We start from the raw sequence: 42,965 nt of genomic DNA, 5'->3' as shown, positions 1-42,965 counted from the left end.
GCCGCCAATCTTTTCTCCAACCATATCTATTATTTCGGCGACAAGCATTATGAACTAACCATGGGGCCGGATAGAGCGCTTCGCTTGGATGCCTGTCAGTCGGCGATAGACTATGGCGTAACTTTCGCCATTCATTCCGACGCACCGGTAACGCCGATGGCGCCGTTATTTACCGCATGGTGCGCCGTTAACCGATTAACAGAAAGCGGCAAATTGCTCGGTGAGTATGAGCGAATTAGCGTTGCCGAAGCGTTACAGGCAATCACCCTCGGCGCGGCGTCCACACTCCATATGGATCATGAGGTCGGCTCGATTGAATCCGGCAAATGGGCGGACTTTGCCATTCTCGAAGATGATCCGGAAACTATCGGCGGAGAAAATCTGAAAGACGTTGGCATCTGGGGAACTGTCCTCGCGGGGGAGAAGCATAAAATCCCATGATGAAACGGCAAGAACCGCTTCCCATGACCGTGCTCGCGGGGTTTCTGGGATCGGGAAAAACGACTTTGGTCAATCATCTGCTGCGCCATGCAGATGGACTACGTATTATGGTCCTTGTAAATGACTTTGGCGAGCTACCGATAGACCAGGACCTCATTGCCGCGAAAGATGGTGATATTCTAACTCTCGCCAATGGCTGCGCCTGCTGCTCCATGGGTGCTGATCTCTATAAAGCCTTTTCAACTGCTCTCGATTTTTATCCAGCGCCGGATCACCTCCTGATCGAGGCAAGCGGCGTCGCGGAGCCCAAGAGAATTGCCAATTTCGCAAGAGCCGAGCCGGACCTCACATTGAACGGGATTGTGACGATTGTCGATGCGGCAAACCTCCAGACAACGCTCGAAGATCAGAGGCTTTCGGAAATAGTTGAGGCACAAATCAGCAGTGCCCATATGCTACTGCTCAATAAATGCGATCTCTCCCCACAGCAAGATTTAGAGAAATGTGCAGGGGTTATGCGCGGTATGAACGACAAAGCGCCGATTATCAAAATTACACACGGTACCTTATCCGGAGAAATATTTTTTGGCGAAGAAATGAACGTCGTCCAGCTTCCTGAGGCTTCCGACGACCCACATTCCCACACCCATGAGGCGGATTTTTCAAGGTGGTCCGTCGCCACGGAAGCGGAAATCGACAAAGCCGCCCTGAAGAAGATACTCAGTCATCTTCCCCCGTCTGTTCTGCGGGTCAAAGGTATATTCCGCGCCGCCGGAGAGGGTGATCTATGGATCGCCCACAGAGTCGGTACACATGTAGACATTTCCCCGCTGCCCGCGAGCGCGTCATTCTCCGGGAAAACAGGCTTCGTTGCCATCGGCATTAAAAGTCCAGACTTCACGAGTATTCTGGATACAGCGTTTCATTCCATAACGTAGCGCCGCAAATCAGCACATCTGATATATCCATCACAAGGACAGCATTCTTTTTCACCGAAATGTTTACGAATTGCCCCGTAAATGAGACAATAAGGTTCAAGTATTTTTCCCAAAATCTGCGAGGGGGCTCTATGCGGCTAATTTCCGGTACTCTACTGTTGGCCCTCCTGGCGGCAATCCCCATTCTAACTATGACGAATACGGGCCTTGCGCAATCGGGCTCCAGCGGAAAGCCGCCCGCCCCTGCTGTGTTAGTGGCAAAGGTCGCAGAAAAGGAGATTGCTGATCAATCGGTCTTCTTTGGCCGGGTTGAGGCCACGGCGCGCGTTCAGATTAATGCGCGTATAGAAGGATACCTTGCCGAGGTTGCCTTTGTAGAAGGAAGTACAGTCAAGGAAGGGGATCTTCTTTTCAAGATTGAAAAGAGCATCTATGAAGCGAATGTGGCACAGGCGCGCGCCAATCTGGCAAGTGCCGCCGCCGCCGAGAAACTGACGAAGCTGGACTATGATAGATCCAAAGAACTCGTCGCCCGAAAGACGGTTTCCCAGGCACAGCTCGATCAGGATTTGGCGCAGTATGAGGAAGCGCAAGCCAATGTCGCCGCGCGCAAGGCTCAACTTTCCCTTGCCGAAATCGATTTGGGGTATACGGAAATCCGGGCCCCGATTGATGGACGGATTGGCAAGGCAAATGAAACCAAGGGATCTCTTGTCGGCCCATCCGGCGCGCCTTTGGCCCTTCTGGTCGCGCAAGATCCCATTCATGTGGCATGGCCGATACCGGACCGGCTGTATATTGAAGTCATAAAGAGCCAACGCAGCACCTCGGATGTCAGCGTCAAGCTGAAGCTCCCCGACGGAACAATCTACGACCAGGTCGGGAAGATCATCTATGCTGATCCCAGTGCCAACGAAGCGACAAATACAATTACAGTCCGAGCTGAATTTTCAAATCCGGAGTTTCTGTTGGTAGATCAGCAACTTGTTAGCGTTGTTATCGAGAGCAAGGAGGCGCAGAAGCATCTTGTCATCCCGCAGGACGCCCTCCTTCTGGATCAACAGGGTCCCTATGTTTTTGTTGTGAGCCCTGAAGACAAAGTCGAGGTAAAGCGCATTACAACCGGAGCCCAGCAAGGCCTTTCCCTCGTTGTGGCGAAGGGCCTCAAACTGGGTGACCGCGTCATCACGGCGGGCCAGCAAAAGGTCCGAAGCGGCGTTACCGTCACCCCCCAACTCGCTGACCAAGGCGAGGGGAACTGATGATCTTCGATTTTTTCATTCGCCGTCCAAAATTCGCGATGGTGATTTCCACTGTGATTGTCCTCGCAGGAATTCTCTCGATGTTTGTTATCCCGGTGTCCCAATACCCGGATATCACGCCGCCAACGGTGCAAGTTACCACGTCATACTCCGGAGCCAGCTCCCAGGTGGTCGCCGACTCTGTCGCACAGCCCATTGAAAGCGCCGTCAATGGCGTCGACAATATGATTTACATGTCGTCAGGGTCAAATTCTGATGGCAGCTACGCGCTGACCGTCTCATTCGATGTGGGCACGAACCCCGATCTTGCGACAGTGAATACGCAGACCCGCGTGAGCCAGGCGCTGTCATCATTGCCAGATACCGTCCAGCAAAATGGCGTGACCGTCCAGAAGCAGTCCAACTCAATCCTGCAAATCTTCGGCTTCTTTTCCAGCGATGCCAGCCTTGACCAGCTTTTTATCAGCAACTACCTGACCATCAATGTGCTGGATCAGTTAAAACGCCTGCCGGGTGTTGGCGATGCCCAAATTCTGGGGGCTTCGTCCTATGCGATGAGAATCTGGATAGACAATCCAACGCTGATGTCTAATCTGAAGCTCACCAATCAGGACATTATCTCGGCCATCCAGAACCAGAATATTCAGGCGCCCGCGGGTCGGATCGGTGCTCCCCCGATATCCGATGAGCAGAGCCTTCAACTGACCGTCAACACCAAAGGACGGCTGTCCAGTGCGGAAGAGTTTGGAAACATTATTCTGCGGGCGCAGGACGACGGGTCGATTATACGCATCAAGGACGTGGCCCGTGTTGAATTGGGCGCCCAGAGCTCCCAACAACAGTTGAAACTCGGAGAATCTGCGGCGGCGGGTGTTGCGATCTATCTTTCTCCGGGAGCCAATGCCGTGATCACGGCAACCGCAGTAGAGGAAAGAATTGCCGAACTCGCCGAAAGATTTCCCGCCAGCATGGAATATCATAAATTCGTCGACAGCGCCGAATTCGTCGATGATATGATCTATAAAGTGGTCGAAACCCTGATCGAGGCCTTTGTCCTTGTCGCCATTGTGGTTTTCGTCTTTCTCGGCCGGTTCCGGGCAACTCTTATTCCGCTTTTTGCGGTGCCGGTTGCCATTATCGGCGCCATAGCGGTCATTTACGCGCTCGGCTATACGGCGAATATTATCTCCCTTCTGGCTCTTGTACTTGCCATCGGTATTGTCGTCGACGATGCCATCATCGTTGTTGAGAATGTCGAGCGGGTGATGGAGGAGGAGCCGCACCTGTCCCCCGCCAAGGCCGCGCATAAGGCAATGACCGAAATTGCCGGCTCCATTATCGCCATTACATTCGTATTGTTGGCGGTATTTATTCCGGTTGCTGTACTCCCCGGTTCCTCCGGTGTGTTATTCCGGCAATTTGCCATCGCAGTTTCAGCCGCAATGGTCATTTCCGCCATTAACGCCCTGACCTTATCGCCTGCTCTATGTGCATTGTTTCTGCGTCCGGGCAAACCGATCGTGTTTATGCGGCCGATTACCTCCTTGATAAACCGGATTGGCGATGGCTACGCCGGATTGATCAAGAAACTTGTTCGAGTTGCCGCACTCAGTATTGCGGCCGCAATCGGCATTGGGCTTGTTACCGGCTATGGCATCACGACCACGCCGGCCGGTTTCGTTCCGGAAGAAGACAAAGGCTATGTCATGATTGTCTTCCAGCTCCCGGCGGGCGCCTCGTTCAACCGTACCGTTAAAGTTGCGGAAAAAACGGTGGAAGCCCTGGAGGGGGACCCGGCCGTTCAAATGATTGGTCAGGTCTCCGGCCTTGATCTTTTGAGTAATAGTAACGCCTCCAACGCTGGCGTCGTCTTCATGAACCTCAAACCCTATTCAGAGCGCAAATCACCGGATCTGAGTGCGACGGCCGTCTTGCAACGCGCGTTGCCCAAGCTCGCCGGCATTGCCGAAGCCGCCTTTATCCCGCTTAATCCCCCCGCCATTGATGGGCTCGGGAATGCCGGTGGTTTTCAGTATATGCTTCAGGCCCTGCAAGGGCAGAAGCCGTCCGAAATGGGGGCCGTGCTTCGCAATGTTGTCGTTGAAGCTAATCAGGATCCCAATATCGCCAGCGCCTTTTCAACGTTTGAAGCGAACACCCCGCAAATCTCTCTCGATATAGATCGGGACAAGGCAAAAACGCTTGGCGTTGAAATTTCAGATGTGTTCGGCGCATTGCAAAGCCAGCTGGGTGGCTATTACGTCAATGATTTCAATCTGTTTGGTCGCACATGGACAGTCTATGTGCAGGGCAGCGAGGAATACCGCGCGAAGATTGAAGATATTTACGACATACAGGTTCGCAATTCATCGGGAGAGATGGTGCCAATCTCCAGCTTCGCAGAAGCGCGTCTGGATAGCGGTCCGCGCCAAATCACCCGGTATAACAATTATGAATCGGCCGCGATATTCGGCAATCCGATGCCAGGTGCGGGCCTCGGCGTCGCCATGGCGGATATGGATAAAATCTCGGCGAGTGAATTACCAAGCGGATATGCCTACGAATGGACCGGCCTCGCCCTGCAACAGGTGGAAGCCGCCGGGAAAACGCCACTTGTTATCGGCCTTGCCTTTGTTTTCGCCTATCTGTTTCTGGTGGCGCTTTATGAAAGCTGGAGCATTCCTATCGCCATCCTGTCGTCCGTCGTCGTGGCCGTCTTTGGGGCTATCGCCGGTATTCGGATCGTCGGGCTCTCATTCGATCTCTATGCGCAAATCGGCATTGTTGTCCTGATCGCCTTGGCAGCGAAGAATGCCATCCTGATCAATACCTTTGCGCTTGAGCAAAGGAATATCGGCAAGCCTCTCGCAGAATCCGCGGCAGATGGCGCGCGTCTGCGGTTCCGCCCCGTCATGATGACAAGCTTTGCCTTTATCATGGGACTGGTGCCACTGGTCGTCGCCTCGGGTGCTGGCGCGGGGGCAATGGTCGCCCTCGGGGTCCCGGTGTTTTCAGGAATGCTCGCTGCAGCAACGGTTGGTATGCTGCTGATCCCCATGTTATATGTTGCCTTCCAGTGGATGCGAGAAAAAGCAGGCTGGAGACCCGTCGTCGAAAGATAGGAAGACCCAGTTGACCACCGAAGAGCCCCAGACAGCCACCGATCCGGTATGCGGCATGAAAGTCGCGCCTGATGCAGGCAAGCCGAGTCATGTCCACAATGATGAAACCTATCATTTCTGTTCGCAGAAATGTCACGATAAATTCGTCGCCGACCCCTACTTCTATATAAGCGGCAACCATAAGAAGCGGCAGAAATCGGCGGCAAAAGCTACTGAGTATACCTGCCCGATGCATCCGGAAATCATTCAGGACCACCCCGGCGACTGCCCAAAATGTGGCATGGCGCTGGAGCCGATGGGGGCGCCCACTGCGGACGACGGCCCGAATGAAGAGCTGGTTGATTTTACACGCCGTTTCTGGGTAAGCGTGGCCTTTGCCTCACCGCTTCTAATCCTGACTATGGGGGAAATGGCCGGATTACCCTTTGATCGGTGGATCGCCCCGAAGCTTTCCATTTGGATGCAATTGGCACTGGCGACACCGGTTGTTCTCTGGGCCGCGATCCCTTTCTTCAAACGCGGCTGGTCGTCCATTGTCAATCGCAGCCCCAATATGTGGACACTGATCATGCTCGGTGTTGCGGCGGCCTATGGCTTCAGCGTCGTGGCAACGCTTTTTCCTGGCAGTTTCCCGACCTCCTTTCAGACGAATGACGGCATTGTTCCGGTTTACTATGAAGCGGCGGCAGTGATCATCGCCTTGATTTTTTTGGGTCAGGTACTGGAACTCCGCGCCCGTGAGCAAACCGGCTCCGCAATCAAGGCATTGCTGGACCTTGCCCCGAAATCAGCGCGCCGGATAAACCCGGATGGTTCCGAATCTGACGTCCCGCTTGAGAATATTCTTGAGGGGGACAAGCTGCGTGTACGACCGGGCGACAGCATACCTGTGGATGGCATCGTAGTGGAAGGCCGTTCCTCCGTTGATGAAAGCATGATCAGCGGGGAACCCGTGCCGGTCGAGAAAAACGAAAGGGACAAGCTCACTGGCGGAACGCTGAATGGCACAGGGTCGCTGGTCATGAAAGCCGAACTCGTGGGGGCGGATACCATGCTTTCCAAAATTGTCGAGATGGTTGCTTCCGCCCAGCGCTCCCGCGCGCCTATTCAGGGAATGGCGGACAAGGTCGCGGCCTGGTTTGTACCGACCGTCATTATCATCGCCATTATCGCCTTCGTCCTTTGGGCGGCTTTCGGCCCCTCCCCTGCGATGGTCCATGCAATTGTTGCGGCAGTATCCGTGTTGATTATCGCCTGCCCCTGCGCGCTTGGCCTTGCGACCCCCATGTCGATCATGACCGCGACAGGACGCGGCGCCAATGCGGGCGTCCTCATCCGCGATGCGGAGGCGCTGGAACGCTTTGCGGACGTCGATATTCTGGTGGTCGATAAAACCGGCACGCTAACGGAGGGCCGCCCTAGAGTGACCGATGTCATAAGCGTTGACGATAAGGGGGAGGATGCACTTCTTGCTCTCGCCGCAGGACTTGAAAAAGGATCAGAGCATCCACTTGCCGAAGCGATCGTTTCCGGCGCGGAGGAACGTGAGCTCGCTATCCCTGATGCAACCGAATTCAACGCTGTTACGGGCAAGGGAGTAGAAGGCCAGATTGACGGAAAGACCGTGATACTTGGCAACAGGGCCATGATGGAGCAGCAGAAAATCAATCTTTCCGAAATTGAAAGCCGCGCGGCGGACCTTCAGAATGACGGGAAGACTGTGATGTATGTGACGTGTGAGAGCGAACTCGCCGGAATTATCGCGGTTTCCGATCCAATCAAGGAAACAACACAGAACGCAATCAATACGCTGCATAATCTCGGTATCAAGATCATCATGGCGACGGGCGATAATGAGCGTACTGCGAAGGCCGTTGCCGCCCGCCTCGGGATTGATGATATTCGCGCCGACGCCTTGCCGGAGGATAAAAAGACGCTCATCGAAGATCTTCAAGGCAAAGGTCATCACATCGCAATGGCGGGAGATGGCGTCAATGACGCCCCTGCTCTGGCCGCCGCCGATGTCGGCATCGCCATGGGAACCGGTGCCGATGTCGCCGTGGAAAGCGCCGGTATCACGCTGGTGAAGGGCGATCTGACCGGCATTGTCCGTGCCCGGAAACTTGCGGTCGGCACCCTCCGGAATATCAAGCAGAACCTGTTCTTTGCCTTCGCCTATAATGGCCTTGGCATCCCAATCGCCGCCGGCATTCTCTATCCGTTTACCGGCACGTTGCTTTCCCCGATGATTGCCGCCGCTGCGATGAGCCTGTCTTCGGTTTCGGTGATAACAAATGCGCTCCGGCTTCGGGCGATTAAATTGAATTAAGGGCAAGCTTAAACGAGTAGCGTCTCCCCTCTTGATTTGCGATTACACATCCTTATAGTGCGGAGAACTCGTTGCAAAGCTAGTCAGGGGAGAGCAAGATGAGTGAGAATATACCGCCGAAGCTTGAGGAAATGAGGCAACTCATGTCTGCTGAACTGGCCAAGCATTGGAAAATGTTTCTTTTTCAAGGGATCCTCATCGGGCTTCTGGGGGCCATCGCCATCCTCGTGCCGCAGGTTGCGACCCTGGTCGTCGATCTGTTTATCGGCTGGATCCTTATTTTCGGCGGCGTAATCAGAGCCTTGACCTTGTTTCGTTCACGCAGCATTCCGGGGACAATATGGTCGGTTCTTGCATCTGTACTTGCTATTGTCCTCGGTTTCCTGCTGGTCTTCAAACCGGCGGAAGGTGTCCTCACCCTGACCATGGTAATGGTCGCCTTCTTCATCATTCAGGGGGTTTTCTCTATCCTACTGGCGCTGCAATTCCGGGCCCATATCCGAAGCTGGGTTTGGACACTGCTAAGCGGCGTTGTTGATCTTTTTCTCGCCTATTTAATTTCGCGCGGCTGGCCCGATACCGCAAGCTGGGCCATCGGGTTACTGGTTGGGATCAACATGCTGTTCGCAGGCACGGCCTTGATCTTCACCGCCTTCGCCGCTCGCAACGGCGCCCCGAACGAATAGTTTTGCGTTAGGTTGTTGCCGCGATAAAGTCAGGGACAATTCCGGATCGTTCGATCAATTCCGGAATGTCCATGCCCTTGAGAAGCCCATGCCCCGTCACCAGTACGGTGCGCACGCCCGCCGCCGCGCCGCCCAGAATATCCGTATGCAGCGTATCCCCGACCATGGCAATCCGGCGACGATCGGTTCCTTTTAATTCCTCCTCCAATACGCGGTCGAAGACGTTCGAAAAGGGCTTGCCATAGAAATCCGGCACTATCGCAGCCTGATCCGCGATTTCATGAGAGAAAAAGCCGGGTTCCAACGATAAGCCGCGCTCGCGCGGGGCAACCAGATCGGGATTTCCGACAAGCATCGGGCGAGGGTTTTCCTGAAGCGATTGCCGGAGGAGGCTTTGCCGCTCCGCTGTCCAGTCTGCCGAACTTAGAAATAGAAACGCATTTGCCATGTCATAATCAGATGGATCCTCTCCCAGCAGTCGGGTTGTTCTGGAAAGTTCCTCCAACCCGGAATGAGAGGTTGCCGCAACGCCCCAGATATAATCATCCGGATAGGAATTGAGCGCAGTAATCGCCGCATCCCGGCTTGAAATGACCTGCTCCCTCACCAGGTCGAATCCAAATCTGCGGTATTTTTCCAATGATTTTGTGGCGTCGTAGGTTGCGCTATTAGTCAGCACAAAAATCTTTTTACCGAGGCGCGAGAAAGCCTCAAGCCGTTCTGCCGCCCCCGGTATCGCACTTTCGCCCACATTCAACACCCCGAACGCATCGAGCAAGAAAACATCGAACTCATCAATCAGCATTTCGAGATTTTCAATGGCGATACTCTCGGATGGAAACTGCGCCGTTGGAAGACGAGGCCGGATCGCCTCATAGCGTTCAAACACTTCCATTGCGGTAAGGGGAGAGAACGACATTTTATGTGATTACCTTTGCGAGACCTGGGCCATGAACAAGTTATGCTTTACTAGATCGCACATTACCCCGTAAAGTTCTTAAAAATAAGAAAAAGGGAGAGGCATGTGAACGATCTTGATTTCACAGGGAAAACAGCGCTTGTCGTCGGCGGGTCCAGCGGGATCGGTAATGGTATTGCCCATGCGTTAAGGGATCGCGGTGCGAAAGTGTATGTCTGGGGCACCCGGGCCAGCGCAGCGGATTATGACGATGCGGAGGGGTCCGACCTTACTGGTCTTCACTATGAACAGATGGATGTCAGCGATTATCAGGCCATTGCTGATTACAAACCGGGGTTTGAGAAACTCGATATGCTGATCCTGTCGCAAGGCATTGTCGTTTATAACCGCGGTGAATTTGAAATGCCGGGCTGGTTGAAGGTAATCGATACAAACCTTAACAGCCTGATGGCCTGCGCCTCCAAATTTCACGGCATGCTAGCCGAGGCAAACGGCTCCCTTGTGATCATCAGTTCAACAGCCGGGTATCACGCAACGAAAGGCAACCCCGCCTATAACGCCTCCAAGACCGGCGCAATCGGGTTGACCCGGACATTGGGGCAAGCCTGGGCTGGTGAAGGCATTCGCGTGAACGGCGTCGCCCCGGGGCTGGTGGATACCAAGCTGACCAAGGTAACGACGGACAACCCGAAACGCCGTGACGCTGCGATCTCGACAATCCCGCAAGGACGTCTCGGCACCCCGGAAGACATTGCGGGTGCCGTGCTCTATCTTGTGTCACCCCTCGCAAGTTACGTGATTGGCCAGACGATTGTCGTTGATGGCGGACTTATTCTCTAATTTCGGCGCAGCAGAATAACAAAGGATAAAAGCATGGCGAAACTTTCAAAGCTCAGCCGGTCTATCGCCGGAAAAACTGCTCTCGTAACCGGGGCGGCAAGCGGGATGGGGCGTGCAACCGCACATCTTTTCGCCGATGAAGGCGCAAATGTTGCGGTGACGGATCTTACTGAAGAAGGCGTTCAAAAGGTTGTCGATGAAATCCGCGAAGCTGGTGGTTCCGCCAACGGGTGGGTTCTCGACGTTGCGGATAAAGATCAGATTGACACGGTCGTGAAAGAGATTGCGGATCATTTCGGCGCACTTGATATCCTGATCAACAATGCTGGCTTCTCTCATCATATGTCGGTGGAGGATGAAGAGTTTGAGAAAAATTGGCAACGACATATGGATGTTCTGCTCACCGCACATGTACGGCTTGTCCGGTCAGCGTTGCCGTTCCTAAAGGCGTCGGGCGCCGGACGGATTGTCAATATTGCCTCTACCGAAGGTCTCGGCGCCACGCCCGAGATTGCGCCCTATACTTCCGCCAAGCATGGGGTGATCGGCCTCACCCGTTCCCTCGCGGTGGAATTGCCAAAATATGGCATTACGGTCAATTGCATCTGTCCCGGCGCCATCCACACCGGCATTACAGCCCGTATCAAGGATGAGCATAAGGAGGTTTTCTCCCGGCGTCGCATCCCGCTGAAGCGGTATGGAGAGCCTGAGGAAGTTGCTCATGCGACTTTAAGTCTGGTATTGCCTGCGGCCTCCTATATCAACGGCGTGGCGTTGCCGGTCGATGCGGGACTTACCATCAAAAATGCCTGAAGAATAAACCGGATGGCATCACGATGGCGTGTGATCCAAACAGCGCCAAGCTTCTACCGTTCCGCCATCTAACCCTCACCTTCAGTGTGCGTCACGGCATTTAATCATACGAAGGGGCGTATATTCGATCACAACTTCCCCTTTTTGGTTTGTGATGTGATTGCGGGTGCGAACCAGTCCGCGCGTTCCCTTCTTTGTCAGGCGCGCCTCGATCACCTCGCATTCCACATGAATTGTATCCCCGGCAAAAACCGGTGCGCGCACATCAAGCTCCATATTCAGGAATGCAAGTCCCGTGTGCTGCATGGTCGACTGAACGAGCAGTCCTTCAGCGATAGTATAGGCGAGTGCTCCTGGCGCTACCCGGCCACGAATGTCCGAATGCTCCTTCAGATATTCCATATCCATAAACAAAACTTCGGTCATGCCGGTGCAGTTGATGAAGTTCACGATATCTGCCTCTGTCACGGTCCGGCCGATAGTCATGAACTTCCGCCCCAAAGGTAATTCCTCATAATGCAGTCCCAGCCCAACGATATCCATTTTTCTTCTCCTTCTTATTGATTAGCTGAAATTATATATGGCGTTCAATTCATTGACGGTTTGGCCACGATAAGCCATAGGCCACTTAAAAAGACGATTACTGCCATCAGACTATAGGCCTGCCAATAATGCGCAAAGTCGCCCACGATAAGGCCAAATATTGTCGGCAGGATAAGCACGCCGGCGAACATGGCGCTCGATCCCAAGGCGGTTGCTTCCGTCCGGTATTGCCCTCCAAAAGCCGCAAAAGCCCCATAGGCTATACCGGTAAAGCCACTCGCGGTGGCCCCGGCCGTGATCGCGACGAGAAGCACCGGCCAGATTGACCAGCTTTCTGATATCTGCCCCGCAGCTACAGCGGTAGCAGCCATGACAAGACCAAGCAGACCAAGCAACCTGATAGAAGAAATATAGCGGTCCGCCAGCCAACCCCAGATCGGGCGGCTGGTGACACCGGCGATTTGATAAAGCGCCAGCACCTGCCCGGCCGCGATCAGATCCAGGTTCGTTCTGCTGGTCAGGTGAAGGGCCATAAAGCCGATAAAGCAAAGCTGAACGCCCGCATATGAAAAACTTGCGAGTGAAAGCAGCCGCATCAAAGCATTATCGCGCAAAAGATATAACGGGCGCCACAGCTCGCCCCGGAACAGTCGATGCGCCGTGTTCCTGTCTCTGTCCCAGCTTTTACGATAAAGCTGAAACGCCAGGATGAGCAGGGCAGCGGGAAGAATCTGCGCCCAGAATGCTATCCGCCAGCCGAAATTAACGGCAAGTGTCGGCAACAATAGCGCCCCAATGACGCCGCCCAAAGGCACTCCGATCTGCCGGATTGAAAACACAAGATTTAATACTTTCGGGTTCGTGCGCGGAATCAGGAGATGTGTCGAGACCGGCGCGGTTGCTCCATACCCAATACCAAGCACAACCGCACAAAGCGCCAGCGCGTTCATGCCGCCTGACCCGGCGATAGAGAGCATGGCCACGACCCCCAACATGACAAATTGCGCAACGCGCACTGCGCCAAACTTCTGGATAAAGTCCGGCGAGAGAAGGGCCGAGAAAATGCCAATGCCGTAAACAGTGGATACGAAAAAACCTATAAGATGCCCATCAACACCAAGGTCTTCGGCAATCTTCGGTGCGAGCGTAGGCGCGGAAAAAGCCGCCATCGTCGCCAAGGTCTGCATGGCAATTGTGAGTATCAGCGGACCATAGGGGATACCGTTTGCCTTACCCTCTACCGACTCGCCGTCGCTACCCGACGCTACCATGTCCTAGCGACCGTCTTTCCAAGACCCTTTCGTGCGGGCAAGATATTCTTTGGTTTCGGGTTGCTCGATGAGCATTCTGCCCCATTTTGCACAGACTTTCGCGAGGCGTTCAGGCTGCACGCCAAGCTGCGCCATGGCGACACCGCCGTTGACGGACTCGCGGTAGTCGGAAATCAGACCATCCCTAAGCTCAAACCTGCTCATACCATCGATCACGACCCTTTTTCCCGAAAATTCCGGCACGGTGGAGGTGAAGCTGGAAAGCGACCAGGCATAGGCCAGATTGCCCTCGCACATGGGATCAAACATTTCCCATCGATAGTCCTCTCCCGCGTCGCGATGGAACATGTCTGACATCATATGCGCGATTTCAGGGCGCCCCTGATGATCCCCATAGACATAGTCGTGATATATACCATCCTCAGTAAAGCAGGCGGCAAATGCTTCCCCGTCGCCAGCTTCAGCGGCGGCGGAGAAGCGCTTGAGCAATTCCTTGAATTCAGCGGTATTCATGCATTGCTCCTTTTTGAACCGACCATCAATCAGGCGGCGTTGACCAGTTTTTCAAGGCGGCTTTTAATGATATCTTCCGCCTCGCTCATGATCCGATCGATAAGTTCCTTACATGTGGGGTTATCATGAATGAGGCCCGCAACCATGCCACAACTCCAGGCGCCGACGCCCACATCGCCATCCTGCATGACCTTCGGATAGACGCCGCCAACCAGATCGACAATATCCTCGATTTTGGTATTCGTGCCCTTTTCCCGCTCGATCTCGAGAACTTTCTCTACGGCATCGTTATTGAGAACACGTTCAGTATTGCGGAGCGGCCGCATGATGAGCTTTGTATCCAGCTCCGTAGCGGCAATAATGGCGTCTTTAACATTCTGATGGACCGGCGCCTCTTTCGTCACCATAAACCGGGTGCCCATATTGATCCCGTCAGCGCCCAGCGCCAATGCCGCCACAAGCTGCTGGGCATTGCCCATGCCGCCCGAGGCCACGAACGGAACGTCCAGTTCTTCCGCTGCACGCGGCAGCAGGATCATGTTCGGAATGTCATCCTCTCCCGGATGTCCCCCACATTCGAAACCATCCACACTGACCGCATCACAGCCAATCTTCTGTGCCTTCAGGGAGTGACGAACGGAGGTGCATTTATGAATGACTTTAATACCGGCATCCTTCAACGCAGGCATATAAGCTTCCGGGCTGCGACCTGCGGTTTCAACAATCTTCACACCGCCTTTGACAATCGCCTCAATATATTCAGGGTAGGGCGGCGCTGTAAAGCTTGGCAGGAACGTCAAGTTTACGCCAAAAGGTTTGTCCGTCATGTCATTACAACGCGCAATTTCGTTTGCAAGATCTGCCGGTGTCTTTTGGGTCAGCCCCGTAATAATGCCAAGCCCTCCCGCATTTGATACGGCCGCCGCGAGTTCCGCGAAGCCCACATAATGCATTCCTCCCTGGATGATCGGATGCTCGATACCAAAGAGTTCGGTTATTCTTGTTTTCATGGATGACTCCAGTTGATTGTTATTTTTATTCTTTATAGGAAGCGATTTCTTATACTGCAACAACCTGCCGCAAGAGGCTACCCTTATGGCCAGTAATTTAGCGGTCCTTCCACCCAATTAGCAATCATCAATTGCCATAAATCACATTACAGCGCCGGCCCGAATGAGGATTTCATTAAAATCCGTATCATCCGGTAAAGTTCCATAGGCTCCGGACCAATAGTCGCCAAGGCGGGAGGCGCAAAAGGCATCCGATACCGCCGAGGGTGCATGCTGGACTAGAAGTGCACCCTGCCAGGCAAGCGCCATCATCTCTGTGACGCGCCGGGCGCGGCTTTCAAAATTGCCGGTTTCCGAAACCTCAGCTTTCAGGCGTGCCGTATGACTATCGAGCAGGCGATTACCGCCCTTCGCCTGTTCAATTTCCGCAAAAAAAGCAGGCAACGCACTTGCATCCTTATAAAGCGCCCGGAGCACATCAAGGCAGATCACATTGCCCGACCCCTCCCAGATACTGTTGACCGGCGCTTCGCGATAAAGCCGCGGCAAGATGCTTTCCTCTATATATCCGGGACCACCATGACATTCCATTGCCTCGTAGACATGGCCCGGTGTCCGTTTGCAGACCCAGTATTTCCCGACTGCTGTGCCGATACGGGCGAGCGCCGCTTCCGCCGGGTCTGTCTCCCCCTCCCCTATGGCGCGGCCAAGACGCAAGAAAAGAGCCGTCGCCGCCTCTGACTCCAGCGCAAGGTCTGCCAGCACATTTTGCATCAAGGGTTGCTGGATCAGCTTCTTCTGAAAGGCGGAACGATAACTTGCATGATGAATTGCCTGCGTCAGTGCCTGTCGCATCAAGGCGGCCGAGCCAACCGCGCAATAATATCGGGTTCCCTGCACCATCTCAATGATAGTACGGACACCACGCCCCTCCTCACCCAGCATCAAGCCCCAGGCATCAACAAGCTCCATCTCGCTCGATGCATTGGATTTATTGCCGAGCTTGTCTTTAAGTCGCTGGATATAAAGGCCGTTTCGCGTACAATCGGGACGCCACCTCGGCAACAAGAAACAGCTTAGACCATTCTCCGTATAGGCAAGGGAGAGAAAAGCATCCGACATTGGGGCGGAACAGAAAAATTTATGACCGGACAAAATATAGGGCGCGCCGGGACCAGTGGCGGATCCTTCGGGCCGCGCTTTCGTCGAATTTGCGCGCACATCGGAGCCGCCCTGCTTCTCCGTCATGAACATGCCCATGGTGATGCTTTTCTTCTCATTCGCGGGAATATCGCGCGAGTCATATTCCGTCGCCAATAGGCGGGGAATCCATTCCTTCGCAATTTCCGGCGTAGCCTTAAGGGCGGGCACGACCGCGTAACTCATCGCCATTGGACACAGAACGCCACCTTCGATCTGATTGAGAAGATAGGAGAGCGCCCCATGGGCCACATGATTGCCGCCTTGCGGATTATTCCAGGCGAAGCTTGGCACATCATGGGCAATCGCCAGGCCCATCAGGTTGTGGTAGGCGGGATGAAAGGTCACCTGATTGATTCGCATGCCATTCCGGTCAAAGGCCTTCATCTCGGGCGGATACCGGTTGGCCTGGTTGGCCCATTCGAGTGTTTCTTCCGAGCCTGCTTTCATAGCAAAATCGATGACCTGCCGCTCCGCCCATCCGGCCCCTTCCCGAAGCAAGCCTTCCTGCAACGGCAGATCCTTGCCGTACAGGTCCTGATCCCCGAGCATGGGCGGCACATTGGTCACCTCATGGGTGGGCAAGTTGGAAATCGGGCTTCGGATAGTCATAACGAAGTTCCTTTCTTAAGAAAGCCAGATGGTCCTCATTATATGGGGCAGGGCATCACTCCCTCCAAACCACTTCATGACGGAGCGTATAGGGCCCCAGTTTCTCCGCTATCTGGCCGCCAAGAGTTGCCTTGTCACCACCGGTTACAGTGATCGTCGCCACACTGCCATGCACAGGATGGTTATCGACATTGACCGCGATTGAAGCACCGTTCGCGTTAAATGGCTCCAATTCAGCCGAGAACACCTTCACGGCTGCATCATGGCGCAATGTCGGCTTGAATATCTTCCCGACCCCGGTAAGCGGCATTTCCTCAATTATCGTGAGATCGGCAGGATTGGCCGCGCGCTCCGGAATTCTCTCCCGGGCAAAATCCTTCAGCTCATCCGGCGTTACCTTCGCATCCGGTTTCAATTGAACATAGGCCACGGGAATCTCGCCAGCATAGCTATCCGGTCTGCCAACCGCTGCGGCAAGCTCAACGGCGGGATGCTCGTGCAGTGCCTCCTCGATGATGGACGGATCGATATTATGACCACTTCGGATGATAATATCCTTCGCACGTCCGGTGAGCCAGATATAGCCCTCCGCATCAATACGCCCAAGATCACCGGAGCGGAGCCAGCCGTCCGCTGTAAAGGCCGTCGCGTTATAGTCCGACTGGACATAGCCTGGCGTTACACAAATGCCCTTCATGATTATCTCACCGATTTCCTCCGGGTCGGCAAACCGGGTGATGTTCCCGCCCTCATCGATATGAGCAGCCTCAACCTCGACGAAGGGGAACCGCAAGCCCACTGAGCCAAACCGCGCCTCACCACCTTGCGGCTGCATTGTGGTAAAGCAGGTCACCTCCGTCATGCCATATCCTTCAAGCATTGGCACGCCGGAAAGATCGCTAATCGCTTTCAGCACCTCAACCGGGGCCGCGGATCCACCGGTCAGGCCCGCCCGAAGTGTACTGATATCCGCGTCGCCGATCGGAACGTTTAACAATGCGGACATCATCGTCGGCACACCGCCAAGAACCGTGATGCCGTATTTTTCGACGAGACGCCAGTAATTGCCAATAATTAGCGGATCACGAAATCCAAGAGGACTACTAATCACCAATGTCGCGCCGTTTATCATGGGCACCAAACCAACAACAATTGACCCGCTGATATGAAACATGGGAAGTCCGGCCAGCAGGCAATCCGCCTCCGAATAGCCAAGACCAAAACCGCTCATCGCGATCTGGGAGAGCTGCATCCTGTTTGTATGAGGCGCGAGTTTTGGAACGCCGGTTGTACCGCCTGTATGATAATAACCGATAACATCATCCGGCGCCTCATTTCGGGGGCCGTTAATGGCGCTGGCATCCTGCTTCGCGATCATTTCGTCCAAGGGAAAGATTTTCTCTCCATCGCATTCAGCGCCGCCGCCAAGGACATAGACCGCCTTCAGGTTGGGCATTCTCTCAATGACATAGGCGGCCTTTTCCCAGAGTTCCGGGCTCAAGGCCTGCCCCGTCGCGATTAGAATGGTGGCGTTTGCTGCCTCCGCTATACCAAGGATATGCTCGGGCTCCAGCAGCGGATTCACGGCATTCACCGTTCCAACAGCCTCCGCACCAAGCATGGTGAAATAAGCTTGCGGACAGAGCGGAATGAGATAGGTGACCGTTTCCCCTTTTGCGAGCCCTGCAGAGAGAAACAGATTGGCAGTCTGATTGACCCTGGCGAGTAATTCACGGTAGGTAATTACCTTGCCATCGCCCATCGGATCCCCGGGCGGCAACGCGATCAGAGCCGGTTTTTCGGCATATTGTTCGACCGCCGCGCAGAAAACATCATACACATTCTGAAACGGCACCCATTTCTCAATAGGCGTTTTCTCAAACTCTTCAACATCCGCGAGGCTGGCAAACGGCAAATTGAACTTGTTGATGGTTTCCACCATTCTTCTTCTCCCATAATCACCTGTTAGTTTTATTCTTGCGAGGACGTTGAGCCATCCTTCTTTTAATCTTCATGATGCCAGATACAAGGCAAGATACAATCAAAAATTACTGCCCATGCACCCAAGCCTGTGCAATATGCGGGGTCAGGATTTATCCTCGCCCGCAGCACCGAAAGGTGTCTTATTGATCAAAACAGGCTACATTGGCAGGGCGCCCTTCACAATAGCCGCTACTTTGCGGAAAAATGGCAAGGCCTAGAGCAAGTAGTATGAAAACATTCTCTCAGTTGAACGCATTGACGGTCGGTTCGGCAACCATCGATGTCATCGCCTCTGTTGATGACCAGGATATCGAACGGATGACCATGCATAACGCTACGTCGTCTTTTCTCTTGCTTGAGGAGGGGCGAAAGATAGATGTGAGTTCCATTAAATCTTCCGTTGGCGGTGGTGGGACTAATTCTGCCGTCGCTCTGGCCCGGCTTGGGTGCCAGACAACCTCTCTCCTGCGCGTGGGAAAAGATCTTGAAGGAGAGAAAATCAGGGACATACTGACCTCGGAAAAGATCAATACTGATCTGATGATAGAAGATGGCGCTTTGCCTACGGGTCAGGCGATCATGGTTATGTCGCATGTTCGAAATCCTACCATCTTCACAAACCGCGGTGCCAACATTGCCTTCTGCGAGGATGAAATTGGCCCGGAGCTCTTTCAGAATCACGACCTTGTTTATATCGCCAGCCTGTCCGGCAACTCCGCCGCGTGCCTGACAAAAATTGCCCGCCTCGCAAAAGAAGCGGGCGCCTTTGTCGCCACAAACCCCGGCATCCGCCAGATTACATACTGGTCCGGCGATATTATTGAGGCGCTCTCCCATGTCGATCTGCTCTCTATCAATGCGGTGGAGGCGGAACAACTCGCGCTCACCCTGTTGCCAAAGGGACAGCCGATGGCAGACAAAAAACCAACCGGAAAGGAACCCATCCTGCTCGAAAAAGGCTTGGGAGGACGCACGTTTGAGAGTTTTGTTCGGGAAGTGTGCAGGATCGGGCCAAGAATTGTCCTTGTAACCAACGGTGCAGAGGGAGCTTACGCGGGAACACCGAACGGCATTCGCTTTCATCCAGCAGGTAAATCCGAGGTCAGCAATACAGCGGGCGCCGGCGATGCCTTTGCCACAACGTTCTCTGCTTATGCCGCAATTGATGCTGATTTAGACCTCTGCCTTAAGGCGGCGACGGCAAACGCCCTCTCTGTTATCGCGGCACCAGATACGCAAAGTGGATTGCTCAGGAAAGCCGAGATAGATGCTGCCATTTGTGCCTGATCTCACAAATGACTGTGAATTGCATGGTAGCTTTTTGTTTCTTGATTTACATTTAAGCCGAACAAAAGGACGTCATCCCCATGCTCAAACACCTGTTAGCTATCTGTATTTTGGTTGCCTGCGCGGCTTTCACGCTTTCTCCCGCCTTGGCTGAGGATGACGACGTCGCAACAGTTTCACGGCTTAGAAACGCCGCTGCCGTCATTCGGCAAGGACAACAGATAAATATTCAAGTCGGCCATAAGCTGAGGAAGTTTGATGAAATAAAATCGGGAGAAAACGCCCGGGTTGAAATTATTTTCAATGATGGCACAAAGCTGAATATTGGCGCAGATTGCCATATTATTATCGACGAATTTCTGTTCGACCCCGATGAAAATATCGGCATCGCAATCCTGCGGGCGTTGCAAGGGCCTTTTCGCTTCATTACGGGACGTATCGGAAAAGTCTTGCAGCCGCAGGTCGTCGTTCAGAGTCCTTTTGGCATCGTCGGCGTTCGCGGCACGGATTTCTGGGCTGGCCCGTCACGGGGCGTATACGGCGTCCTCTTACTGGATGGGTCGATCTCGGTCACCAATCCGTTGGGCCAACGCATCCTCACAACCCCGGGGACCGGCGTCAATCTGACAGGCAATAGCGCACCGCCTGGGGAGGTAACGGTATGGGGTGCCGGGCGCGCACAAGAGGCTCTGGCTGATGTTGCTTTTTAGCTAGCCGCCGCCAAAGAATCCTTTATTTCCAACCTCTCACAACATAAAATTTCGGGGTGAGGTGATCTTTTCGCACAGTCGCATCGTAAAAACATCACTGGGGCGGTCTATCGCATTTAAAACGCGATCAGAAAACACTCATGGCCCAATATACAAGATGTAGGAGAGCGGTATGTTCAAGAATCTGGTTGTGGTATTGTCTTTGGCGGCGGGGCTTGTCTTTGCATTCGCGGAGAACGGCATTGCCGCCAATCCTGACGTCGGCACGGTCACCCGCCTTCAAAGCGATGCGAAGATAATCAGAGAGGGCCAGACAATTCCCATGGAAGTCGGGTCAGTGATACGGGAAAGCGACGAAATCAATTCGGAAAACATGGCCCGCATTGAAATTACCTTCACGGACGGGACAACGCTGCTTATCGGTGAGAACGCCCGCATAGAAATTGACGAATATTTATACGATCCTGGCAACAATATCGGAACGGCAATTATCAGCGCTCTCCAAGGCCCGTTTCGGTTTATCACCGGAAAAATCGGCCAGTTGAAAGACAAACGCGTCGAAATAAAAAGCAGCGCCGGAACTATTGGCGTGCGCGGGACTGATTTTTGGGGTGGACCATCACAGGGAACTTATGGTGTATTCCTGTTTGAGGGGGTAATTGTTATCTTCAACGCCGAAGGCGGACGGATAGTAAGCACCCCGGGAACCGGTGTAGATCTCGACGGCATTGATAAAGTGCCGGGAGAGGTTACCGTTTGGGGCGCTTCACGTGCCCAGGCTGCACTTGCAACTGTGACTTTTAGGTAGGGGAGCATTTCCCCTTTGAGCGCGAGATGGACCGACGAGAGACAGACCTACCGATGTCTTCCGAAACCCTTGTGGAAATACGGGATTATTGGCTGGAACTGAAGAAGAACAGGTTGATGCCTTTGAAGCAGGAATTCAACCCGGCGGCCATAGCGCGCCATTTACCCTATGTCCTGCTCGCCGATGTCGTTCAGGATCCGCTGCGGTTTCGATATCGCCTTTTGGGGACCAGGATCACGGAACTCGCGGGGCGAGACGCAACCGGCAAATGGCTGGATGAAGACCTCTACGGCGACAAGACAGATGATATTCTGTGGTTGTTCAGGAACTGCGCATCAACCAAGCAGCCCATTGCGGTCCGGGAACAGATTCAATTTGTTGATAGATCTTGGGTAACTGTCGACGTGGTCGCTTTTCCACTCGGAGACACAGATGGAAATATGACCGTGATATTGAGTGCGGTCGATTTGACGCATATGGATGCGAGCCTCCCCTCGCCCGGAACGACTTTTATTCTCGACTGGCAAGCAACCGAAGCAACGTCTCACGCTTCCCCAGACACACAATCCGTGCCCTAAGGCTCCGCGAAGGGATTGGCTGGGGTGGCAGGATTCGAACCTGCGCGTGACGGGATCAAAACCCGCTGCCTTACCGCTTGGCTACACCCCAATGAGGAGCCTCTTTCTATCCAAAGGGCTGACTAACCTCAAGCCAAATTTTGAAAAAATGGGGAAAAGGTCAAATCCTGGAACTATGGTCCCACAGCCGCCGCCTTCACCCACCACTCGGGACGATGCGCTTGTATGTCACGTGCCGCCGCCATTGCGGCTTCCTCTTCTTCGAATAATCCGAAGCAGGTTGCGCCACTTCCGCTCATTCGAGCGAGTTGGCAATGTTTCTGCTTCCTGATCATCGAAAGAATAGAGCCAATTACAGGCGCGATTTCCAATGCGGGGGCCTCCAGATCGTTTCGCATCGAGGTGAGGTCGGTGAATAATTGCCGCGCTGTTAGCTCATTAAGATCAACTGGGGAGAATATTTCCTTCTGGGTTTTCAGCCGACTGAACACATCCCGCGTCGCAACCGAAATTCTCGAATTAACCAGTAAAATATAAAATTTCGGGAATTTTTGGAGTCCGGAAACCTGCCCCCCAATGCCCGACATAATTGCCGGTCTTCCATAAAGGCAGACAGGAACATCCGCGCCGAGGGTTAGCCCAAGCTGGCTCAGGCGTTCATCAGAAAAGTCTATGTTCCACAATGTATTAAGGATTTTTAAAGTAGCGGCCGCGTCGGCAGAACCGCCACCGATCCCGGCAGCAACAGGTAAGTTCTTCTCCAGGATCATATGTGCGCCTGCATCAGCTCCGCTTTCGGATTTCAATAAATGCGCGGCCTTCAGGACAAGGTTTTCTTCGGTACTACCTATTGAATGAGCAAAGTGGCCCGTCACTTCAAGCGTAAGATCCTTGCTCCTTTTTACGGTTATTCTGTCCCCCCAATCAGGGAAGACCACAAGGCTTTCGAGCAGGTGATAGCCGTCATCCCGTTTACCCGTGACATGCAGGAAAAGATTAACCTTGGATCGGGCAGCGGTGGTAATCATAGCGGCCCACCAGTCTATTTCTGAGCCTTGATATCATCCTTAAGGCCGGATTTCAGCTTTTCCCTGATGATTGGAATCTGATCTTCCGCCGGATCAAGCCAAAGCGCCCGCTGCCACTGATAGCGCGCCTCTTCTCGGCGACCAACGCGCCAATAAGCATCGGCCAAGTGATCTGTAATCGTTGGGTCCGCCGCCTCCAGCGAGACGGCTTTTTCCAGTTGAACAACCGCATCATCAAACTCGCCGAGCCGGTAATAGAGCCACCCTAGGCTATCGATGATAAAACCATCCCGTGGCCGGAGGGAGACCGCCTTGATCAGCATATCCTTGGCCTGCTCCAGATTTTCATTCTGGTCCACCCAGGAATACGCAAGATAGTTGAGAACCTGCGGATGATCAGGCCGAAGCTCCAGCGATTTCAAAAGATCGGCTTCCGCGAGCGACCACTGCTCGGACTGCTCATAAGCAATTCCGCGTGCATAGAAGAGCGACCAATGCCGTTCCTGAAGTTCGGGAAGCCGTTCAATGGCACGACCGTAGTTGCGCGCCGCCTCTTCCCAGTCTTTTGAATCCCGGCTGACATCCGCAAGAACGACCAGCGCCTCAATATCTTCCGGATAGCTGGTGGCAACTGTCTCAAGCCGATCCTTCGCCTCTGCCGTGCGGCCAAGCCGATAGGCAACCCAAGCAGTTCGGATCTGGGCATTCTTTCCATAGGCGGAATTGGGACTGATCTCGCTGTAAAGATCAAACGCCTCCTGCCATTTATTACGATCCTCGGCGGTTTCCGCGAGCAGCATCCGCCCCATCGGGAAATCCGGCTTTAATTGAAGGGCGAAGTAGATATATGTCGCTGCAACACCGACAGCCCGCTCCTGTCCAATAATGGATGCCGCGCTGTAAAGCGCTTCCGCCGCGCCTTCAATCGGGTCTTTTGCGATCGGTGTGATCGGACGACCGGCATCCAGTTCCGCGAGTTCGAGCTGGATTGTCGGGCTCAAGGGATATTTTTCGATATAGTCGTTAAAAAGCTTCTGGACGTCATTCCGCCGCCCCGTACGGTCGAGATAGGACCCATACGACTGCACCAAACGAACGGCGCGGCCCGATGGCCCAGCAAGCGCCACTTCATAGTTTTGATCGGCCAGTTTCTGGTCGCCAGAGACATCGCTTAGCAACGCCGCCTGATACTGCTTGAGTGCCTCAAAACCGTTATATTTGTCGAGAGCATTGAGTTCAGCGAGCGCCCCGTCGATATCTCCCTGCCCCAACTTTATCCAAGACATAAGCAAAGGCTTCAACAGAACGTTGAAACCATTCTCGGCCGTTTTTTCAAGATTACTTCGGGCCTGGGTATAGTTCTTCTGGCTAAGCGCATTGATGGCCATGACAAGATAGGCTGTTGAACTATCGTCATCCAGCTCAATTACCTTCGGCGCCAGTGAGATAGCCCGCTTTATATCTCCCTTGGAAAGCGCGGCCTGCAACGCGATATTCAGGAGAATTCCGTCATCGCCGCGCTCACTCAACGCATCTTCGAAATATTCGAGGGCAGCGGTAGAGTCTTGCTCACGAAGGGCTTCACGGCCCGCCAGATATTCGCCAAAATATGACGAGGGGAATATCTCTGCTGTGCCGCCAGCGTCCTGAAAAGAATTGGGCAGGGATTGGCGCTCGCTTGATGCACTGCTCGCCGCGCAGGCCCCCAGCGCCGCCATCAGAATAAAACCGCCGACACCCAGTTTGAACTTGTTCACGCCTACGCCCGTCATTTCAGTTAACTTACCTTTAGGTTTTCGATCCGGCGTAAGGCCCGCCGGGAAAGCAACATTCCCATAGTATGTAGGGCGTCTCCGAACAGCATGAAACAAATTTCCAAAAATCCAGGCTAATTTTTTACATATTGGGATAGTTTGGCCCGCCGCCGCCTTCAGGAACGACCCAGTTGATATTCTGCGTCGGATCCTTGATATCACAGGTTTTGCAATGAACGCAGTTCTGCGCGTTTATCTGAAGCCGTGGATTGGACCCATCATCGTCCGTCAGGAATTCATACACACCCGCAGGGCAAAAGCGCTGTTCCGGCCCGGCATATTCCGCATAATTTACCGAAACCGGGACACCATCATCCTTCAATGTAAGATGGATCGGCTGATCTTCCTCATGGTTGGTATTAGAGAGGAATACCGATGACGGTTTATCAAATGTATATACGCCATCATATTTCGGATAGTCGATCTTCTCGCAATCCTTCGCCTTTTTCAGCGCCGAATGATCATCATGATGCTTGAACGTCCACGGTGTTTTTCCGCCCAGGATTTTGAGGTCCAGGCCCGTATAGAGCGTTCCGGCAAGCAGCCCCCATTTAAACGCGGGACGGCTGTTGCGGACGCGGTATAACTCATCATGCACCCATGAATCCTTATAAAGCGCCGGGTAGGTATCCAGTACCTTGGCGGGCGCTTCCGCATTCAGCTTCATTTCTGCGACAATGGCTTCCGCAGCCATCATGCCCGATTTCATGGCGGTATGGGAGCCCTTGATTTTCGGCACATTCAGGAAACCGGCAGTACAGCCAATCAATGCGCCACCCGGGAAGACGAGTTCCGGCACCGACTGGAAGCCGCCTTCGTTAATCGCCCGCGCGCCGTATGAAATTCGCTTTCCGCCCTTCAGCATTTCCTTCATCATCGGATGGGTCTTGAACTTCTGAAATTCATCGTATGGCGACAAATAAGGGTTTTCGTAATCAAGCGCGACAACATAGCCAACATAGGCCTGATTGTTTTCCAGATGATAAACGAAGGAACCGCCATAAGTGTTACGGTCAAGCGGCCAGCCAAAGCTGTGGAAAATCTGGCCTTCCTTATGCTGCTCCGGGTCCAGTTCCCACAGCTCCTTGATCCCGATGCCAAAGGTCTGCGGATCACAGTTTTCACGCAGGTTGAATTTTTCGAACAGAGTTTTGGTCAAAGAACCGCGCACACCCTCCGCGAAGAGCGTGTATTTGGCATGTAGTTCCATGCCCGGCTCGTAGGAGCCCTTGTTCTCCCCGTCGCGCCCAACGCCCATGTCGCCGGTTGCGACGCCTTTAACACTCCCGTCGTCGTGATAGAGCACTTCTGCGGCGGCAAAGCCCGGATAAACCTCAACTTCCATTGCTTCGGCCTGCTCCGCAAGCCAGCGGCAGAAATTGCCAAGGCTGATGATATAGTTGCCATGGTTATGCAGCTGTTTTGGTAGTAGGAAGTTCGGGAACCGAAGCTCACTCGACTCGGTCATGAAGAAGAATTTCTCAGACTTGACCGGTGTGTTAAGCGGGGCTCCCTTTTCCTTCCAGTCCGGAATCAACTCATCCAGCGCCCGGGTTTCAAACACATTCCCCGAAAGGATATGAGCCCCAATCTCGGAGCCTTTCTCAAGAACGCACACCGATATGTCAATGCCAGCCTCGGCACTAAGTTGGCGCAGCTTTATTGCCGCCGACAACCCGGCAGGACCACCACCGACAATAACAACATCAAACTCCATAGATTCGCGTTCCATCAAATGCCTCTTCTTATATTTCCGACTGATTGACAGCCGTTACCTACCATTGAACCGGTGCCTTTGGCAAAGGTGATCCGGCAACCCCAATCCTGCTGATTTACCCTCGACACTATATTTTTTTTAATTCGCGTCAATCCCGATTGCTACGGATTACGGCAGTTTCCTGCCATTTGGATGGTGTTGCCCGGATAATACTCCCCCAAATCCGCGGGTGATCCGGAATACGGCGCGCATATGATTCATCAGGCGTTTTCATTCCGCGATAAAATTCTTTCACCGCCCATCTTCTCTAACCGGAAAAAGGGCTGCTATGATATGGCATGCAATCGGAAACTGACATGGCGGCACTGCTTCGCTTCTATCTTGACGCGGGAGTAACAGAGACTATCGGCGAAGAGCCGGTTAATCGCTATCAGCTTCCTAAACAGCAATCAGCGTCACCCACCGCAGCGCCTTCCCAGGCAGCCCTCATCACCAAACCAATCCGGCAGAATTCGGCCGCACCGAATACGTCCGTTCCGTCCCTCGCGGAAGGAATACGCGCGGCACAGGAGATTGCTGCAGCCTGCGAGACCATCGACGCGCTGCGCGCCGCCCTTGAGAAATTCGAGCATTGCGCCCTTAAAAAACTAGCGAGCCATACAGTCTTTGCCGAGGGCAGCCCAGCTGCGAAACTCATGATCATCGACCGGCAACCCTCCAGTGATGAGGATCGGAGCGGCCTGCCCTTCTCCGGCACTGCCGGGCAATTACTTGATAGGATGCTGGCAGCTATCGGCCTTGAACGCAGTGACGTCTATCTTGCAAGTGCGATTCCTTGGCGGCCTCCGGGTGGGAGGGCTCCGACGGAAGAAGAGCGCGCCTTGTGTCTGCCCTTCGCCCTTCGCCATATAGAGCTGGCTAATCCCGATTTTATCCTGGCCTGTGGGGAAGCGGCGGGATACCTGCTGGATAAGAAGACGGGCATCAACAGGCTCAGGGGGGTGTGGAATGATTTGCAAATTAGTGAAGTTCACGCAAGAATACTGCCGATTTTTCATCCGGCCTTTCTGATTGACCAACCAGGATCTAAAAAGCTTGCCTGGGCGGACCTGCTCAGCCTGAAGGCAGAAATGGAATAACAACGATAACCTTTTCCTAACGGGTTGAACTTACCCTGTAGGTCGCATTTTATTTTTATTGTCTGGTCTATGAAGAATATCCCCAGATTGATCGCCTCGATGGCGCTGTTGATTTCCGCCGTCGTTTTGACGGGCTCGCCTGCTATGGCACGCGACGTTCCCTCTGTTCTCTCGCTTGCGGATGCGGAAGGATATCGCGAAATATTTGCGTTGCAGGAACAGGGCCACTGGAAGAAAGCGGACAAACTCATAAAGGGCCTCTCAGACAATATTCTTCTCGGTCATGTCAGGTTTCAGCGCTATATGCACCCGACAAAGTACCGGGCAAGCTATGAGGAACTTCATCTTTGGATGAAGGCCTATTACGACCATCCGGGTGCGCACCGTCTTTACAAGCTGGCTAAGAGCCGTCGGATTAAAGGATGGAAACCCTTGTCCAAGCCCTTGAATGGACGTTATCTGGGCGGGACCGGCCCCGGCCAGCCTGTCTTCCTCTCCCGCTCCTACAAAAGTAGCCGCAAAAGATCGGCCCAAACGCGCAATGATGTCGCTCATGCGAAACGCGTAGTCAACCGGTACCTTTACCGGGATCAGCCAACCAATGCAGTGAAATATCTCCGGCAGAAAAAGATCAGGAAGCTGCTCGATCAGGTGGAACTCGACCAGCTTCGGGAAAAGATCGCGAAAAGCTATTTCCTCTATGCTCGCGATGAACAGGCGATTGAATTTGCCGAGGCGGCACTCAAAAATTCCCGCAAATATGTTCCGCTTGCCGATTGGACCGCCGGGCTTGCCGCCTGGCGTATGGGCCGTATTGACAAGGCCGCGGAACATTTTGCGGCATTGGCGGACGTCAGCCGAATTTCAGACTGGAACTACACCGCCGCTAATTGGTGGGCATCGCGCGCCTATCTGAAACTTGGCGAGCCTGAAAAGGCATATCTTTTTCTTGAACGAACGGCGAGCCAGCCGCGCACATTTTACGGACTGCTTGCGCTGCGCCAGCTTGGTGTCGAGAAACCTTTCAGTTGGAACCTGCCACGGCTAAATTCAGAGCAAATCGCGTGGCTGCTTAAAATCCCGTCAGCCAAACGCGCGGTCGCTTTAAGTGAAATAGGGCTATATGACCTAGCCGCACAGGAGTTACGCGCTGCCTTTCCAAGCGCGAATGACAAGCTTGCTCCACTGCTGCTGGCCCTATCGGAGCAAATCGGAGCACCCTCCGTCGCCATGCGCATTGGCCTCTATCTTTGGGAAAATAAAGATGAAGCCTGGGACGCTGCAATCTACCCAATGCCGAAATGGCACCCGAAGAACGGCTTCAAGGTGGATCGTGCGCTGCTCTACGCCTTTATGCGGCAGGAATCCGGATTTTATTCTTTGGCGCGAAGCGGCGCCGGCGCAAAAGGCCTGATGCAGATCATGCCATCCACGGCGAGCTATCTTTCCGGCGACAGGTCACTTCGCAACAGGAATAACAAAAAGCTTTTCGATCCGGCCTATAATCTTGAGCTTGGCCAGAAATATCTGACCTATCTGATGAAATATAAAGATGTCGACACCAATCTCTTCAACCTGACTGCAGCCTATAACGGAGGGCCCGGAAATCTGAAAAAATGGAAGTCGGAAACCAAATATAATGATGACCCGCTTTTCTTTATTGAGGCGATGCCAAGCAAGGAAACCCGGAATTTCATAAAAAGGGTTTTGACAAATTTCTGGATTTACAGGCATCGTATGGGTCAGGACCTGCCTGCGCTTGATCAAATGGCGCGGGGTGAATGGCCCGAGTATCAACAATTGGATCACTGGGAAAACGAGATCGCGGACAATGCCCGGAATTGACACATCCCGCCCCTTTATCTCGGTACGGATCGCCGTCCTTACCGTATCGGACAGTCGCGGCCTGGCGGAAGACACGTCAGGTAAAACTCTCGTTGATCGGCTGGAGGCCGCCGGTCACACCCTCGCCGACAGGAAGATCGTCCATGACGAGATTGACGATATCCAGAATGCCGTCACTCACTGGATTGAAGATGACAATATCGATGTCGTTATCTCGACCGGAGGTACAGGTATGACAGGACGAGACGTAACCCCGGAGGCTTTCGATGCACTGTATGAAAAAGAGATCCCCGGCTTTGGAGAGCTCTTTCGCATGCTGAGCTATCAGAAAATCGGCACCTCAACCATTCAGTCCCGGGCAAGCGCCGGGGTCGCGCGCGGCACCTATCTGTTTGCGCTTCCCGGCTCGACCGGCGCGGTGAAGGATGCATGGGACGATATCCTTATTCATCAACTCGACTATCGATTTATGCCCTGTAATTTTGTCGAGCTGTTTGATCGGCTGCAGGAGCATGAAAAGCGATCGAAAAGCTGAACCGATTGATCTGAAATCACAAATTTCCGCCTGAAGGCAACTCAATTTTAATTTTTAGGTCGCTAAGATGTTTCAGCACATGCCCTGAAACGGGATCTAGAAATCGAAATGAAACGTATTTTTATCACTACAGGATATCGCGGGCATAACCGCAAAGATCGACGCTTTGAGGTTCCAAAGCTTCATCTCACGCTGGGAAACCTTGAGTTCGCTACCTATGACTGGAGTCTCGGGGGGTTCCGTATAGATGATTTTGCGGGGCGTCCGCCTGTTGGCGAAAAGGTTTCCGTCCGGCAAATCGCCTACGATACGAGCAGAACCGCAACCACCAACTCCATCGCCGTCGTGACACGTATTCTGGTCGGAAAGAACCAGGTTGCCTTCAGCTTCAATAAGCTGGATGAAATCGCCTATGATTTTCTTGAAAAGGCCAGCATGCATCGTCTGACCCAGCTTGCAAAAGGATAGCACGGAATCCCCGTTTTTGGAATTTCCGCGCTAACTGATTTCATCTACGCATCAAACAGAGATCCAATATCCGTCCTGTGACAGACAGGATGTCTCCACACTGCTTGTCACATGTCCGCGGTAAGTCAGGGTCTGTCTATATTGCTTACAGAGATTACCATAGGCATCATACCCGTCCCGAAGGATGACAATACTTCCGCTTTGGCCGCCATCGCGCCATGTCGTGACATGCCCGACGGGCGCATCCAGGGCGGAATATAACGCCTGATGATGATGTTCAATCTGGCGTGACGTGAGATTGACCACAAAGCGTACGTTAACGAATGGCCAGTAGTATCCCCGGTATGGATGATAACCGTAATAGCGGGGCACATAGACAGGTTTTACATAGACATATTTCGGCCGGTATGACTTGTGATAAGGTTTTTTGTAGTAAGGCTTATGCTGCGGCTTCACATACGCCACCTTCGGCGCAGGCCATTTGTGCGCCGCTTGTCCCTTCGACGGCGGCTTATGAACATATTTTTTCTTTGAATGTTGTGGGCCATAGGTAATATTCCGCCCGGTATCCGGCTTTTGCTTGTGGCCTTTGCCATATACGGCGGAACCGTGCCCCTTCGATCCCTTCGACACAGAGCCGTGCTTGCTGCTGTGCCAGCTATCAGCGTGTGCAACCGAAAAGCTACCGAACAGTATCATCCCAAGCAGGAGAATTCCGAGTTTTCGCATCTTCTCATTCCTTCCTCTTTGACGACATATTAGTTATACGTCCGGTATTTCGAATTCGGTCGCATCACCGTTTATTAATTTGTTCTTGTTTTGTTCTTTAAAATTGGGTATCTTAAAATCATGCAGGACAATCAGGTCATCCCTTTTGATAAAAACAAGCGGCACGGACGCGGTGCCACCGCCAATCCGGATGGCCGGTTTGAGCTTTCCGAACGGGATTTTATTGACGATGGCTGGGACGTTGCTCATGAGGACGATACTGAGAGGCTAAAAACGACGGTCACGATTGAGCGGCCAAAATCCATCCTCAGCCGGAATATGTCGCCCGACCTTCCCTTTGACCGGTCCGTAAACGCCTACCGCGGCTGTGAGCATGGATGCATTTATTGCTACGCGAGGCCGAGCCATGGCTATATGAATCTTTCCGCTGGCCTCGATTTCGAAAGCAAGCTGTTCGCCAAGCCGAACGCGGCGGAGCTACTGGCCGTCGAGATATCCCGTCCCTCCTATCAGTGTAAACCCATCGCGCTCGGCACGAATACAGATCCCTATCAGCCGATCGAGAAGAAGCTTAAGATTACACGGGAGATTATCAAGCTGCTGGCCAAGACCCGGCATCCTTTCACAATCACGACCAAATCCGATCTTGTTTTGCGTGATCTGGATCTTCTGGCCCCGCTTGCAAAAGACAACCTTGTGTCCGTCGGCATATCCGTGACCACACTGGATAAACATCTCGCCCGCGTTATGGAACCAAGGGCCAGCGCACCGCATAAACGGCTTGCCGCGATTGAAACTTTAAGCAAAGCTGGGGTTAAGACACTTGTTCAGGCCTCCCCCATGATACCAGGTCTGAATGATCATGAACTTGAACGCATTTTGATGGAAGCGAAGGCCAGGGGGGCGTCCAGTGCAATCTATCTTCTGCTCCGCCTCCCGTTCGATGTGGCGGGCCTCTTTGAAAACTGGCTCTTGGAAAATTTCCCGGACAGAGCCGCGCGGGTAATGAAACTTGTCCGCTCGACCCGGGGCGGGAAGGATTACGATGCGGAGTTTGGAAAGCGCATGGTTGGCACCGGGCCTTACGCTGCGCTTATCAACAAAAGATTTCGTCTCGCCTGTCAGCAACTCGGCTTTGATGGCAGGAAATATGACCTTGCGACCGACCTTTTCATGAAGCCGGATCGCGATAAGCGACAAATGAATTTATTTTAGTGTCTGGCACATGCTAATGAGGGAGCATGTCCCGAGCAGTTGCAAAATTCCCTGATTTATCCCTTGAGATGCTTGAAACAGGGCGCGTCGCAGGTATCGATGAAGTCGGCCGGGGCCCGTTTGCCGGCCCGGTCGTCGCGGCAGCGGTCATTCTTGACCAAAACAATATCCCGGACGGTATCCAGGACAGCAAGAAGCTGTCAAAGGCAAAACGCGAAGCGCTATTCGATGCAATCTTTGCGACATCGTTTGTCGGCACCGGGGAAGCCAGTGTCCAGGAGATTGACCAGCATAATATTCTGCAGGCAAGCCTGCTTGCCATGCGCCGCGCGATGGAGGCCCTTCCCACCCGTCCCGACATCGCCCTTGTCGATGGAAACCGGGACCCGAAACTTGGCATTCCGAGCCGTTTGATTGTTAGAGGCGACGGTCGTTCCCTCTCCATAGCAGCCGCCTCGATAGTGGCAAAAGTGACACGAGATCGGAAAATGTGCGCATTGGCAGAGGTCTATCCGCAGTACGAATGGGAGAAAAATGCCGGATACGGCACGGCACGGCACCGCAAGGGATTGCGTGAATTCGGCATCACACCACAACATAGGCGAAGTTTCGCCCCCATCCGCTCCCTCCTGTCTGATGATTAAGCGAAAGTTCAGAATTATTCTCTAACATACTGATTCAACGAAATATATTGACGCAGCGAATCGACCGAATCAGTATATCCGCAGTGAATAATTGCAGAATAATTTGAATGACCCAGAAACAGAAGCTACCGCTTGACCAGATTTTAAAGGGCGACTGCATCGAATTGATGAACAGCCTGCCGGAAAATTCCGTGGACATGATTTTCGCGGATCCGCCCTATAATATGCAGCTGTCCGGCGAGTTGCGCCGTCCAGACGACAGCTTTGTTGACGCCGTCACCGATCACTGGGATCAGTTCGAAAGCTTTGAAGCCTACGATATCTTCACGCGCGCCTGGCTTGCCGCGGCGAAGCGCGTGCTCAAAGACAATGGCGCTCTTTGGGTGATCGGATCCTATCATAATATTTTCCGCGTTGGCGCCAGCCTGCAGGATCTCGGCTTCTGGGTCTTGAATGATGTCATCTGGCGAAAGACCAACCCGATGCCGAACTTTCGGGGCACCCGCTTCACCAATGCACATGAGACATTGATCTGGTGCTCCAAGGGGCAGGAAGCGAAAAACCTCACTTTCAATTACGATGCGCTCAAAGTCATGAACGACGACGTACAAATGCGCTCTGACTGGCATTTACCGATCTGTAGTGGCGGTGAACGGCTGAAGATCGAAGGTGAAAAGGCCCACACCACCCAGAAGCCGGAATCCCTGCTCTATCGCGTACTGACTGCTGCCTCCAACCCCGGAGACGTTATTCTGGACCCATTTTTTGGTACCGGAACCACCGGAGCAGTTGCCCGCAAACTTGGCCGACACTATATCGGGCTTGAGCGCGAGGAAAAATACATTAACGTCGCCAAGGAGCGGATCCGCAAAGTAAACCAGCTCTCGGCAGACGACTTGGAATTTACCCGCAGCAAACGTCAGGAGCCGAGAATTCCCTTCGGCTCGGTTGTCGAAAGAGGGCTCCTGTCCGCAGGACAAATCTTGTTTGACGCGCGGAAACGGTATAAAGCAAAGGTACGTGCGGATGGCAGCCTGATTGCTTCCGATGTGACAGGCTCAATCCACAAGGTCGGGGCTCAATTACAAGGCGCCAGCAGCTGCAACGGCTGGACCTTCTGGCATTTTGACGCGGAGGGAAAAGCCGTTTCCATCGACGTGCTTCGCCAACAGGTACGCGCAGAAATGAACTGAGGGGTCTCCGTGCCCCTCCAATTTGGAAGGGGACGCAATGAACAGACTTTCACTCGCAATTATTCTGGCCGGCACACTCACCATCGCGGCCAGTCACCCGGCAGCTGCATACGAAGAATCCCGTTTTCTCGGCATGGACAGGGATGCGGATGGCGCCATCTCAAGGGCCGAGACCGAAGCCTATCGCGAGCGCCTGTTCAAGGAATATGATCTTAATTCCGACGGCAAAGTTGAGTATGAGGAATATGTGCAGGCAGAAAGCCTCCGCTCCGTAACCGCTCCGGCCCACTCCGAAGTTCCTGTTCCTGATGAATATAAAGAAATGGATACCAATGGAGACACGATTGTCACCTTGGAGGAAATTAAAGCCGCCGGACTTGCTCGTTTCGATAAGCTCGACAAGAATGCCGATGGAAAAGTATCGAAAGAAGAGTTCGTCAGCCCCGGCCTTTAACAACGGCACGCAAGACCTTGGTCATCAGGGTCGGCAAAGCATAGCTGCCGAAGTCCTCGGGCCTGACCCATTGTCCGCTCGGTAATATCGACGTGTCCGTTCCCTTGATCAAAACTACGACAGGCCGCAGTTCGAGATGAAAATGCGTGAAGGTATGGCGCACCAATTCCTTTTCCGAGGGACGGTCTGTCCATTTCTGAAAGCCATTTGAGAACAAGCTATTCATAGCCTCTTCAACCCCGATCTCCTCCTCACACCACTCCGTCGACGGGAACTCCATCATACCACCGAGGAGTCCCTTCTCCTCCCGACGGCAGAGCAAGACAAAACCATCAAGCCGCTCAAGCCAAAACACCACGGCACGTCGCGTTGGTTTTACTTTCTTTGGCGCTTTTACCGGGAATCGCTCCATATCTCCGGTCGTGCCGGCGGCGCAGAAATCGGACACAGGACACCCTCCGCAGTTCGGCGATCGCGGTGTGCATATGGTTGCGCCGATATCCATAAGCGCCTGCGCGTAATCTCCGGCACGACGCAAGGGCGTTAGCTTCGCCGCATAGGTGGTTATCTCAGTCTTCGCGGACGGAAGCGGCGTATCAATGCGATATAGCCGACTGATAATCCGCTCGATATTCCCATCCACAACGGTTTCAGACTTATTAAACGCAATTGCCGAAATCGCGGCGGCCGTATAGGGCCCAACACCCGGAAGTGCTAGAAGCTGATCCCTTTCAGAGGGAAATTGTCCGTTATACCCCTCGGATATGGCGATCGCGCATTTATGAAGGTTTCGGGCCCGTGCGTAATATCCAAGACCTGCCCAAGCCGTCAGGATATCATCCAGCGGGGCAGCGGCCATATCCTGGACGGTTGGCCAGAGCGTCAGGAATTTATCGAAATAAGGGCCGACGGTCACTACAGTCGTCTGCTGTAGCATGATCTCGCTCAGCCAGACATGATACGGGTCTGGTTGCTCGCCGGGAAGACTTCGCCAGGGCAACCGTCGGGCATGGCGATCATACCAATTGAGAATGGCGGCGGAAAAAGACTTTTGTGGCGGCTTCTGTTCAATCATATTGCTACAGGTTATGGCGAAGTTTATATCCTGAGGCAATGCGAAGTTACGGGGATAGATAAGGGACAAGGTGAGAAAAGCGAAAGTAGCAGCCGGGCCGCGCGCAATCGCCAGCCTGATCGGGAAATCCTCAAAGGCGGCGCTCATCAAGCGCGGATTCGCCCAGGCTGACATCCTTAACCAATGGTCGGCTATTGTCGGGCCAAATCTCGCAAATTATTCAAGCCCGGAAAAATTCAGCTATTCACGGCAAGGCAACAAGGATGCGACGCTTCGAATCAGGGTCGCACCGGGATGGGCGCCGGAATTTCAACATTTTGAACCGCTGGTGATAGAACGGATCAACAGCTTCTTCGGTTATCGGGCAGTCGCGCGGCTACAATTGATCCAGGCACCGGTAAAAAAGCCTGAAATTCAAAAGCCCGCCCCGTCGCTCCCCCTTACAGAATCCCAGAAAGTCTGGATCGAGACGATACTTTCAGATGTTTCCGAACCGGATTTGAAAAAGCGGCTCGAAAGCGTGGCTACCTCAATGTTGAGTGCTCGAAACAAGACACAAAAACGTGATGATCCCGATGAAGCCGGTTAACCACTACAAAATATCTATTTCCATATTATGTTGCGAGAAATTGCAGGAATCGTTTGAGGATTGAAGAATGAAAAGTTATACTGGCACCACATATAGTAGGAAAGATAACAAATTGGCTATTTCCAGGCGACATTTTGTAGCGGCAGGCAGCGCCCTGCCTTTTGCGGCAACCGCTCTAACGGGAGTATTTGCGCCGCGTGAAGCTCAGGCCGCGAAACCTCAAATTCTGGAAAGCGATCACGTTCTCGGCTTCCCGACAGCGCCCGTGACCATTATCGAGTATGCGTCGTTGACATGCGGCCATTGCGGCAACTTCCACAATCACACATTTGGTGATCTCAAAAAGAACTATATCGATACCGGCAAGGTGAAATTTGTTTACCGCCACTTCCCGCTCGACCGCTTTGCCTTTATTGCAGCAATCCTCTCGGAATGTACCGGCGATGACAGCAAGTTCTTCGAAATGATCGACGTGCTATTTACGCAGCAGGATAACTGGACGCGGCAGGAAGACCCGGCCCTCGCCCTTATCGAGATTGGCGGAAATCACGGCGTCGCCCTGGAGGAATTCGTGAATTGCCTGACCAATCAGGAACTGGTTGATGCGATCGCATCCGAGAGCCTGATCGGTTCCACTCAGTTCGGTGTCGATTCGACACCGACACTCTTTATTCAGGGTGAAAAATACGAGCAGAGCAGAAGTTTTGAGGCTCTGGACAATTATTTAAAGACATTGACATAGATTACCGGGCGATGGAGAGGCTGTGAAGTTTTCGCATTTACGACTGTCGGGTTTCAAATCCTTTGTGGAGCCGACGGAACTTCTGATTAAGGACGGCCTCACCGGAATTGTCGGCCCGAATGGCTGCGGCAAATCGAATCTTGTCGAAGCCCTGACATGGGTGATGGGCGAAACCTCCGCAAGAAACCTGCGCGGCGGTGCCATGGATGACGTGATTTTTGCCGGGACGACATCGCGGCCACCGCGCAACGCCGCGGAAGTCACTCTTGGCCTCGATAACCGTGAAAGAACCGCCCCCGCCTCTTATAACGATTCGCCGGAGCTTGACGTCTCACGTCGTATCCGGCGCGAAACGGGATCGGATTATCGAATCAACGGAAAAGTTGCCCGCGCCCGCGATGTGCAGCTTCTATTCGCAGATCTTGCGACGGGTGCTCATTCCACCGCGATTGTCAGTCAGGGCCGGGTTGGCGCCCTTATCAATGCCAAGCCGAAAGAACGACGGCATCTGCTGGAAGAAGCCGCCGGGATTTCGGGTCTGCATTCCCGTCGACATGAGGCAGAGCTTCGCCTGAACTCAGCGGAAAGCAATCTTGAGCGCGTCGATGACGTGATTGAACAGCTTGAAGTACAGCTCGGCAATCTCAAGCGGCAGGCCCGGCAGGCCAACCGCTATCGCAATCTTTCCGGTCATATTCGCAAGACAGAAGCATTGTTGCTCTTCCGCAAGCATCAGCAGGCGCAAGCAAAAGCAGCTGAAGCACGGGAGAAATATGAACAAGCGGTAATGGCCGTTAATGAACTGACCCGGCAGGCGGCGGCCGCAGAATCGGCGACATTGCGCGCCAACGAGGCGCTAAAGCCTCTCCGCGATGCAGAGGCTGCAGCAGCCTCTGCAGTTCATCGACTGACCGTCGCCCGTGAAAGTCTCGACGCGGAGGAAGAGCGAGCCAAACGGACAAAGCAACAGTTGGAAGACCGTAAAAGCCAGATCTCGCATGATATGATCCGTGAGAAGGATCTCGAGAAAGATTCGGCGGAGGCAATAGCCCGTCTCGAAGAAGAAAAATCCGCATTAAAAGATGAGACGGAAACTGCGGGACCGCGCGCGGAAGCCATGCTTGCCAAGGTGGACGAAAAGGCAGCATCCCTTCAGGAGTTGCAATCCGCGTTCGATACGAAAACAGAAACAGTTGCTGCTGAACTTGCTGAACGCAACAGTCTTGTTCAACAGATTGAAACCGCAACGACGCAGCTTGAAAAGATCAAGGCGCGTCTTCTTGAGCTTGATCGGGAAAAAGCGACGCTGCAAGAAAAAATAGTAGCGGATGATGGTGCCACTTCCTCCACATCTCTGCAAGAAAACATCGCGGCGCTAAATGATCTTAATACGGCATGTGATGAGGCCGAAATGCTGCGCCAGTCAGCGGACGGGGCCGAGCGGGAAGCGCGGGAGAAAGTCAAGCTCGCCGAGCGCGATGTCACCACGCTGGAGACGGAGGAGCGTACTCTCTCTCGCCTTCTGGAAAATTCCAGCGATAGCGAATGGCCCGGCATTATCGAAGAGCTAACGGTTTCCAAAGGTTATGAAATGGCGCTTGGCGCTGCCCTCGGTGACGAGTTGGAAGCACCCGCCGATGAGGCCGCCTCTGTCTACTGGAAAACGCTGGATGGTGCCGCAGCCTCCCAGTGCTTCAAGGACGGTATGGAGACACTCGATCAGTGTGTATCAGGACATCCGGCCCTGAAAATCCGGCTCTCGCAGATTGCTGTTATTGACGCCAAAGACGGCCCGCTCATGCAAGGCAACTTGAAAGCTGGCCAACGCCTTGTGACCCGGAACGGCGATCTCTGGCGTTGGGATGGCTTTACGCGCAAGGCCGGAGCCAAAACCCCCGCGACGGCGCGCCTTGAGCAGCGCAACCGGTTGGAAGAGATTGCCAGGGAGCTTGGGAAGAAGCAGGACATCCTCGCCAACGTCACGAACGACCTGAAAGGCTGTTCTGAACTCCTCGGAAATGCCGCCGAGAAGGTGAAAGAACTCCGGCGGCAACAACGGGAGCAGGAACAGGAGCTTTCCAAGCTGCGGGCCGAGAACGCGGAGGAAATACGACAGAACGCCGCGCGCCAGTCCCGCCTTACATCCCTAAAGGAAAATATTACTGAGCTTTCCACAGAGAACGAATCTCTCGCGGAAAGCCTTGAGGCAAAGCAGCAGCTTCTGGACCGACTGCCGGACACAGAAGGCAGCCGCGGCGAAATAGAGTTGTTGCGGTCAGAGCTTCATGAAAAGCGAGACGAACTCGCCGTGCTTCGAAGCGAATCGGATCGACTGGAACGGGAGGCCGCCTCCCGACGTGACCGCCTCACTGCGATAGATAAAGAGGTTATCAGCTGGATTGATCGCAACAAAAATATGGCGGCTCATTTCGTACAGCTGGAAATGCGTTTCAAGGACACCGCAGAAGAACTCGCGGAGATAGAAAATAAGCCGGAAGAAATTGCGACCAAGCGTAACAACCTGATGGATGAAATCGCCCGCGCCGAAGGGAGGCGAAACGGCGCACGCGATAAGCTGGCGGAAGCCGAATCGATCCTTTCAGAATGTGATGCCGCCCTTAAAAAATGCCAGGATGCGCTGGCGACCTGCCGCGAGGAACGGGTACGCCATCAGTCCGATGTGGAGCATATGACAGAAGTGCTGAAAGGTCTCGCCGAGCAGACCCGTGAAAAACTGGAATGTTCTCCGGATCAGATCAAGGCCGCAGGCGGTATCGAAGAAGGTGAGGAAATTCCGCCCGTTGAAGACAGTGAGCGCAAGTTGGAGCGGCTGAAGCGGGAGCGGGATAATATGGGCCCCGTCAATCTCCGCGCAGAAATTGAGGCCGAAGAAGTAGAGGAGCAACTCACAACTTTAATGACGGAACGCGAGGACTTGCTCGCCGCAATTGCCCGGCTTCGGCAGGGCATCTCGGGCCTCAACCGCGAAGGCCGGGAGCGTCTGCTTGCAGCCTTCACCAAGGTGGATGAACATTTTCAGCATTTGTTCAAGCAGGTCTTCGGCGGAGGACAGGCGCACCTCACCCTGACAGAATCCGATGATCCGCTTGCTGCAGGTCTGGAAATCATGGCAAGCCCACCCGGCAAGAAGCTCCAGCTCATGTCGCTACTGTCGGGTGGAGAACAAGCATTAACCGCAGTTGCGCTTCTCTTTGCCGTCTTCCTGACTAACCCCGCGCCTATCTGCGTGCTCGACGAAGTGGATGCACCGCTGGATGACGTCAATGTGGAGCGTCTTTGCCATCTGTTGGATGGTATCGCCCAAAACTCCGACACAAGGTTTTTGGTGGTTACCCATCATCCGATCACAATGGCACGCATGGATCGGCTGTTCGGTGTGACCATGGCAGAGCGCGGAATTTCGCAGCTTGTTTCGGTCGATCTGGAGAAAGCCAAGGAGATTACCGAAAACGCGGCTTAAGGGTCTCTTCCCTCTCGTTTTGGCAATCACAAAAAACATTCTTGGATCTGGCGAAAAAGCCGCGCGTAGGGTCTTGACACTCCGGGGGGCAGACCGTATGTTTCCCGCGCTTTCTGTGGGGGTTGATGGGCCGCATTGTGCATTCCATCGGGAGACGCGAATGACTAAACCTGAACCTCCCTCGAAAGAAGAATTTAGAGCTCGGCTGAAAAAGGCGCAGCAACAGCAGGAACAGGCTTCCTGGAATCGCAGCGAATTGAAGGTGGAGCAAAACAGTTCAGCCGGCAGGGCATGGCGATTATCGGTCGAGATGGTTGCGGCGTTGCTGGTTTGCGGCTGGGTCGGTTGGCTGCTCGACAAATGGTTGGACACGAAACCGTGGTTAATGCTGGTATTTTTGATTGTCGGTGCCGTTGTTGGTCTATACAACGTTATTAAAGTCGGCAAGCGCATGAATGACAGCGCGAATGAGGATTAGGTATTCGGCAGTTTGCTGGATGTCTGGGAACAAGTTAAAACAGTTTAAGACGGGAACAGCATCGTGGCGTCAGAACATAGCCCTCTTGCACAATTCGAGATCAAGCGCCTGGTTCCGATGGACGTGGGTGGTCTCGACGTCTCCTTCACCAACGCGTCGCTGTTCATGGTTATCGCGATTGCCGCAATCACCCTTTTCCTGACCTGGAGCATGCGCGGACGGGCCATGGTGCCGGGCCGGATGCAGTCCATGGCGGAAATCAGCTACGAATTCATCGCCAATATGATCAAGGACAATGTGGGCTCTGACGGGCGGAAATACTTCCCCTTCATCTTCACCCTGTTCATGTTTGTGCTGTTCTGTAACTTGCTCGGGATGATTCCCTACACTTTCACGGTGACCAGCCAGATTATTGTTACTTTTGCTCTGGCGGCGCTCGTTTTCGTTGGCGTGACGATTATCGGCATCGTCCGGCATGGGTTCAAGTTCCTGACGTTCTTTGTCCCCAGCGGTGTGCCGGTCGTCTTGCTGATCATCCTGGTCCCGATTGAGGTCATTTCCTATTTCGTTCGCCCCATCAGCCTCTCTGTTCGTTTGTTCGCCAATATGCTAGCCGGACATACGCTGCTGAAAGTGTTTGGCGGATTTGTCGTCAGCCTCGGGATTTATCTCGGATGGCTGCCCCTCGGGTTTATCGTTGTTTTGACAGGCTTGGAATTCCTTGTCGCATTCTTGCAGGCCTATGTGTTTGCCATCCTGTCATGCCTCTATCTTAACGATGCGCTTCACCTGCATCATTGAGTATTAGTTAATCTTCAACATTGGTTGTTCTTGATTTAGAAGGAAGAATATTATGGAATTAGAAGCCGCAAAGATGATCGGTGCCGGCCTTGCGACTATCGCACTTGCAGGTGTGGGTGTGGGTATCGGAAATATCTTCGGATCCTATGTTTCTGGCTCCCTGCGCAATCCGGCTGCTGCTCCGAAAGTTTTCGGTAACGTGCTGCTCGGCTTTGCCCTGACAGAAGCTGTTGCGCTGTTCGCGCTGGTTATCGCCTTCCTGATCCTGTTCGGTTAATCAACCTTTCTCAGTTTTAAGAGTTTGGGTCGATAGGATTGGATTAAGGAGCCGGTATGCCGCAACTTAATATTGCAGACTTCCCGCCGCAGCTTGTCTGGCTCGCGATTTCATTTGTCATTCTCTATTTTTTGATGGCGAAGCTCGCGATTCCCGGCATTTCAGATGTTCTAGAAAGTCGGCAAAACCGTATTTCTTCGGATTTGGAAGAAGCAAGACGGCTGAGTGAAGACGCCGATAAGGCAAAAGCTGATTATGAACGGGCTCTCGCAGAAGCCCGCGCCAAAGCTCATGGCATCGTTTCTGAACTGAAGGCCTCGATGGCCAAGGAGCAGGACGCGAGCAAGGCAGAGCTGGATGCAAAGCTGGCGAAAAAGGCTCAGGCCGCGGAAGCCAGCATTCGTGACGCCAAGGAAACGGCGCTCAGCCACGTGCGGGAGATTGCGGCCGATACCGCGAAATCAGCGGTAGCCAAGCTCGTTGCCTTCGATGTTTCCGACAAAGATGTGGAAGCCGCGGTCGCCTCCAGCATGAAGGGAGACGCCTGATGCTACATGATCCCGCCTTTTGGGTTGCCGTTGCCTTTGTCGGCTTCCTCGCAGTTCTTGTTTATTTCAAGGTACCGCCGCTGATTGCCAAGCAGCTCGATACCCGGGCCGATAAAATCCGGGAAGAGCTGGAAGAAGCCAAGAAACTTCGCGAAGACGCGCAGTCACTCTTTGCGGATTATCAACGGCGACAGCATGATGCTCTGCAGACTGCGGAAGAGATCGTTGCAAGAGCCAAGGAAGATGCGGAGATACTCCGTAAAGAGAGCATCCAGGAGCTTGAAGCGACTTTGGCCCGCCGTCAGGAACTTGCGGAAATCAAGATCCG

40 protein-coding genes and 1 tRNA gene are annotated in these 42,965 nt (G+C 53.6%); 28 read left to right on the top strand and 13 right to left on the bottom strand.

The features are described 5' to 3' along the window. From P1U71_RS01045 to P1U71_RS01020, 6 genes are all read left to right on the top strand, one after another. Window positions 1-441: amidohydrolase family protein (locus tag P1U71_RS01045; protein WP_301103686.1), on the top strand; the 441-nt coding region annotated here is incomplete at its 5' end. Beyond that, entirely contained in the window at window positions 438-1,379 is a 942-nt protein-coding gene (locus P1U71_RS01040; protein ID WP_301103685.1) for a GTP-binding protein, read from the top strand. The genes P1U71_RS01045 and P1U71_RS01040, both read left to right, overlap by 4 nt. Before the next feature lie 131 nt (window positions 1,380-1,510). After that, window positions 1,511-2,641, top strand: coding sequence for an efflux RND transporter periplasmic adaptor subunit (locus P1U71_RS01035; RefSeq protein ID WP_301103684.1), 1,131 nt, complete (start codon window positions 1,511-1,513; stop codon window positions 2,639-2,641). Beyond that, window positions 2,641-5,763, top strand: a complete 3,123-nt coding sequence (locus P1U71_RS01030; protein ID WP_301103683.1) for an efflux RND transporter permease subunit — start codon at window positions 2,641-2,643, stop codon at window positions 5,761-5,763. Before P1U71_RS01035 ends, P1U71_RS01030 begins: the two co-directional genes overlap by 1 nt. A 10-nt stretch (window positions 5,764-5,773) precedes the next feature. Next, entirely contained in the window at window positions 5,774-8,092 is a 2,319-nt protein-coding gene (locus tag P1U71_RS01025) for a heavy metal translocating P-type ATPase (protein ID WP_301103682.1), read from the top strand. 98 nt (window positions 8,093-8,190) lie between these two features. After that, entirely contained in the window at window positions 8,191-8,778 is a 588-nt protein-coding gene (locus tag P1U71_RS01020; RefSeq protein ID WP_301103681.1) for an HdeD family acid-resistance protein, read from the top strand. A 7-nt stretch (window positions 8,779-8,785) separates the two neighbouring features. Here P1U71_RS01020 and P1U71_RS01015 read toward each other — a convergent pair whose 3' ends face one another. Then, the gene (locus P1U71_RS01015; RefSeq protein WP_301103680.1) at window positions 8,786-9,697 is read right to left on the bottom strand and encodes an HAD hydrolase-like protein; all 912 of its coding nucleotides are present in this window, start codon (window positions 9,695-9,697) and stop codon (window positions 8,786-8,788) included. 105 nt (window positions 9,698-9,802) lie between these two features. Here P1U71_RS01015 and P1U71_RS01010 point away from each other — a divergent pair, with 105 nt between their 5' ends. Together P1U71_RS01010 and P1U71_RS01005 are read left to right on the top strand one after the other, a co-directional pair. Beyond that, entirely contained in the window at window positions 9,803-10,537 is a 735-nt protein-coding gene (locus tag P1U71_RS01010) for an SDR family NAD(P)-dependent oxidoreductase (protein WP_301103679.1), read from the top strand. Window positions 10,538-10,570: 33 nt separating this feature from the next. Further along, window positions 10,571-11,350 carry an SDR family NAD(P)-dependent oxidoreductase gene (locus tag P1U71_RS01005; protein WP_301103678.1) on the top strand — a complete coding sequence of 260 codons (780 nt, stop codon included), beginning with the start codon at window positions 10,571-10,573 and terminating at the stop codon, window positions 11,348-11,350. Window positions 11,351-11,431: 81 nt separating this feature from the next. On the opposite strand, the gene P1U71_RS01000 is transcribed toward P1U71_RS01005, so the two are convergent. The 6 genes from P1U71_RS01000 to P1U71_RS00975 all read right to left on the bottom strand — a co-directional run bounded on the left by P1U71_RS01000 (window position 11,432) and on the right by P1U71_RS00975 (window position 18,441). Further along, window positions 11,432-11,893, bottom strand: coding sequence for a MaoC family dehydratase N-terminal domain-containing protein (locus P1U71_RS01000; protein WP_301103677.1), 462 nt, complete (start codon window positions 11,891-11,893; stop codon window positions 11,432-11,434). 44 nt (window positions 11,894-11,937) lie between these two features. Next, a complete protein-coding gene (locus P1U71_RS00995) occupies window positions 11,938-13,164 on the bottom strand; it encodes an MFS transporter (RefSeq protein ID WP_301103676.1) in 1,227 nt (408 codons plus the stop codon). Window positions 13,165-13,167: 3 nt separating this feature from the next. Beyond that, window positions 13,168-13,677: a nuclear transport factor 2 family protein gene (locus P1U71_RS00990; protein ID WP_301103675.1), complete on the bottom strand. Its 510-nt coding sequence runs from the start codon at window positions 13,675-13,677 to the stop codon at window positions 13,168-13,170. A gap of 29 nt (window positions 13,678-13,706) precedes the next feature. Then, window positions 13,707-14,687 (bottom strand): nitronate monooxygenase family protein, encoded by a 981-nt coding sequence (locus tag P1U71_RS00985; RefSeq protein ID WP_301103674.1) that lies wholly within the window; start codon window positions 14,685-14,687, stop codon window positions 13,707-13,709. Between the two features lie 141 nt (window positions 14,688-14,828). Beyond that, complete coding sequence (locus P1U71_RS00980) at window positions 14,829-16,499, bottom strand: acyl-CoA dehydrogenase family protein (protein ID WP_301103673.1); 1,671 nt, start codon at window positions 16,497-16,499, stop codon at window positions 14,829-14,831. A 55-nt stretch (window positions 16,500-16,554) separates the two neighbouring features. Continuing rightward, on the bottom strand, window positions 16,555-18,441 hold the full coding sequence (locus P1U71_RS00975) for an acyl-CoA synthetase (protein WP_301103672.1): 1,887 nt from the start codon (window positions 18,439-18,441) through the stop codon (window positions 16,555-16,557). A gap of 269 nt (window positions 18,442-18,710) precedes the next feature. Here P1U71_RS00975 and P1U71_RS00970 point away from each other — a divergent pair, with 269 nt between their 5' ends. The 4 genes from P1U71_RS00970 (at window position 18,711) to P1U71_RS00955 (ending at window position 21,865) form a co-directional block, all read left to right on the top strand. Next, window positions 18,711-19,769 (top strand): carbohydrate kinase family protein, encoded by a 1,059-nt coding sequence (locus tag P1U71_RS00970; RefSeq protein WP_301103671.1) that lies wholly within the window; start codon window positions 18,711-18,713, stop codon window positions 19,767-19,769. Window positions 19,770-19,849: 80 nt separating this feature from the next. Continuing rightward, window positions 19,850-20,479 carry a FecR family protein gene (locus tag P1U71_RS00965; protein WP_301103670.1) on the top strand — a complete coding sequence of 210 codons (630 nt, stop codon included), beginning with the start codon at window positions 19,850-19,852 and terminating at the stop codon, window positions 20,477-20,479. Window positions 20,480-20,651: 172 nt separating this feature from the next. Beyond that, the gene (locus tag P1U71_RS00960; RefSeq protein ID WP_301103669.1) at window positions 20,652-21,287 is read left to right on the top strand and encodes a FecR family protein; all 636 of its coding nucleotides are present in this window, start codon (window positions 20,652-20,654) and stop codon (window positions 21,285-21,287) included. 53 nt (window positions 21,288-21,340) lie between these two features. Continuing rightward, the gene (locus P1U71_RS00955) at window positions 21,341-21,865 is read left to right on the top strand and encodes a PAS domain-containing protein (protein WP_301103668.1); all 525 of its coding nucleotides are present in this window, start codon (window positions 21,341-21,343) and stop codon (window positions 21,863-21,865) included. Window positions 21,866-21,881: 16 nt separating this feature from the next. Here the strand turns inward: P1U71_RS00955 and P1U71_RS00950 are convergent. From P1U71_RS00950 to P1U71_RS00935, 4 genes are all read right to left on the bottom strand, one after another. Then, a tRNA-Gln gene (locus tag P1U71_RS00950) sits at window positions 21,882-21,956 on the bottom strand. Between the two features lie 82 nt (window positions 21,957-22,038). Then, the gene (locus P1U71_RS00945) at window positions 22,039-22,893 is read right to left on the bottom strand and encodes a 4-(cytidine 5'-diphospho)-2-C-methyl-D-erythritol kinase (RefSeq protein WP_301103667.1); all 855 of its coding nucleotides are present in this window, start codon (window positions 22,891-22,893) and stop codon (window positions 22,039-22,041) included. 14 nt (window positions 22,894-22,907) lie between these two features. Beyond that, a complete protein-coding gene (locus P1U71_RS00940; RefSeq protein ID WP_301103666.1) occupies window positions 22,908-24,665 on the bottom strand; it encodes a tetratricopeptide repeat protein in 1,758 nt (585 codons plus the stop codon). Between the two features lie 124 nt (window positions 24,666-24,789). Further along, window positions 24,790-26,439 (bottom strand): electron transfer flavoprotein-ubiquinone oxidoreductase, encoded by a 1,650-nt coding sequence (locus P1U71_RS00935; RefSeq protein ID WP_301103665.1) that lies wholly within the window; start codon window positions 26,437-26,439, stop codon window positions 24,790-24,792. Window positions 26,440-26,780: 341 nt separating this feature from the next. Here P1U71_RS00935 and P1U71_RS00930 point away from each other — a divergent pair, with 341 nt between their 5' ends. The 4 genes from P1U71_RS00930 to P1U71_RS00915 all read left to right on the top strand — a co-directional run bounded on the left by P1U71_RS00930 (window position 26,781) and on the right by P1U71_RS00915 (window position 30,411). Continuing rightward, the gene (locus P1U71_RS00930) at window positions 26,781-27,563 is read left to right on the top strand and encodes a uracil-DNA glycosylase (RefSeq protein ID WP_301103664.1); all 783 of its coding nucleotides are present in this window, start codon (window positions 26,781-26,783) and stop codon (window positions 27,561-27,563) included. A 69-nt stretch (window positions 27,564-27,632) separates the two neighbouring features. Continuing rightward, complete coding sequence (locus tag P1U71_RS00925; RefSeq protein WP_301103663.1) at window positions 27,633-29,408, top strand: lytic transglycosylase domain-containing protein; 1,776 nt, start codon at window positions 27,633-27,635, stop codon at window positions 29,406-29,408. Further along, complete coding sequence (moaB, locus tag P1U71_RS00920) at window positions 29,395-29,943, top strand: molybdenum cofactor biosynthesis protein B (RefSeq protein ID WP_301103662.1); 549 nt, start codon at window positions 29,395-29,397, stop codon at window positions 29,941-29,943. Before P1U71_RS00925 ends, moaB begins: the two co-directional genes overlap by 14 nt. Before the next feature lie 108 nt (window positions 29,944-30,051). Continuing rightward, window positions 30,052-30,411, top strand: a complete 360-nt coding sequence (locus P1U71_RS00915; protein ID WP_301103661.1) for a hypothetical protein — start codon at window positions 30,052-30,054, stop codon at window positions 30,409-30,411. A 51-nt stretch (window positions 30,412-30,462) separates the two neighbouring features. Here the strand turns inward: P1U71_RS00915 and P1U71_RS00910 are convergent, their stop codons facing one another. After that, window positions 30,463-31,140: a hypothetical protein gene (locus tag P1U71_RS00910; RefSeq protein ID WP_301103660.1), complete on the bottom strand. Its 678-nt coding sequence runs from the start codon at window positions 31,138-31,140 to the stop codon at window positions 30,463-30,465. Window positions 31,141-31,260: 120 nt separating this feature from the next. Here P1U71_RS00910 and P1U71_RS00905 point away from each other — a divergent pair, with 120 nt between their 5' ends. From P1U71_RS00905 to P1U71_RS00890, 4 genes are all read left to right on the top strand, one after another. After that, window positions 31,261-32,355 (top strand): PA0069 family radical SAM protein, encoded by a 1,095-nt coding sequence (locus P1U71_RS00905; RefSeq protein WP_301103659.1) that lies wholly within the window; start codon window positions 31,261-31,263, stop codon window positions 32,353-32,355. Between the two features lie 26 nt (window positions 32,356-32,381). Further along, the gene (locus P1U71_RS00900) at window positions 32,382-32,999 is read left to right on the top strand and encodes a ribonuclease HII (RefSeq protein ID WP_301103658.1); all 618 of its coding nucleotides are present in this window, start codon (window positions 32,382-32,384) and stop codon (window positions 32,997-32,999) included. Between the two features lie 107 nt (window positions 33,000-33,106). Next, window positions 33,107-34,192 carry a site-specific DNA-methyltransferase gene (locus tag P1U71_RS00895; protein WP_301103657.1) on the top strand — a complete coding sequence of 362 codons (1,086 nt, stop codon included), beginning with the start codon at window positions 33,107-33,109 and terminating at the stop codon, window positions 34,190-34,192. Window positions 34,193-34,229: 37 nt separating this feature from the next. Continuing rightward, a complete protein-coding gene (locus tag P1U71_RS00890; RefSeq protein ID WP_301103656.1) occupies window positions 34,230-34,646 on the top strand; it encodes a hypothetical protein in 417 nt (138 codons plus the stop codon). Here P1U71_RS00890 and mutY read toward each other — a convergent pair. Next, complete coding sequence (gene mutY, locus P1U71_RS00885; RefSeq protein ID WP_301103655.1) at window positions 34,630-35,721, bottom strand: A/G-specific adenine glycosylase; 1,092 nt, start codon at window positions 35,719-35,721, stop codon at window positions 34,630-34,632. The two genes, P1U71_RS00890 and mutY, sit on opposite strands and share 17 nt — an antisense overlap. A gap of 70 nt (window positions 35,722-35,791) precedes the next feature. Here mutY and P1U71_RS00880 point away from each other — a divergent pair, with 70 nt between their 5' ends. The 8 genes from P1U71_RS00880 to P1U71_RS00845 form a co-directional block, all read left to right on the top strand. Next, window positions 35,792-36,310, top strand: a complete 519-nt coding sequence (locus tag P1U71_RS00880; RefSeq protein WP_301103654.1) for a DUF721 domain-containing protein — start codon at window positions 35,792-35,794, stop codon at window positions 36,308-36,310. 112 nt (window positions 36,311-36,422) lie between these two features. Then, a complete protein-coding gene (locus P1U71_RS00875) occupies window positions 36,423-37,052 on the top strand; it encodes a DsbA family protein (RefSeq protein WP_301103653.1) in 630 nt (209 codons plus the stop codon). A 22-nt stretch (window positions 37,053-37,074) separates the two neighbouring features. Next, complete coding sequence (gene smc, locus P1U71_RS00870) at window positions 37,075-40,533, top strand: chromosome segregation protein SMC (protein WP_301103652.1); 3,459 nt, start codon at window positions 37,075-37,077, stop codon at window positions 40,531-40,533. 160 nt (window positions 40,534-40,693) lie between these two features. Next, window positions 40,694-41,011: an AtpZ/AtpI family protein gene (locus P1U71_RS00865; RefSeq protein ID WP_301103651.1), complete on the top strand. Its 318-nt coding sequence runs from the start codon at window positions 40,694-40,696 to the stop codon at window positions 41,009-41,011. A 63-nt stretch (window positions 41,012-41,074) separates the two neighbouring features. Beyond that, window positions 41,075-41,812 (top strand): F0F1 ATP synthase subunit A, encoded by a 738-nt coding sequence (locus P1U71_RS00860; RefSeq protein ID WP_301103650.1) that lies wholly within the window; start codon window positions 41,075-41,077, stop codon window positions 41,810-41,812. Between the two features lie 52 nt (window positions 41,813-41,864). Continuing rightward, entirely contained in the window at window positions 41,865-42,089 is a 225-nt protein-coding gene (locus P1U71_RS00855) for a F0F1 ATP synthase subunit C (protein ID WP_161313699.1), read from the top strand. Window positions 42,090-42,145: 56 nt separating this feature from the next. Continuing rightward, a complete protein-coding gene (locus P1U71_RS00850; RefSeq protein WP_301103649.1) occupies window positions 42,146-42,637 on the top strand; it encodes a hypothetical protein in 492 nt (163 codons plus the stop codon). Further along, on the top strand, window positions 42,637-42,965 hold a 329-nt coding region (locus P1U71_RS00845), incomplete at its 3' end, for an ATP F0F1 synthase subunit B (RefSeq protein ID WP_301103648.1). The genes P1U71_RS00850 and P1U71_RS00845, both read left to right, overlap by 1 nt.

Source organism: Sneathiella sp. (assembly GCF_029233945.1).
In the GTDB taxonomy this organism is placed as follows: domain Bacteria; phylum Pseudomonadota; class Alphaproteobacteria; order Sneathiellales; family Sneathiellaceae; genus Sneathiella.
This window is presented reverse-complemented; position numbering and strand designations above follow the sequence as displayed.

Coding starts and splice junctions, on each gene's coding strand:
- P1U71_RS01040 (WP_301103685.1), top strand. CDS start 438: ATGATGAAACGGCAAGAACCGCTTCCCATGACCGTGCTCGCGGGGTTT.
- P1U71_RS01035 (WP_301103684.1), top strand. CDS start 1,511: ATGCGGCTAATTTCCGGTACTCTACTGTTGGCCCTCCTGGCGGCAATC.
- P1U71_RS01030 (WP_301103683.1), top strand. CDS start 2,641: ATGATCTTCGATTTTTTCATTCGCCGTCCAAAATTCGCGATGGTGATT.
- P1U71_RS01020 (WP_301103681.1), top strand. CDS start 8,191: ATGAGTGAGAATATACCGCCGAAGCTTGAGGAAATGAGGCAACTCATG.
- P1U71_RS01015 (WP_301103680.1), bottom strand. CDS start 9,697: ATGTCGTTCTCTCCCCTTACCGCAATGGAAGTGTTTGAACGCTATGAG.
- P1U71_RS01005 (WP_301103678.1), top strand. CDS start 10,571: ATGGCGAAACTTTCAAAGCTCAGCCGGTCTATCGCCGGAAAAACTGCT.
- P1U71_RS01000 (WP_301103677.1), bottom strand. CDS start 11,893: ATGGATATCGTTGGGCTGGGACTGCATTATGAGGAATTACCTTTGGGG.
- P1U71_RS00995 (WP_301103676.1), bottom strand. CDS start 13,164: ATGGTAGCGTCGGGTAGCGACGGCGAGTCGGTAGAGGGTAAGGCAAAC.
- P1U71_RS00990 (WP_301103675.1), bottom strand. CDS start 13,677: ATGAATACCGCTGAATTCAAGGAATTGCTCAAGCGCTTCTCCGCCGCC.
- P1U71_RS00985 (WP_301103674.1), bottom strand. CDS start 14,687: ATGAAAACAAGAATAACCGAACTCTTTGGTATCGAGCATCCGATCATC.
- P1U71_RS00980 (WP_301103673.1), bottom strand. CDS start 16,499: ATGACTATCCGAAGCCCGATTTCCAACTTGCCCACCCATGAGGTGACC.
- P1U71_RS00975 (WP_301103672.1), bottom strand. CDS start 18,441: ATGGTGGAAACCATCAACAAGTTCAATTTGCCGTTTGCCAGCCTCGCG.
- P1U71_RS00970 (WP_301103671.1), top strand. CDS start 18,711: ATGAAAACATTCTCTCAGTTGAACGCATTGACGGTCGGTTCGGCAACC.
- P1U71_RS00965 (WP_301103670.1), top strand. CDS start 19,850: ATGCTCAAACACCTGTTAGCTATCTGTATTTTGGTTGCCTGCGCGGCT.
- P1U71_RS00960 (WP_301103669.1), top strand. CDS start 20,652: ATGTTCAAGAATCTGGTTGTGGTATTGTCTTTGGCGGCGGGGCTTGTC.
- P1U71_RS00955 (WP_301103668.1), top strand. CDS start 21,341: ATGTCTTCCGAAACCCTTGTGGAAATACGGGATTATTGGCTGGAACTG.
- P1U71_RS00945 (WP_301103667.1), bottom strand. CDS start 22,893: ATGATTACCACCGCTGCCCGATCCAAGGTTAATCTTTTCCTGCATGTC.
- P1U71_RS00940 (WP_301103666.1), bottom strand. CDS start 24,665: ATGACGGGCGTAGGCGTGAACAAGTTCAAACTGGGTGTCGGCGGTTTT.
- P1U71_RS00935 (WP_301103665.1), bottom strand. CDS start 26,439: ATGGAACGCGAATCTATGGAGTTTGATGTTGTTATTGTCGGTGGTGGT.
- P1U71_RS00930 (WP_301103664.1), top strand. CDS start 26,781: ATGGCGGCACTGCTTCGCTTCTATCTTGACGCGGGAGTAACAGAGACT.
- P1U71_RS00925 (WP_301103663.1), top strand. CDS start 27,633: ATGAAGAATATCCCCAGATTGATCGCCTCGATGGCGCTGTTGATTTCC.
- moaB (WP_301103662.1), top strand. CDS start 29,395: ATGCCCGGAATTGACACATCCCGCCCCTTTATCTCGGTACGGATCGCC.
- P1U71_RS00915 (WP_301103661.1), top strand. CDS start 30,052: ATGAAACGTATTTTTATCACTACAGGATATCGCGGGCATAACCGCAAA.
- P1U71_RS00910 (WP_301103660.1), bottom strand. CDS start 31,140: ATGCGAAAACTCGGAATTCTCCTGCTTGGGATGATACTGTTCGGTAGC.
- P1U71_RS00905 (WP_301103659.1), top strand. CDS start 31,261: ATGCAGGACAATCAGGTCATCCCTTTTGATAAAAACAAGCGGCACGGA.
- P1U71_RS00900 (WP_301103658.1), top strand. CDS start 32,382: ATGTCCCGAGCAGTTGCAAAATTCCCTGATTTATCCCTTGAGATGCTT.
- P1U71_RS00895 (WP_301103657.1), top strand. CDS start 33,107: ATGACCCAGAAACAGAAGCTACCGCTTGACCAGATTTTAAAGGGCGAC.
- P1U71_RS00890 (WP_301103656.1), top strand. CDS start 34,230: ATGAACAGACTTTCACTCGCAATTATTCTGGCCGGCACACTCACCATC.
- mutY (WP_301103655.1), bottom strand. CDS start 35,721: ATGATTGAACAGAAGCCGCCACAAAAGTCTTTTTCCGCCGCCATTCTC.
- P1U71_RS00865 (WP_301103651.1), top strand. CDS start 40,694: ATGACTAAACCTGAACCTCCCTCGAAAGAAGAATTTAGAGCTCGGCTG.
- P1U71_RS00855 (WP_161313699.1), top strand. CDS start 41,865: ATGGAATTAGAAGCCGCAAAGATGATCGGTGCCGGCCTTGCGACTATC.
- P1U71_RS00850 (WP_301103649.1), top strand. CDS start 42,146: ATGCCGCAACTTAATATTGCAGACTTCCCGCCGCAGCTTGTCTGGCTC.